Genomic DNA, 52,889 nt, shown 5'->3' on the forward strand with positions numbered 1-52,889 from the left:
TTCCTCAATATTTTTGAACAGTGAATGTTTGAAGTAACTTTTTAGTCAAAATCAGTTGATAGGGATATTAGTGATACATATTTCAATAAAATGTACCAAAGAATTAAAGCTATGAATTATTCAGGTTGTATGTTCTTACTAAATTTATTGAATTACCTCGACCAGAGATACTGAAATCTTCTTCTGTTAAAATCAAATTTCCATTCAATGCATTCACTTGTCCTCCACGAACTGGAATACTTGTTCCAAAATCCGTCATACCTAGCTTATCAGCTTGGCTTTCTGGAAGTACGGGCATTGCTGCTGCTGACCAAGCACTTTTTTCATGTTTATTGTCTTTTCTGTATGCTTTTATACGGAACCAATAATTCATATTTGTAGCGTATTTAGTATCCGCATTTTTGTAAACAGGTCTAGGGTCTTTTGCTAATTCAGTACCTTTACCATCTGTATGTAAAAGATATTTTCCCGAGTTAATTTCTTCTTTTGTTGGCCAAATACCTTTTCCTTGAGTAGTCCATGAAAATTTCTTCCCAACATCAAATGTTTGATACTCTTTTCCATTGAAGACTAATACCTCATAACCATCTGCTAATGGAACTTCTTCCCAATTTAAAGATACATAGCCACTTTCCTCTTGAGAAATATTACTATAAGCTTTAGCAAGTGGTACTTTTGTTTCTCCTATTGGTAAATAAGTTCGAACAAAATCAGAGCTAGGACTATTTCCGCCAGGATAGATAGCTATTACTCGAACATCATAACCTGAAACACCTTTTAAACTAGATGTGGCTCCAGAATTATGAACATTTTCATAAAATGGTTGTGGATCTAGAGCCAAGTCCGTTCCTTTACCATCTGTTCTAAATCTAGTGGCGCCATCTTGAATTTCTTGTTCAGTCGGATAAATACCTTTTCCTTTGGTAGAAAAACTAGTGACATTTCCTACAGGAAAAGCTATATCTTCTTTTCCACTTGAAATAGTTACTTGATAGCTAGTAGCTCCAGCTACTTTTGGCCAATTGATTTCTAAATGTCCTGTTTTTTGATTATTATGGGCAACGCCTTTTACAGTTGGTTTAGCTGGTTTGTTATAAGCATATGTAATCTCAAAATAGGGAACATTGTTTGTATTTTCAGCAGCTATAACTTGCTTCCAATGATCATCTTGATTTAAAGTAGTTAAACTAATTCCATGATTAGCTCTTTTACCAGTGGTCCAATCTTGAACAAGCTTTGTTACATCAAAGTTTGCCCACTGAGCTTTTTTTACATTTGTTTTGCTAATAAATGTATGACTAGGTTTGTTATTCCAAGTTAGCTTTTTAGGGTCCCAATTTTGATTAACAGCGTTTAAAGATAATTCATTAGATTTATTATCATATGAATGCCAGATATTGTATGCCTTAAACTTTGCAGACTGTATTGTAGCCTGATTTATTTTACTCATATCTGCTTTAAAATATGCTTGGTTACTTTGAGTATCACCGTATTTACCTATCCACAAAGTATGTGCTTTTAATTGTGGGCGCCAAAGACTTGAGCCACTGTAATTTACTGTAGCATTTGCTTGTCGTGCATTAGCATCTTGTAATTTATTATAGGTAATACTTGGGTCAATATAGATTGGAAATACTCTATCGTCAGATTGAATCCATTCTAAATCCACACGTAATGCTAACTGATATATATTTCCTGATAAGTGAAAAATCTCAAAATTCAACGATTCATTAATCTCTCCAGAACCTAAACCTTCATCAAAATTTGAATCTGTCATCACAGGACGTGGTATTTCATAGATAATTTCACCTTTGTCATTTTTGAATGTAACTTCACCAGTTTCCTCAACTGTTGGTTTTAGAGGTGTGTCTAACTCAAAATAATAAGTATTATAATTATTAGACGTATTTAAAATGAAATCTTCCTTCACAGATTGATTGAAAACTGTTTGTCTAAAATCAACATTTGGTAATACTTCTTTATATAATCCTTCGTTTTCAGTAATTTCAATCTCTTTATCAATTGCAGCTGTGGTTATACTTTCACCACGAATTTCTTCTTGATTAGTCTCATTTGATTGTGTTGAATTCTTTTTAAGACTAGATACTTCTGAAGCACCCTTAAAAGAAAAAGAAATCATTTCTTTTTCTTTTCCAACAATTTGATATAACCCTTGTTCCATTACTTTTAAAAATTGAGTCTTAATGTCAACGTTTACAGGACTAACATTAATATCATTATCTGTTAACTCTGGCTGTATTTTTTCTAATTGTTCAGTATCTTCATTAGTTGTATAAATTGGTTCTTGATAAATCTGTTTGGTGAACGTTCCATCATGATTATCTAAAACTTTTTCATTTTCTGTCCGTTCACTTAGTATTTCAGTAGGTTTATCGTCAGTTGATGTATCCTGCGAATCTACCAAATAAGGTTGAGATTCAGCGAAAGGTTTCTTTGGAACATCTGTTACTTCAGCAAATACTAGTGTTGAAGGTATAAAAATAGATCCCAACAATATCCCAACACTACTTAAAATTCCCCTTTTAAACCACTTTTTCTTTTTATTCATTCCTTCTCTCCTTATAAAATTGTCTATTTAATTTATTTTAAATAGCTCATTGATTATATATATTTACAAATATGTTTGTCACTATTTTTTTCAATAAAATAGTATTTGTTGTTTTAACACTGATTTAATGGACAAAATTATAAAAAATATTCATATAAAGTTAGTGAAAAAATTTAATTAGTTATTTGCATAACATTCCTTTAAATTATTGAGTAGCACTATACTTATTATCATTTCTATTTATCATTTCTATATTAGGTTGAGAGAACATCAATCTAAAAAGAATAAACCTATCAAGGATTTTTCTAGTCATTCGGTTTAACAGTCGATTGACTTATTCACACTTGATAGGCCATTTAATTATTAGTAAGGATTTTTTCAAATTCTCACGCCTTTCTGATATTACTTCTAGATCTTTTAATCTTCCAACACGTAGCCTATTTTGTACATGCTAATTAGTTTTCCTTTAAGTTGCTGCGTTCACTATTTGATTCAATAATAATCTTTAAGTGTTAAAAACTAATTATGGGAATTTATCGTTCCTTACAATTAATTTATCACATATAAAGAAAGCGTTATTAAATGAAAAGGCTTACCTTATATATTTAATGAGATTTTATGGACATATGTTTTTTACACTTTAATTTTTTAATAAAATCAACAAAAATTATATAGCTCAAATACTTTTAAGTTTCTGACCTAATATTTTCAATTCTCACCTTAACATAATTTCATTAACGAAAAAAAACGAAAAAAAATTAAAACCTTTTTAAACAAAGGTTTTGATTTCTATTTTTGGGTACACCTTTTCAAATTCACAATATTATCATCTGAATGGGTTGGTATTGTTGTTGAAATCCGCCAGGATGTTTTGACTTGGTATGACATCAGATTATGTCTACCTAAGGGTTAAATAACTATTTCTTACTTCTGTTTCATCAATCTCAATCCATTAAGTGTTACTAATAAAGTTGCTCCCATATCTGCAACAATAGCAATCCAAAGTGATAACCATCCTGGAATAATTAGTAATAAAGCTAAGAATTTAATACTTAAAGAGAAAGTAATATTTTGTTTGATAATTTTTAATGTTTTTCGACTAAGATTAACAATAAACGGTAACTTTTGTAAATCATCACCCATTAAGGCAACATCAGCTGTTTCTAAAGCAGTGTCCGTTCCAGCTCCACCCATTGCAATTCCAACAGTTGCTGATGCTAACGCAGGAGCATCATTTACTCCATCACCTACCATAGCCACTTTACCATATTTTTCTTTAAGCTCTTTAATATAATCTAACTTATCTTGTGGCATTAAATCACCTTTAATGTCTGTCACACCAACTTGTTCTCCAATTGATTTAGCTGTTCTGATATTGTCACCAGTTAACATAATTGTATGTTCAATGCCTAACTGATGAAGCTTAGCGATTACTTCTGAACTTGACTCTCTTAATTCATCAGCAACTGCGATGATTGCCAAAATATTTTGTTCTGTTCCAAAAATCATGACGGTTTTTCCTTGTTCTTGTAACTTCTCATAATTTTTCATGATACTAGCTTGCTTAATTAATTCTGAATCAAATAATTTAGGACTTCCAACAAAATAAGTTGTCCCTTGATAATCACCTTTAATTCCTTTACCAGTTACTGATTTAAAATTCAGAATATCGATCATTTGATAGTTTGACTCTCTTTTATCAGATTCTTTAATAATGGCTGAAGCTAAAGGATGTTGAGAAAGAAATTCTAACGCTGAAATGATAGATAAGTACTGTTTTTCTTGATTTGTATCACTTACAACAAAGTCTGTTACAGAAGGTGTACCTTTAGTTAAAGTCCCTGTTTTATCAAAAGCGATTGCTTTTAATTCTCCGATTTCTTCGAGATAAATACCTCCCTTTACCAACACGCCATTTTTTGCAGAGTTTCCAATAGCAGATACTATTGAAACTGGTGTTGAAATAACCAATGAACATGGACAACCAACAACTAATAATGATAAGCCTTGATATAACCATGTATTCCAATCGCCACCAAATAATAGTGGTGGAATAATTATTATTAGAGCAGAAATAGCCATTATAGATGGTGTATAATATTTGGCAAATTTATCAACAAAAGCTTGTGCTGGGGCACGTTCTCCTTGTGCCTCTTCTACTAAATGAATAATTTTAGCTATAGTCGTATCATTGACATGTTTAGTTACTTCTACTTCTAAAATACCTTCTTCATTTAAGGTTCCAGCAAAAATTTCGTCATTAATTTGTTTTTCTACTGGAACAGACTCACCCGTTATTGCTGCTTGATTAACAGCAGAATGTCCTTTAATGACTACTCCATCCATAGCTATTTTTTGCCCTGGTTTAATAATCATAATATCTCCAATTTGAATATCAGAAACATTTATCATTTTTTCTTCATTGTCTCTTCTGACCAAAGCTTCTTTTGGTGCTATATCCATTAACGAACGAATAGATTGTCTTGCTTTATCCATTGAAAAACGTTCAAGAGCTTCACTAACAGCAAACAAGATAACAACAATTGAACCTTCTGCCCATTCACCAATAATTGATGCTCCTATAATTGCTACTGTCATTAAAACTTCCATTGAAAAGTTTAATTTAGATAAATCCTTAATTCCTTCTGTAAATAAACTAAATCCACCAATAACAATAGCTGATATAAATAAGCTTTTAGTTATAATATCGTTTTCGCCTGCAGTAGCTCTGAAATAAAAAGCTATCGCTATTAATATTACTGAAATAACTAAAGTCCAATTACGTTTTAAGAAAGAATCTTTTTGTACTTCTTCAGGTTCTTGATTATCCTCATCTTGAATAATTAGATTTTCAAAAGCTCCAGCAGACTTAATTTCTTGAATAGAAGATGTTCCCTCAACTTTAATTTTTCCAGCACCAAAGTTTACTTTTGCATCTGTTACGCCTTCAATGCTTTTAACATTTTTTTCAAATTTAGCAGCACAATTCGTACAACTTAATCCCTCTACTCGATATGTTTTACTGGAAGTTTCTTTACTCATAACTATCACCCTTTTCTAGTTGTTTTCCTAAATTTATCAATTCAACAATCCTATCATCAGAACTAAAATAATAAACTAGTTTGCCTATTTTTTTACTATCGACAACACCTAATTTTTTTAATGATTGCAAATGATGTGATGTGTTTGCCATAGTTGCTCCAATAATGTTGGCTACGTCACATACACATAGTTGCTCTTCGTAAGCTAAAGCATGTAATATTTTGAATCTATTTTCATCTGATAAAATTTTAAATAAAGAACTTAGATCTTTGCTATTAGTATTTTTTAATCTCTCTTTTGAATTAGTTACTTGCTCCTCATGAATACAAGTAATCTCACATATTTCATTTGTCATATTTATTCCTCCAAAATTATTCATTCAAGTTTACACTTGATTATACAGAAACAGACCACAATAATCAAGTGTATATTTGATTGTTTTGATTTAGCTAGGTATACGTGATTATGTTAACTCTACCCTACAAATAATTCAAAGCCCTCAGAACAATTCTGAAGACTTTTTTACTAGTAGTAACTATAGTTTATATTAACACTATCATTTTAATAAATTTTACTTGGCTCAGGTATCTTTAAGTTTCTGACCTAATATTTTCAATCCTAAAATTATTAATTTTAATATGATATATACAATAACAATTTCCCATATTCACCTTAACATAATTTCACTAAGTCAAAAAAAAGCAAAACCTCAATTTAATAAGGTTTTGCTTTCTACTTTAAAGTAGACCTTTTCAGATTCACAATGTTGTCGTCTGAATACCTTGGTATGGTTGCTGCTTGGTTAAATAGAGATTATGTTAAGCAAGTAGTTAAATAACTATTTTCACTTCTGGCTCATTCTCAGTTACTACAGAAATAATACTATTGAATGTACAAATTTCGTAATGAGTTAGTTTTAATTTTTCTGATTTTGCTAACCCATGCGAAGCTTTTAAATAAGGAATCGCTATTGTTTCATTTTTTACATAATCAAGCATAGCAGATTGTTTATATGTTCTAAATAAATGACCTTTAAATCCTGGAGTGTACGGAGCATATATTTCATCATCAATATGAATAGAAATATAATTCTCAAAATATAATTCTATTTGGGGTACATTTCTATTAACCTTTTTATTTTTTTTTTCAATTTGAAACAATCTAATCCATAGTTCACTATCAGTCTGTTTTAAGAAATCTAATTCCAAGTCATTTTTATTTTTCAATAAAGTGTCATATGTCAATTTATCATTCATTTTTTGTTACTCCGATATTTTTATTTTTTTAATTATATCATTTCAATTTAACTCGGTATAATGCCACTTATGTTAACTATTTGACTAAGGAGTAGCATGGTATTCTGAATTAGTTAACCCTGGTGCTTCTCTTTTTATTTCTTGAAAAATAAATTCCATTTCATCATTATTATGAGCTCCCATGTTGAATGAAAGAACTATGTGGTCCTCTCCGTTGTATACATATATCTCATTATTTAGATTATTAATATAATTCTCAATAAACTCTTTGAAGTCAGTATATGGTGTCTTGGGAGCTAAAACAAAGGTTACTGTATAATTATATAATTTGTCCAACTCTTTTTTCTGCTTTTGTACTTCATTACTTTTTTCAGTTATTTCATCAGCTTGATGCCGGATAGTTTTCACATTAACAAGATTCAATACTGTCATAATAAAAACACTAACTAGCAATACAGGGACTATATATCTAGTTAATTTATTCTCTTTTTGTCTATCTTCAACTATTTCTTCTATCAGCAATATCTCAATAGATATACCTAATAACTCTGATATTTTTATCACATTTTTTTTACTAGGATAAGTATCACCTAACTCCCACTTAGATATACTCTTATCACTAACATCTAATATTTCAGCTAATTCTTGCTGAGTAAGAGAATTAGCAATTCTATATTCTTTTAATTTTATTGATAGGATAGATTCACTCATTTTACTCACTCCTTAAACATTGATACTTCCATTATTACTTTTTTAAACTCTTTATTACAGGAACTTTCAAAAATAGAGTAAGAAATAACTGAGTATAACGTCGCTTATGTTAACTATAAATAATTCAAAGCCCTCAGAACAATTCTGAAGGCTTTTTTACTAGTAGTAACTATAGTTATATTAATGCTGACACTATCATGTTAATAAATTTTAAATGGATCAGGTGTCTTTAAATTTCTGAGCTATATAATTTATTCTTCAGCTATTTAAACAATTGAAAATTCTTCTATATTAATATTTAATTGAACCACTCTTTCCTACCACTTTCTAAAGACTAGCGATTTTTAATTTTTACTAATCTACACTTTTTGAATATCTCTAGGTTATTAATTTTTTTAAATTCCAAAAAAAAAATCATTATCTTGCGGCTCTGAAGGCGGAATCAGACTCCTATAATCTTCATTTTCATAATTAGTAACATTAACCTTTATTATTTTTGGATCTTTTTCTAACGAAAAAGAATATTGATTAACAGACATATAATCATCTGAATTTTCTTCTAACAACAAAATTTCTTCAGCTATATTTTCAAGAATATTTTTAAAAAAAGATTCAACTGGTGTCAATCCTGTGTTACGGTCAATATAATTTTTTAGGTCATATTTAAAATATAGAATATCCTTTTCCACTCGATTATCAAAAAAAGATTCTTCGTTTCTAAAAACTCTCTGAAGGTCATTATTATTAGGTATAGAGTTACTTCTGAATGGATTTTAAGTATTCTTTAACAAAAGATGTTTCTTGTCCAGATAGCTCATTTTTTGAGAATTCATCTGCTATTTTTAGATATTCTCCTTTAACTTTTACAACTCCACGAATACTAGTGTAAGTCCCCAATGATAACACGTCCTTTCTAGTGTCATTTTGTTAAGCTTAGTATCATTTGTTAATGAAATTATTTTAGTTGTATTTTAATTTCAATAGTATTTGTTACTTTTCTAATTCAAGAAACGCTCCTCTACTCATTTGATAACAGCAAAATATTTAGGATATCTATACATTTACACTTTTGCACAAGTGTAAATGATTTATATAATAAGAAGTAGCTAGTACAACAAAAATTCTATCAAATACGTAGTAAATAGGTAGTACAAATTTTTAAGAGTAGAATCAATGAATAAAAGACTATTATAGAAATCGTAACGGGCTTAAAGTATTTACATATATTATTTAAGTTTTTTAATGGTGATTTATTAAAGAATTACTTTATTTTCGGAGTATTCAATGTTTTACTTAATTAAGTACTACCTTACAAGTAATTAGGTACTACTTTAATTAAAAAATGTGTTTTATACGTTTGTACCTTACATTGATATAATTACTAATATTGGACTTAAAGTTATAGACACTAGTAACAATAGTAGATTATCGTTATTAGTGTCCATAATCAAAATGAAGTAGTACTTAATTTTGCAATTAAGTACTACCTAATATCTGAAATAAAATAAATTACAGTAGTAGTTAATTGTTTTTTAATTATCTACTACTATAATTATTTTATGCCCCACCTTCTCTTTAATTCTATCTCAGTTTCTTGTTCAATATCTGACACATCACGAATGATTTCTTTTCGCTGATTTTTTTCAGGTATTGTTGGGAATTTTTCTCTAAATATTTCTAGATCTTTAAGAACCGCATGATAAAGTTCATGTTTATCTTCGAGTGACAGATGTTGTCTAATATACTCATCTAAAGCCTTCCTTAAAAGTTCATCACGTGATAATTGCGTTTCATATTTTTCTACTAAATTTCTGGAAGTAGAATTTAATAAGGCAGATAACTTTAAAGGTGATTTTGCAGAATATACCCTATCAAACTGTCTTATTGGAGCTCCCGCTCCCTTTGGATTTTTTATTTGTTTTTTTGAATCCTTAATAGTATGCTCATCATCTTGTTTGAATTTATCTATATTTTCGTTAGCTGCAGGAAGTTCTTTTTTTAAATCATTAGTTTCTTTTAATGTTTCATTATCAATTTTTAAACTTTCTGTAACTTCAATTAATGTGGATTCTTCAGCAACATTTTTTTTCTCTTTATTAGCCTGTTCTCTCATTTTTTTTAGACCAGGATTATCGCCACCAAAAATACTCAAGCTTTTTATATCAGTTTGTTTAGCCATATGTATTACTCCTTATACCATTTTTCATGTACTTCTATTTCGTTTAAAATATTTAGAAATAAATTATGCGCTTTTCTATCCCATTGCTTTAATTGACCACTTTTGGTTTTTTCGGTTGTGATTCCTGAACCATCATATCTTTTTAAGCGAGCATTTTTTAGAACTACATTTTCAAGTAAGTGTTTTCCATAAATTATTTTAGCTTGCTCATACATTTCAACATCTACACTGTCCCCAGACTCAAGCATAAAAGGAAGTACCCCAGCAATATATAATGGACTACCGAACTGTTCAACAAAAAAGTCCATGTATTCTAAGTATTGTAAAGCATTTCTCATTGATTTAACTTGCGTTTGTAGTACTACAATTGCCCATTCTGCCATATACATAGCGGACTTACTATAGACAGATATTGATGGTGGCACATCAATATAGATGACATCAAATAATTCAAAAAGTGGTGCTAATTTTTCTTCCATGTATTTAAATTGATCTATGGAATTTGGTTTCTTTTCTTTAATCCAGTCATCATATAATTCAAATGACATATTTGCAGGTAAAATGTATAAGTGATCGATTATTTGATAAACAGCATCTGTGGCAGGAATATCATTCATTAAAACATCTGTAATAGTATTATCAAAAACTAAAGGTTCACCATTTCCCCCACCATCTTCAGTGTGGTAATTCATGTGAGTAAGATTCATAACATCTGAAGTATTTCCCTGCATATCTAAGTCAATAATTAAGGTATCTTTCTTTTTTGCATAAGCAGATTCAAAACCCAACATTTGTGCAGTTGTACTTTTACCTACTCCACCTTTAAAGTTACCAATCTTATATATTTTTGCTTTTGTACTACGTTTAAATGGCAGTTGTGTAGCAGACATAACATTACCTACTTTCATAATTCAATATATTTATTAAATAATAACATACTACCGTAATTAAAACAATATTTAATTACGGTAGTATGTTATAAAAAGACTAATAATAGCAAGGATTCTGTTTATTAATAAATAGTAGTAAGTAATTAAACTTAATTATGGTAGTACTTTTAGACATAAAAGGTAGTAAATAATTAAATATTTATTTTAATTAAAGTAGTAGATATTCATTAATAATGGTAGTACTAAATTGATTATATATAAATATTTAAGGTAGTAGATTATTATTTACTAGGTAGTATGTTATTAAAAAATAACATTAATAATGGTAGTACCAAATTAATAATTAAGTAGTAAATACTTTAAATACTTTAGTTGAAAAAGTAGTACCCAATTTAATATCAGGTAGTAACTAATTGCATATATAGGTAGTAGATAATTGAGGAATATACAAAGCAAATTGAAAAATTAGCCTTTATATCAATCTTTTTAGAAATGATGTGGTAGTAAGTAAATACGTTTGATGGTAGTAGGTAATTAAAAGTAAGGTAGTAACTAATTGATTAAAATAATTACTAAAAGTAGTAACTAATTATTATATTAGGTAGTCAGTAATTAAAAAGAAAGATAAATAAGGTAGTATATAATTTGATTTGTGGTAGTACTTTATTAATACAAATATTTAAATAAGGTAGTAAGAAATTAAGGGGATAGGTAGTACTTTATTAATAAATTTAATCACTTTAGGTAGTATTTAATTAAAATCTGGGTAGTAAGTAATTAAAATGTAGTTGATTCGAAGTATTAACTTTGATATTGTGATGTTGTATAAAGTTGTAATAGTTGATTAAATTACAGCTTTACTTTTATTTGAAACTAGTCTAGTATTTTAGGCAAAATAAAAAACTTAGAAAAGAGAACGGCAATTCTCATTCTAAGTTAGATTACTTTTTTACGGTTCTTTGGAAGAACTGCTATTTATCTATATTTTCATTACACTGATAATAGCAATTTTTTCGAAAAAAATCAAGGTAAAAAGGCTTATTTCTTATACTCTTTTTTTAAAAGTAAGCCTGTTTTTCCAATTTTTTAGAACCGATTCATCTTTTAAGGGATGAGTGGGTTCTTTTTTAGGTTTTAGGAAGGGAGGATATCAGGATGTCGCAAGTTGAAAAATTAATTGAATTGATCGTTAAGAACGGACTAACAACGTACAAAACTAAAAATAGTCGTCATAAATATATTCGAGAAACACCAGTTGTTAAGGACAAGCAAGGTGTTGTCTTTGGGTTTCGTACTAAAGAACATATGACTGACTCAAGAGGGTTTATCATGAGTTCGTTGGAAAGCGTTCTTGAAAATCAAGAAAAATTATCACATTGGACGCCTAATATCTTTTCGTACGGCGGTTATAACAAACAATCAGTTTATGGTCACTCTGAAAATAACTTGATTCGTTTGAATTGCTTTGTTTTAGACGTAGATACCAACAATCCTAACTTTTTAAATGACTTGATGATGGCAAGTATAGATACAGACGAACTACTACCAACAGCCATTTTAAAAACACCTAAAGGTTACCACGTTTACTACGTGCTGGAAGAACCAATGTTTGTTTCATCTGCTAATAACTATAAATCGTTAAACGTGGCTAAGTTGATTTCAAGCAACTTACGACGTTCTTTTGCGGAACAATTATCTGGTATCGACGTGACGTGTAATCACTTCGGTATCTTTAGAATGCCAACTAAAGAAAACTTAATTCATTTTGAGCCAAACTTTGTTTATTCGTTTAAGCAGCTAATGAACTGGTCCATGAAATACCAGGACAAAATCAGTTTTGAATTCACGCTAGATTTAAAGAAAAAGGCTAAAACAGCTCGACAAGTAGATGAATCTTGGTATAGAGAATTAATGAATACGGCTAAAATCAGAGGTAACAAGGGTGAAATAGGGCGAAATAACACTATTTTCACCTGTTCTTTGGCTTGCTATTCAAGTGGTTTGTCTTTTGAAGAATGCTACGACGAAATGGATCAGTTTAATTCTGAGTTAAAAGATTTTAATGGTCATTCAGCCAGTTTAAAAGATTCTGAAGTTGTAAAAATTATTAAGTCTGCTTACAGTGGGAAATACACGGGAGCAAGTAAAGAGTTCATTCAGGAATTGCTTAGTTTGTATACTGGTTCAACTTATAATCCTAGCGTGCGTCAGAATGGCCGTGTGGCACGTGAAAAATGGGTAAAACACGCAAAACCTAGAGAAGAAAGAGAAAAATCTCACTACAAAGAATGGGCTGAAGATTTAATTAACTACATCAACAAAAAAACTACTTCCGCAAGACCTTATATTCAAACAGACCGAGAAACAATTTGTAAAGCACTAGGTATGCCTGAAAGTACGTATAAAGATTTAATGCGTCAACTGAAGAAAGAAAAACGTCTTTATGTGGAAGCTAAACGTGGCCGTAATGGCTATACAAAATTAGCGACTAAAAAATCTATGGCCGTCACACTAAAGAACAAAAAGCAATACTTGTTTAATCACTATATGGACGTTCTGAAGCGTTACTTTGAAGATAGCCCTATGTTAGTTCGATTTGTCCAAAACATTGAATTCCAAGAAACAAGAGACCACTCAGAAATCCTTTTATTTGAGGGAGTTACTTAATATTTTTAAATGGACGAACTGCCAATAACATAATTCTAGAATCCTGTTTGTTGGTTTGAGTGTTTAGAAAAGATATTTATAAAGAGTGAGTCGGGTTGCTTTAGCAACATTTTTTAGGCGAGAGTTTTCCTTAGAAAACGGCTGGTGTACCAGGTTGCTGAAAGCTACAAGCGAGACTTTAGGCTCGTTATGTCTTTTAGTGAAGTAGGGTTTATTTTAGGATGAGGTTGGAAGTATAGAGGAATATTTTACTTTATGTTATTAAAGTTAGTTGATGATGTGTTATTTTCTAGCATCTTGTTTTAAAATTAAACATTTTAAACTATGGTTAATCTTTTTATTTAAAAATGATTAACTATTTAAGAAAATGGAAAAAAAGAACACGAATTATATATCTTTTGATTAACTATTAGTGAATTTCACCGATATAAGTTAAGGAGCATTGATTTTAGAGATTAAGAGACACTTAAAAAACTTTTGTTATTTGAGTGCTTGACTTTAAAAATGTGGTGGGTTATCTTGTAAACAGGTAATGATTTTGTCGAACTATAAAATTATACAAAAAAAGAGCCCTACCAAGTCTCGTCGTTGAAGATGTTTACTGACATCTTCAAGAGTCATTGACAATGATAGGTCCAGTTAAGACTAAACTAAAAACCAGTCTAAACGGAGTTGCTCTTTGATGTTGCAGTTTATAGCCACAACAATAATAGTATAACAGATTGACACTTTATTTGTGTATTTTTTCTTTGTATTGATATTCAAGGAATAATGAACATGTGAAAGATGTATCTAATCTATTGTTGTTGAGGTATAAGCAGTGTCAGAGGGAGAATTCACGTTTTAGTGGGTTCTCCCTCTTTTTTGTTTTATTTTCGCTAATTCAAGCCTAGAAAGGAACTAGTGATATGAGTGGCAAAGGGATTAACTATTTCTTGTGAACAGCTTCATCAAGTGACAACGGATGTTAAATTATTCAATGGTCAAGTATGGGAAATCAGAAAAGGCGGCAATGCTTTTCGCTTTACAACCCATTTTGTAAATGGAAATCGTGCGAAACGTGTTTATTTTGAAGCTTCGAAATTGGAAGATATTTATTCTATGATAAAAATCCTTTATGACAAAAAAGGACGCGAAGTTGCTTCTCGTTTGAATGAAAACAGCCGATTGTTAACGACACGTCACAATAAACTTTGGTGTTACGCAAAAAAAGAGCAAAAACAAATAGATCAGGCGTTTATGTTGTATGTGCTGGTTGAAGCAATAAGAGATAAAGAATACAAAGAAACCATTCAAAATTATTGGGAAATGAATGAAAAACAAATGAAATAACCGTAACAAACAATTGTGTTTGTTACTTGGATATGTTGCTTAGTGTATGAAATTTTAGACTTTTTTTGTTTGCTAAATTCATTAGCAAACTTAGTTGTAAAGCGTTAATGACAAATGCCTACAACGCCTAATTGAATATTAGTCGGGTATTAGAACGCCCCTTTAAGCTTATCAGCACGGCTACTAAAGAGCTTATCGTAACCAGCATACAAATAAGACTGGTGTCTGCCGAAAACATAGAAGGATTTGCCAAGACTTATCATGTTTCTAGTGATAACGAGCAAATATTCTGCCTTCTTAGGAGTTAGATTTCTCCGATTGTAAAAATCTTGCGAATGTATTTAGTTCTAACTTTTCAAATTTGGTAAACAAAAGGTGTCTAATAGACAACATACAAAAGTATTAAAATGTTGAAAGGAGAGAGTTTTTATAAACAGTCAAAAAAATTGTAAAACTCTGTTTTTAACAGTTGGAAAAGAAGTAACGTTGACGTTTACAAAAAAGAAAAAAAAGCTGGATCGTTTAGTGTCAATTAATTTAAGCGTGAATAAGCTCTATGAACTTATGAACAATGGCTTAGTTGATAAAGCTGGCTTTTTAGAAATTGGTAGAGTATCACTGTTAACACGTAGTAACTTTAAAACAACTGTTGTGATTGATATTGCTAAAACAAAAGCTAATTGTGAGGGAAAAGACATTTTCTTAAATGGCGATTTCCAGCTATTAGTTGAAGAATCACAATATATAAGCAGGGATGATTTATATGTATTAAGTAGAAAAAATAGACAAACTTATGAAAAGGAGTTAAGACCATGAATTTAACGGGATTTGTTATTGTTTATCTAGGGGTTTATGTAGTAGGTAGAGTCATTTATAAGAAGTTTATTGCAAAGAAAAAGATTGAGAAATAAGTGTTGATAGCTGATAATACTATTGTGTAGTTGTTATTTATATTAACTAGAATAATGCTGAAAAATGTTATTCTAAGATAATTAGAACTAATTAATTTTGTTACTTAACTAAAAAATAGGAGTGAGTGAGTTGAAAAGATTTGGTAATTTAGGAACTCGAAAAAAAGCTTTAATAATTGGTGGTTCAGTTATTGTTCTTAGCTCTGTTGGTTTGTTTGGATTTAAGCAGTATGATACTAATCAACGTGTAGAAGCAGCTCAAGAGCTAACGACTAAAAATATTGATTTCAAGGTAATTCAAAAAGGTATTGACTCATATGTAATAGAAGATGGTTATCTATCTAAGAATGTTTCAAGTGACCAATTAGAAAAAAATACTAATCAATTAAAGAAATTAAAAGAATTTTCTAAAGCTGATTATATAGATGATAATGAGCGAAAAGTATTTCTTAAAAAGGTATCTGATGCCAATCAACAAGTAGATTTAATAGCTAACAAACTTGATACTCAAAAACAACTCAATGCCTTATTCGAAGGGGAAGTAATCATTGAGAATGAAGTAAAAACTGATGGAATTGTTAAAGAAGATGTTCAATCAGTAGAGCTTGATTTGAAGGGATTTAAAACAGAAGATGATTGGTTAAAGTCAGTCAAAAAGGAAATAGAAATAGTAGGTAATCAAATTAAGTTAAAGTCGGAAGCAACAAAATCTGTCGAAACCTTTTTTTCTCAAGATAAAGTAAAAGAAGGGGTAACTCGTAAACAATATGATGAAACAGTTAAACAAGTAAATGCAGTTAAAAACCAAAAAGTTCAAGAAAAACTAAAACTGAAACTATCAGAAGTTGACAAGGAATTAAATCGTTTAGATAAAGTTGCGAAAGAAAAAGCAGAAAAAGAAGCGAAAAAAACTGGCGGAACAGTAGAGAAAAAAGAAGATGGTTCTTATACAGTTGTTCCATCTAAAAAAGAAAATAATCAAAATAGTAGTTCCGTAGCTGTACCTAGCGAAAATAATGGGACTCACAACTATTCATCAAACGAAAATGGATCTAATGGTTCAGCGACTAATTATTATAATGAGACACCATCGAATAATAGTAACTATTCAAGTGGTGGACAATCAACAGGTAATGTATCGCCTAGTAATGGTGGAGCTAGTAGTAGTACTGGAAGAAATAATTACACAGAACATAGCGTACAAACTAACCCACTTACTGGTGGGGATGTGTACGGAGGCACTTTAGATAATGTTGATTTAAACAATTTTGATATTACAGATATGCCAGGTGTTGAATATTATAATGGAAATAAATAAAAAAGTAGGTAGACGAGTATTTAGTCTACCTACTTTTTTATTCCAAAATTTATTCTAGATTAGAGAAAGGAGGTGAAGCTTGATGAATGAGAGGACCAAAAAGCTTATGGATGATTTGGTTCAAGAATGCCAAAAAGAAGGGGCTAGTTGCGTAGTTGGTGTGATTAGTAGTAATTCACCTGTTGAAGTAGTAACTGGTGGTAATGGGTTAGATGTAGCTATGATTTTACAGGTAGGTATGAATTCCGTTGTAGAAACAACAGGAATTCCATCTGAGGTCATGGGTAATTTAATTGGTAAAGGATTTAATAGAGAAGGAGTGCTTGCTTATGATATGTAGGATAGAAAATAAGTTAATTATAAGTGAGGTGTCCTAATGAAAAAATTAAGACGTTTGCCTTCTTTATGGTGGCTAATAAGTTTTCTCTTTATTAGTCTATTATTTTTTCTACCAAAAGATGTGAACGCTGCAACGGGAAATAGTACAGGAAAAGCAGCGAAATATTATGGTGGTTACGAAACATCTACACCCTGGATAACTATTAATGGTATTCCAGCATTTTGTATTAACCCTGATAAACCTTGGCCAATAAATCAGTCGTATGCAGAAAAAGTTTATTATGATGTAGGAGTCTACAATATTCTGTATTATGCAGAACAAAAAGGGTATTTTACAAAAGAAAGTACCTATGTTGATACTTTTGTAGCTTTGAATTGGTACTTAGGCCATAGAACCTATAGGGCTCAAATGGAAGATCCAACTGTAAAATGGCTATACAATAAAGCTAAGAATCCTGATGCACCTCAAGGTAAATTTGATATTCAAAATAAAGTTCAAACAGCTACTTTTAAAAGCGGAAATACTTATCAAGAAACAAGTTGGTATAAACCTGTAAGTAGTGGAAATGGAATTAAATATACATTAACTGTTCCAAAAAACATTACGTTAGTAACGAGTGATAATAAAACTTATCAATCGGGAACGATAACGTTAAATCAAAATCAACAATTCAAATTAAGAGCTAATGCAGATTATTCAGGAACTGTTAATTTAAGTGCAAATACAAATGTTTTATCAAAGTATGCTTTATTATTTTTACCAATATCAAGTAATGTTCAAAATTTAGTATCAATTCAACAAAAAAATGATCCAACTACAATACCTAATATTAAGGCAACTTTTTACAAACGTACCGCAAAAGGTAACGTGATAAAAAAAGATAATGCAACAGGTGCTGGGCTTTCAGGAGCTGAATATCAAGTAAAAAATATGACGACAGGTAAAACTTGGTCGGTTACAACTGGAAAGAATGGCTCTATTTCATGGGGTGAAACTACTATAGGTGATAAATTACAAATTACCGAAACAAAAGCACCTAAGAATTACATACTTGATGCTACACCTAAATCAATCACGGTTAAATCAGGGAATAATGATGTGATTTTTAAAAATGAAAAAATGGCTGAATTACAGTTAAAGAAAATTCAAATTTATACAGGAAAAGCTGAGAAGGGTTTACCTATAAAGATTTTTACAAAACGGGTTCAAACCAGTACAGAAGCTAATAAATCGAGTGTAGAGATTAATGTGTATGATGCTGGTACATCTAAAAAAGTGTTATCACTACCTTATACGATTAAAGATTTACCTGAAACAATTGAGTCAGTTATTCCGTCCAATGTGTTAACAGTCAATCAAAAAGTAACTTACATTGCTAAAATTGAAAAGATTGATTCAAAATCTACCTTTATCACTAAAGGCTATGAGAGTGTTGATACTGAAGGTTATTCATCTTCTGAAGCTAACTTAACAATAAAAGCTTCAGAAAAAGAAACACTTAGTTTTAAAGGTGTGGTTATGACAGAGCGAGAAGTTGGAAAAGATATTAAAAGGTATTATGAAACGTTTGATATGCCTACCAATAAAACTAAAGAGCAAAAAACAGGCTACGGTTTTACACGTGATTTTGCTACAACCTATACAAATGATTTACAGACTAGGTTTGATTATGACTTAATCATGCAAGTTGATTCTAAGCTGGTAGATAGTTTTTATCAGGTATCAGCGAATGATACAATGAGCGACGTTCGTTTAGAACAAACTTTACGTAGTGATTTTGATGGAAAAGATAAGAGATCATTTCAGCTGCCGCATGTTCATGTTGAAAAGAAAACAGGAAATATCTTCATGGATAAACAAGTAGAAAATAAAGATAATCGAATTCGTTATGAACTACGCGATGGTGGCCGTAAATTTTATGTACCTGTATGGGGAGAATTAGGCGAATATAATATAGCGTTAAAAAATGACCAACCTGTAGGAGTCAATCAAATTAATTTTAGTGTGACAGATACTATTAATATTTACGCTCAAATGGTTGCGACACAAGATTCAAAAACTAAAGATATTGACGAGATACTTATTCAACCAATAGATTCAAAGAATGCTTTTTCTAATGGAATTCCTGATAATTTTGGTTATATCTCCAAAGGAAAACGGTATTTAACTGATGAAGAAAAAGATTTCTTTTATGAAAAGAAATCGAATGAACAGGTATTAATTACTTATCAGGGAGAAAGTGGTAAAAGTATTTCGTCTGAAAAGGTAAATATCGGTCAATCTTACCGTATATCAAATGAAATACTAGTTAAAACAGGTTACTTCTTTGATGGGTGGCAATCGTCTGTAGATGGTAAAACGTATCAAGTAGGAGATATTATTAAACCCTCTGAAAACGTGGTATTTACAGCCGTTTGGACGACTAAAAAAATAGCTGTTGTTTATGATGCTAACGGTGGAATAAAGTCCCCTGTGAATGAAAATTTACAGGCTGGAACAACTTATACTATTAGTAGTGATTATCCAAGTAGAGAAGGTTTTACTTTCAAAGGTTGGAAATCCTCGCTAGATGGAAAAGTTTTGCCAGCTGGTAGTGTTATGACTATTACAAAAGATTTAACGTTAACGGCCCAATGGGAAGTTATCAAGCGGATAATAACTTATGATGATGGTCAAACAAAACAAGAAGTTACTGAAGTTCAAGGAGCTACGCACAAAATTTCAATTGCTAACCCTACTAAAGCTGGTTTTACCTTTAAAGGTTGGAAATGGGATAGGCTATACAAAAAAGACGAAACAATCAAAGTAGAAAATGAAAATATTTTATTTGAAGCTGTTTGGTCAAGGAATGAAATAGCTATCACTTATATTGGAAATGAAGGTCAAAATATTCCTGATAATGATACTAGTTTTGCATTAGGAAACTATACGATTGCTAGTGATCAACCATCAAAAGTTTATTCTCATTTTGTTGGTTGGAAAAATTCAGTTGATAATAAAATTTATCAGCCTAAAGAGATTATTAAAACAGGTGAAGTTGATATTCGCTTGTTAGCTCAGTGGGAAGATGAAACCTCTAATATTATTTATGATTTTAACGGAGGTACTGGAAACTTCGCTAATAGCAAACAATCTATAGGAAAAACATATAAAATTCCAACAGGAACGGCTACAAAATTAGGGTATTCATTAACTGGTTTTGAAAATAGCTATGATGGAAAAATTTATAAAGTTGGGGATATAATCGACGTACAAGAGGAAGATACTACTTTAACGGCTCAATGGGAAACAGGACGTTATCAAGTGTCTTACGATTCACTAGGCGGAGATAAGACTCCAGATAGTGAAACAATTGGTTATAATCAGTTGTTTTATGTGAGGGATATTATTCCAGCAAAAGAGGGATATGTATTTAAAGGATGGAAATCGTCACAAGATAACAAGGTTTATTTAGTAGGTAATTCATTTGTTGTAACAAAAGATATTGTATTAACGGCAGTATGGGAGCTAAAACAATATACGGTCAATTACAACTTAAATGGCGGAACAGGAGCTGTAACCTCGGCTACTGTTAAACATGGTGAAAAACATACTGTTAGTGCTACGATTCCAACAAAAGAAGGCTATACATTCAAAGGTTGGAAATCTTCAATGGATAGTAAAATTTATGTATCAGGCAATCAAATTGTTGTTATGAAAGATATGACTTTAACGGCTGAGTGGGAGATTAAGAAATATTCAGTTACTTATAGTATGAATGGTGGAACAGGAACAATTACTACCGCAACAGTTAATCATGGAAGCACTCATAAAGTGAGTTCAGTTGTACCAGCTAAAACTGGCTATACATTTAAAGGCTGGCAATCATCTTCAGATAGTAGGCTTTATACATCAGGAAATGACATAACAATTAAACAGGATACAACATTAACGGCAATATGGATTATTAATCAATATACTGTTACCTACGGTGTTTCAGGAGGAAATGGTTCTGTTAGTCCAGTAACGGTTAATTATGCTAGTAAGTATCAAGTGAGTTCAATTGTACCAACTAGAGAAGGCTACAACTTCAAAGGTTGGCAATCTTCTGTAGATAATAAAATCTACTTTGCGGGTGATTCTATTGAGGTGACAAGTGATGTATTACTTCTTGCTGTGTGGGAACTGAAACAATATACAGTAACGTATAACCTAAATGGTGGAACGGGACAATTTAATGCTTCAACAGTGAGTCATGGAACGCTCCATACAATTTCTATTGAGCTTCCTAAAAGAACAGGTTATATTTTCAAAGGTTGGAAATCTTCGTTAGGTGGAAATGCTAATATTGGTGGTAAGTTTACAGTTACTGATAATACTACCTTAACGGCCCAATGGGAATTAAGAACCTATTCTATTAACTTCATTGGAACTGACAATAGTAAAATTTCATCTGAGTTCTTGTCACTTAAGAGTGTACCAGGGAAAACTACTGCTAAACATGGAACAAATTACACGTTAGCAGCAACTAAACCACGTCGTATTGAATATACTTACGAGTTTACATTTACGGGGTGGAAAGAGAAAAACACTGGAAAAGTTTACCAACCAGGTTCTAAATTAACAATTGATGGAGATAAAACTTTTGTGGCTCAATGGAAAACAACAGGAAATATTCATATTGTTGTATATGGTGACACACTTTGGAGCTTATCTCGTAAATACTATGGTGATTCTCTTCAGTACAATAAATTGAAAACCTTGAATAAACTTAAAACGGATCGAATTGATGTAAATCAAATATTAAGATACAAATAACTAGAAGCACCTGACATTTTTCTTATAATGTGAGGTGCTTTTTTATTGATTATAGTATGAAAGGAAAGGATGTTATGAAGTCAAAATTACAAATTAAACGTGAAAGTGTAGGTATTTCAATAGATGATTTAGCAACAAAAAGCTTAATGTACGGAGAATGTGGTTCATTTGGTCACATGATATTAACGATAAAATCAATAGAGAAAGGTGAGTTACTGTGTTCAAAACCTCGTAAAACTTATGAATGGGCATGTTTAGCTGAAGCTTTAGGATGCTCGGTAGATGATATTTATTATTCATTTGATACTAGGATAAAAAATTAAATGGTCAAAAACGATTAAATTGGAGTGAATTATGAAGATGGCAAAAGTAAGAGACGATATTTTACTAACTGCAATAAATGGGCTAGAAAATAAAGACTACAAAGTAGCACTTGAAAAAATTATGATGTTAGCTACTCTATCTGATAAACAAACAGCGTATCAAAAAGGTTTTGAATTAAGTTCAAAAGCTAGAGGTCTTGTGACAATTGAAGATATTAATCTAAAGTATTACAAAGCAAAATATGGTTATCTTAATAAATACCCAGTTATTCAGTTAACGTTGGACTACATTCAAATGCCAAGTCAATTCTTTCTAGAAATATATCGTTTTGAGTATATTCCGAAGGAGGTAGTTTTGAAAGAAGTAGGTGAATTGATTCAATCTATTCAGTTTAAAAGAAAACTCAGTTCTATCTACGGTGGTCAAATAGACGACACCTTAAATTTGTTTAAATCACTTTATGCTTAGATAAGGAGAAAACAAGTGAAAAATACAGGTCTTTTAATAGGTTTTGGTAGTGTTCTGTTACTGGCTATATTTGGCTTTAGCTTCTATCTATTTTCAACGAATAGAGAAGATTTTAAAGTGCAAGAATTAAATGTGATGGCAAAAAATGAGCTAGTTTCTAGTTTTGATTATTCTTCTAGAATTACTGAAGGTGTTAGTTTTTTCGACCAGGAAGCATTTGAAACTAAGGTTCGCTCTGATATTCCTAAAAATTTTAAAAAAGGTTCTCAAGTTACTTTTACCTATTTAAAAGAAGCAACAGGCACAATAAAGAGTGTTCGAATTGTTGTTAATGAAGGAAAAAACACCTATCAAACAACGTTATTAACTAATATTCATGAAGGAAAGGGGAAAGAATGAAAGAAGTATTAAGTATGTTGTATGAACAACAACCTGATTTAAAAGAAACACAAAGAGTTACAGATCAACAGCTGGAACGAGAAAAAGTGATGAAAGAAGTCATTGCAGCTGTAAAAAAACATATTGATTTAAAGCACCCTGAATTAAAGATTGCTTCACTAAAGAGTCAAGAAAAAAGGGAAGAGTTAGAGAAAATAGTTCGTCAAATCGTCTCACAAAAGAAAGAATTATCAGAAGATGAAAAAAGAAGAATTATTCCTACTATTGTTGGTTTTGGCTTTGTTGAAACAGTGCTTGCTCTTGATCCTACTGCAACAGATATACGTTTTAACGGAACTCAGGTCATTATTGAGAATCCTGATAAGAAATATTTGTATCCTCATCCTGTCGAAGAGAGAGAAGTTCAGGCATTAATAAATAGGTATGCAAATTTTTCAGGCGATAATTTCAACAAAGAACATCCTAATTTACCAGTTCAAATAGGAAATGTTAGGGTAGATGCTATTCATAAATCAAACGCACCTTATGGAACAGTTTTAGCTTTAAGAATTAGTCGAAAAAATATGGTTTACTCTAAGGATTATTTTTCAATTGGTCCCGACTCTGTTAGAAAACTACTATTGACATTCATTTCTAGTCATTTAAGTATTTTTGTTGCTGGTGCGGTAGGTTCATCTAAAACTGAGTTACAAAAATATTTAGTTGAGCCTATTCCTTTTGATGAAACTATCTTTTTAATAGAAGAAATTCCGGAAACGCATTTAAAAGAATTATATCCGGATAAAGATATCTCTAGTACGTCAGAGCAAGGCGGAAATATGACGATTTCAAGTTTATTGAAGGCTTCCAAGCGCCAAAATGCTACATGGGTGATTTTAACAGAGGTACGTTCGTCTGAAGCTTATCATCTAGTTCAATTATTAAAGAGTGACCATAAGGTTATTTCAACCATGCACTCTAAGTCTGTTTATACGATTCCCTCTACACTAACAGGAATGATTGCAGAACATTACCCTATTAATGAAGAAAACTATATCAGACAAATTCATGAGTCCCTAGATATTGGGATTCAGCTTAGTAAAAGGAAAATCAATGGGAAAACCTATCGTTGGATAAAAGAGTTGTGTGAATATACAAAAGATGGTGTTCAAATGATTTTTTCTCAACGATTAAATGCGAAAGGAGAATTAATAGCTACTTATTATGGTCTGTCAGAAAACTTGAAAGAAATTATTACAGACTACGGTAAAGAAAGTGATATAGAAGATTTTGAAAAAGAGTGTCAAGAATTTCATGAGAAAATGGGTGAGTAAGTGGGAACTGTAGGAAAAAAGAGGTATAGCATTGATGAATTAAGAGCGTTTAAGCTCGCTTATGGTCGTTCAATACAAGGTGAAGATTATCTTATTAATATTATTCTTCCAGCTATCTTAGGTGGTGTAATGGCTCATTTGCTATTACATTATATTCTACTAACAATTGCTATGACTATTTTTGGTGGTGTTTATGGGTACTTTGTCTTGTTTCCAGCTAATATCAAACGGTTTTATGAGAGGAAATCATTTGAACAGCGAAATAAATTCGTTAACAATATTACTCAAGTTATGTCAGCACCCTCTATTACTGTCTATGTTGTTTTAAATGACATGCTAGATTTATATAGTGGTGAATTTAAAGAGCGTTTAATCGTTCTTGTTTCTCAATTGTCAGATGCCTCTACAGATGAATACCATGAGTATTTTCAACAATTTGCTTCATATTATGATAAAGATGTTATTTTTACTCAGTACATAGATATTTTAGAAACAAGTTCAGTTGAAGGAACTAACAATTTAGAGTCATTAAAGAAAACAACATCATTTCATAATGATATTAAAACATTTAGAAATATGTTAGTAGAAAATAAAAATAGAGCTCTTAAATATGCAAAAGGTGGGCATTCATTAATTTTACTACTAATTATGGCCTGTCATTTTAGGATAGAACCTATCACATTTGAAAATTACTTAAAATACTTTAGTCACCATCCAATCGGTTGGGGAGTAAGTATTTTTTACTTAATCGGTGTGTTGTATACTATGACTCATTTTATGAAAACCTATTTTGACGATGATGTTTTGGAGGTTGATATGTAGTGAATAAAGTTCAATTATTTATTGTAAAAACAATGGAAAAGGATTTTTTAGAAAAAGCCGAGTTCATTGGTTATTCAGAAGAGGAAGCTGTAGGATTGCAGTTTAAACGAATAATGATGTCTTTTGTTTATCTGTTAATTGCTATTTTTTTCTTAACTCAAAAACTTTGGACCGCTTCAATTGTATTTGTTGTTCTTGGTTTTTTTGCTTATAAAACCAGGTACTACCGAATTCAATCAGCTTATAAAAATGCTAGATACAATCAACAAATTTCTTATTCTATTTTTACTCGTTTAGTTGATACGTATTTAAGTAGTGGTGAAAGTTTGTATACGATTTTTGGAAAAATTTCTACTCGATTAAAATCGAAACAATCTCAATCAAGTATTGCTCGTTTGATGGGAAAAATTCAGGAAGATCCGGAAAATAAAAAAGCATTTCAAGACTTTGGTCGAGAGCTTTCTGTGACAGATGATGCTCAAAACTTTATGACAACGTTGTACTATTCGCAATTTACAACAGATGATAAATCAGTTGTAAAGGAGCTAGGACAGATGGCTGTTAAAGAGGTGTTAGATACAATTGGTGAGATTGTTGAGATAAAAACGAATCGAATTGAAAAATTTGGACGAATATTTTTGTATGTGTCATTGATATTAATTGTGGGAATTTTAATGGCCTTTGCAGTAATGCACTTTGACCAAGTTATGACACCAATACAATAATAAGGAGGGAGGAATAAATGAGACAAATTAATGCGAATATTGTTCACTATCTTCTTTTAATTATTTTTATTTTGTGTGGTTTATCTGTATGGGACGTGGGTATTCAAGTTAGTAAATTTTCAAATTACAGAAAAACAGTTAATGAAAACGTTGCTAGATACGGTGGGTTAACACCTACTGCTATGGAAAAAATAAACTCAAATAGTAAAACTTACGCTGACAATCGCTTTTCCATTGTTTCAAATGAGTTAGGAGTTAAAAAAAAATATGGTGAAATCATCAATTATCAAATTAAGCAAGAATATGAAATAAAAATATTAATCAATAAAAAAGTTACACGTTATACAGATTGTTCAGTTACAAGTGAGGTCAGATAATGAAAGAAATGATTTACGAAGTAGGTTCATTTGTTTTTTTAGGAATAATTATTGTAGCTCTATTAGGAGCGTTACACCATTTTTTCCCACATTTTATAGAAACAATTAGTCAGTATTTAAGAGGTCGAACTCCTAGGTATTGATTTTTTTTTGCAATTGAAGGGAGGTGAAGAAGTTGAAAGAACTAATTCAAGAGATTGGAATGGCATTATTTGGTTTAGCATTAGCAATCGTTGTGTTTCAAATCGCAAAAGTTGGAGTTACTGGTGCTACAAACAACATGTTTGATTTTATGACAAACGCATTTAAAGCAGTACAAAAATAACTTAAAGAAAAGGAAGATTATACATGAAAGAATTAATTCAAGAAATAGGAATGGCATTATTTGGTTTAGCATTAGCAATCGTTGTGTTTCAAATCGCAAAAGTTGGAGTTACTGGAGCTACAAATGACATGTTTAAATTCATGACAGATGCTTTTACAGCTGTTCAAAGTAAATAGTATGGTGCTTGGTAGATGAAATATACAAGACCACTCCAACGTGAAGAAATAAAGAATGAGTTTAGTATTGGTTCACACCCAGCGACGATTAAAAAAGTAAAAAATATGTTTTCAAAAAATACTGGTGCTCCAATGTTTAGAATGTTAGTGACAGGTGAAAACGAAGAAGAAGCTACTCATTATTTGGTTTTTGGGAATTCTTATACAGAAAGTAATGTTAATTTTTTACTTGCTAGTATTGAAGATAACGGAGTCGATATCCCTGATATTGACTTCGGCTTTAACCCTGAAACACTAAATTTTTTAAAAGGAAAAGCGGTTTATATTGAAATCAAGGAAACAGAATATAAAGGCAGTAAGCAGAATAGCATAGATAAATTCTTAAATTTAAAAGAATTTGAAGAAAGTGATACATCAACTGAAGATAGCAGCGTGTATGACGGATGGGAAGATTAGGAAAGAGGGATAAGGTATGGCAACAGTTGTTAAAATAGTACAAATTGCTGGCACAATATTTGGTGCTAGTGGACTAATCGGTTTATTAATCGGTTACTTTAATTTTCAATCAGGAACAAAACATGAAGATCCAATGAAAGCTGAAAAAGGGTCTCAACAAATGCTTTGGGGAGGGGCTTCAGCAATGATTGCAACTGGTGTTGTTACTGTAATAGTTCAAGCCCTAAATGCAATAAGATTCTAAAGGGGGCAAGGTAATGCACATTCCTAAAGGAACACTTAACCAGTTATTCAAATCATTAAGTTCCTACAACCCTGTAACTAATCAAGCAATGGAAAAAATAGCGACTGTCCTACAACCTGTAGGAATCGCTATTTTAGCCATTCTTTTTTTATTAGAATTACAAAACTATTCTAAAAAATTTGATTCAGAAGAAGGTGGCCTGACTGCTAATGTTTATCTGAGTATTGCTATGAAATATTTAGTTGCGTATTTTTTAATCATGACTTCAAGCAAAATTGTAGATGGTGTTGTTTGGTTCGGTATTCAGACGGCCAAATGGATTAACTCAGTTGTAGTAGTAACAGGAACAAATGACGTTATTAAACCACTAGCGAAAATGAAAATGTGGGAAAGACCTATTCCGTTTCTCTTTAGGATATTAACCTATATTTCAATGGCTTTTGCCAGTTGGACGTCAAAGATTATCATTTTTTTAAGAGCAATAGATTTATACATTATAAAAGCTGTTGCACCAATAATGGTTGCCTTTTTTGTTCATGATGAATTACGTTCTATTAGCATTAATTTTCTTAAATATGTAATGGCGGTTGTATTTCAAGGAGCATTATTAATATTAATACTTGGTTTAATACCAATACTTACAGCAAATGATTTTTCAAGTTTTAATTCATTAGATGGTTCTGTTTGGCAGAATGCTGGAGCAATCATTAAGAATGTGGTTGAGTACGTTGGTCTAATTTGTAAATATGTCGTTATTATTATCCTACTGATTGGTTCACAACGAAAAGCAAAACAATTAATGGGGGCGATGTAAGATGGCAATGCAAAGTGAATTTCAACGAGATATATCTCAAATGGAAAAAAAATTATTTGGTGTTTCTCGTCGGCAGTTTAAAGCCGGGGTTTTACTAGTTATTGTAAGTGGAATTGTTGTAGCAGAAGCTTTTATTTTACCCGATTGGTCATTTCATATAGCAGCCGTATTAACGGCCCTTTTATTGGGGGCTTATCCTATGCTGCTATTGTTGGACCGTTGGAATGAAATAAAGCGAAAAATTCAACTTTATTTTATATATGAAGATTGTCATTATTTAACAGGTCAAATTAGGAGGTATGAAGCAAGTGAATTTATTCAAGACAGTACAATCAAAGAAACAGATAGGATTTAAAAAAGCTAGTAATAATGACGAATTACTAGCTAAAGAGGTAGCGGAGAAAAAAAGATTAGAACGTATTAAACTACAGACAACGCCTACAACACAAGGAGCTATTAAATACACGTCCCAGTTTGAAGAAGGGCTGATGCACATAGTAGGTGATGAATACTCTCAGATGTTTAAATTAGGTGAAGTTGATTATGAAGTTTCAACAGATGAAGAACAGTCTAATGTAGTTATCGGTTATGCTGAAGCCTTGAATAAACTAGATAAACATTCAAGGTATCAGCTTTTAGTAATTAATCGTGCTGTTCCTGAAAATTTAATTGATCAGACGCTACTACCATATCAAGCTGATAAATTAGATAATTACCGAGAAGAAATTAATGAAATTATTCAACAACAGTACGAGAAGGACGAGCGTAACTTTCAAGTAGACAAATACGCTATATTTACTACTGCTAGTCATTCTAGAAAACAAGCAAGTAAAAATTTAGTCACTCTTGCTAGTAATTATGTGACACAATTTGATGATAACGAAGTAGACTTATCTGTTGAAAAAATATCAGGACTAGAGCGATTAAAGGTAATGGCTTCATTACTTAAGCCTGATGATTATTTTATTTCTACTTATGAGGATATTGCTGTTTCAGGCCTTTCTAGTAAAGCTTTTATCAGTCCTAGTAAAATGTCATTTCCTCGAGGAAGAGTCTTTTTTAAATTGGGAGAAAAGTATGGGGCTATCCTATATATTAAGCAATATCCTAAATACTTAGAAGATACTTTAATTCGTGAGATTACTAGTATTGGTCGTGAAAGTGTTATTAGTATTCATGCTAGACCTTATGATATGAAAGAAGCCAAAAAGAAAGTGCAAGCTGTTAGTATTCGTAATGAAACAGAAATTGCTAAACAACAAAAAAGAAACTTTAAAGCTGGTGTTTCTGAGGATATGGTTTCGGGAGAAGCGAAGGAAATTAAAGAATCAACTGAATCTTTAAGAAAACAATTTAAAGAGGATGGTCAAAAGTTATTTTCAGGAATCTTTACCGTTATGGTTTTAGAAGATGATGAACACTCTTTAAAACAAGCTATTCAAGATGTTAAAGATGTTGGTTCATATCATGATGTTTATTTTGAAACGATTGAGGACTACAAAACAGAGGCTTTAAATACTATCTTACCAATTGGGAAACCATATTTAGATGTTGAAATGAATTATATGCGTGATATGACTTCATTTAATGTAGCAACGCAAATACCATTTTCAAATGTTGAATTACAACACCCTACAGGCCATTTTTACGGCACAAATCAGTTAACTAATAATATGATTACAGTTGATAGGAAAAAAGGAATGATTGCACCAGGGGGGCTAATTTTTGGTTCTTCGGGTTCAGGAAAAGGTATGACGACAAAATGGGAAATTATCGGTTCTAAATTAAGATATCCTAATGATAAAACTATTATAGTTGATCCTGAGAGTGAGTATTTAGAATTAGCTAAAGAGTTTGGAGCTGAAATATTGGATATTTCAACCGGAACGAGTAATCATTTAAATATTTTAGATATGGCTGATAAATCTCTTCTTGATGAAGAAGATCAGAGCTTGGACCTAGTGAAGGAAAAAGCCAATCTTTTAGCTACTTTGTTTGAATCTATTTTAAAATCTTTTACAGATGAAGATGCAGCGATTGTTGATAGAGTAACAAGAAAAACTTATGAACAATTTGAAGGGCAGACAAGAAACCCTACCTTAGTTGATTGGCATAATATTTTACTTAACGAGCCGGAAGATTCAGCAAGACTTCTAGCAACTAAGGTTGAACCTTATACAATAGGGGCTCAAGATATATTTGCACATGAAACGAATATTGATTTGAATGCTAATTTTATTGTTTTTAACATCAAAAAATTAGATGCTCGTTTGAAACCATTTGCTATGAAAGTTATTCTTGACCAAATTTGGAAGCAAGTAGTTGATAATCAAGGAAAAACAACCATTCATTTATATTTTGATGAATTACAGGAAAACTTTGATACAGAAGAAAATTCATTATGGTTTACAAGTGTTTGGGCTAGAATTCGTAAATATGGAGCTATTCCTACAGGTATTACTCAAAATATTTCTACTTTATTAGATAGTGCAGCAGGTAGGAAAATGGTATCAAATAGTGAGTATATCGTTCTATTACGTCAAAAACCAGTTGATTTATTGCGATTGGAGGAAATGATTCGATTACCGCCTAAGTTGTTAAAATACGTTGGTAATAGGGTGGAACCAGGAACTGGTTTGATTTCTGCTGGTGGTGTGATTGTTCCTTTTGAAAATTCAATACCTAAACATACTGACTTGTTTAGAATTATGAATACAGATGCGTAACATACGAGAAATAGCTGATATATCAGCATTTTTAAAAATAATATTAGTCTAAAATAGAGCTTTTAATCACTAGATTATAAGGCTCTTTTTTTGTTTTAAATGGAGGTCTTATTGGTTGAAAGCTCAAAATAAAAAAGATAAATTACTTAACAAAAAGGAACAGCCCAAAATAGAAAGTAAACACGTAAGAAGTCGTGATATCAATAGACAGTCAGTAGATTTAACGGTAAAACATCATCATACAAGTTCAGCAAATGATTCTAATGGCCTTTTAAAAAGCAAGGAACTAGTTACTGAAACTCTTCAAGGAAAACAAAATCAATATAGAAATGCTTTGAATACTGAAGAAAAATACAATAATTTATTACATTCTAAGCTGAAACCTACTGATAAAGGAATTATGGCTCATTCAAAAATTCTTAGAAAAGATACTGAAGGCATAAAGGAAAAATTAAAAAGTCAGAAAAACGATTTGAAAATATATTCCAATGTACCTAAGAGAGAGTTACTTCAGGCTAAAACAGATAAAAAGGAATTGTTACTAGAAGGAATTAGTAATCAACAAACCCTAACACCTAAAGAAGCTAGAAGAGAAGCTAAGAGCAATTTAAAAGTAACTCAAAAAGAATATAAGTTAATGCGAAGTGAAGTGAAAAAAGAAAGCAATACTTTAAAAAATGCCATTAACAACGAAAAAAACTTATCAAAAGAAGAATTAAAAGGACTTAGAGATAAGAAAATAGCCTTAAATCGTACAAAAATGAATGTGAAAGTTAACAAAAAATTAGTAAAACATTCAGTGAATAATGATCCTTTTGCCGTAAGAAATCAAGTCAAAACAGAATCTAAAGCACGTATAAAACAAGATTTAATCAATAAAACAACAAGTCCAGTCAAACAAGACGATACGTTTGGTGAAGCAATCAATCTTGTACAACAAACCAAACAAGCCAATATGCAAATGAGACAAGCGTTAAAAGTCACTAAGTTAGCTGGTAAATTATCAATGAAAACAGCTAAAGGTAGTTATGGCTTAGGAAATAAGACTTATAACCTAGTTAGAGGGAAAGGCTTTTACAGAACACCACCTCATTTAACCACACGAGCAGAACTTATGAAGAAAGCTAGAAGGTCTCAGAGACGATTAATGGCTTATTCTAATCAAAAAAAATTTCAATTTAGTTTTGAAGTAAATAAAATGGTATCGCAAGCAAGTAAAGCCCTATCAACTGCTGTTAAGGCTGTGGCTACAAACCCTATCACGTTAAGTGTTTTAGGTTTTATACTAATATGTTTAGTCGTTGTTGGAATTGCTTCAGGCAATCAATACGCTATAAGTCAGACTGAGGAAGATTTAACGGACTCATGGGCATATATGACAAAACTAGATACAGATCATAATGACGATTCTAATACATTTTATACCAATTTTAATGATGTCATGTTTTACATGAATTATCGGTTTGAAGATTACCAATTAGATGAAAAATATTCTCTTACAAAAACATATAGAAAATACTTATCTACTATGTGGTCCAAACTAAACGGAAGCAGTCCAAACTATGAAATTGTTTCAATGGACTCCTTAATTAAAAATAAAAAAAGCTCTTATTATCTAAATAAAGAGGACTATTCCGAATATAAAGAAAATAAGTCTGAATATGGTTATTTATCTTTGGACGGCCAGCTCTCTTTTCCGTTTAAAACAAAAGAATTAACGGTAACTAGACGTTTTGGCTATGAAGGAAAAGGGAAGAATGCAAAACTTTTTAATCAAATAATAGTAAAAAGTGAGCCAGGAACTGATATTGTTGCCCCTATGTCGGGAACAGTATCGAAAATAACTGGAACTGATTCAATAGAAATTAAGTTGTCAAAAGACCATAAAATAATTTTAAAAGGTGTTAATAATTCACGTTTTATTGGTGGAGAAACAATTACTGAAGGAGCATACATAGGTAAGGGAACAGATGCCACACTCTCTATTAAATACTTTTCGTATCAGTCAGAAAAAGCTAAGTGGAAAGCCGTTAATCCAGCTTTCTATTTTCCTAAAGTTATCTATACACAAGAAACATTATTAGGTAGCGATTATGATTCTATGTCGTTATCTCCACAAGTGATATCCCTCATACCTAAGTTTAAACAAGCTATGAAAGAGGTTGGTATGCCTGAAAAATACTTACCAATTGTTTTAGCCGTTTGTATGCAAGAAAGTGCTGGATTAGTTCCAGATGTGATGCAATGTTCAGAGAGTTTAGGTTTACCTAGAAATACGCTAGGAACAGATGCCAGCATAAAACAAGGTGTCAGGTACTTATGGGGAAATATGAAATTAGTTGGCTTAGAGTTAATTAATCGTGATGATAAGTATGTTAAAACAGCTGTACAGGCATACAATTACGGAGTTAATTTTATTCCATATACAAAATCTAATAATTATGCTTTTACAGAAGAATTAGCGACTGGTTTCGCAATGATGATGTCAGGCGGAACAGGTGGTTATGGGGATTCTAAGTATGTCGCTCATGTGTGGCGATATGTAAGTTCAGGAGGTCAAAAAAACCCAGGAAATGGTCAGTTTTCTTATCCATTGCCTAATCGTCTTGCTAGTATATCAGGATTTGACTATCGAATTAACCCTAAAACGGGAGTAGCTGAATTCCATACAGGCTTAGATTTTGCCGTTGGTTTTGGAACTGAAGTTTATGCAGCTGAGGACGCTGTAGTTATGAGAGCAACCGACGTTGGCGATACTTATGGAATCAATGTGGTTCTTAAGCATAAAAAAGGTAACTATTGGACGAGATACGCACACTTAAGTAAAGCAATGGTGTCTGAGAATGGAACAGTTAAGAAAGGCCAATTAATTGGTCTTGTAGGTTCTACAGGATTAAGTACAGGACCACATTTACATTTTGAAGTTATGACAAGTATGTATGCTGGTCATGTAGATCCACGTGGCTTTATAAAATAGAAAAGGGGGAAAGGAAAGAGAAAGTTCTTTCCTATTATATTTATGGTAGATATTCAAAAACTTAAATTTGTAAAAAAAATAGTGATTATTTTAGCTTGTTTTTTACTCTTTACTACGGGGTTTTTATTAGGTTCGAATATAGGGAAAAAAGAGCCTAAACAAGTAAAAACAGAGGATAAGAAGAGTGTAGACAAGGAGATTAAAAAAGAATTAACCACTAAAGTAGTTAATGATTTTTTGACAGCTTATTACACAAAAAAAGATGTTGGTGAAAATAGAAATCGTTATGAGCCGTTGGTTTCAGTAGCAATGTTCAACGAATTAAAAGCTCAAGAAGAACAACCAATTAATCAAGCATATAAAGGTTATATCGTTAATCAAGTTTTCGATAGGGCAGATATTTATGTAGATACAGTCAAATCTACAGCTGTTTGCCTAGTAAATTATACGTATACGCACCGTGCAGAAAAAAATACTGATAGAAATGCTTTACTAAATCAGAATGAAACTGAAGCAATAAAAATTGAATTTCTTAAAGAAGGAAAGAAATTTATTGTTAACAAAATTGATTATGTTTCGTTAACAGAGATAGATAGTGGTGGGTACAATAATTACAAAATCGAATTAGATGAAACAACTCAATTTTCATCAAGTGATAGTACTTCAGATGAAGAAATGATTACTAGTAATGACAAAACAATAACAACTACGGAGGAAACAAATAATGTCGAAGAAAATTAAAGATGCAGAGAAAAAATGTACTCGTTTAGGTGCTGAATTGGAAAAAGCTAAAGAAAATGTAAAAGAAGCGGAAAAAAAGCTTGCGACTAAACAAGATGAATTTGATAGAGCCAATATGGATCTAGTTAATTTATTGTTGGTGGAACACAAGTTAACAATTCAAGATTTACCCGAATTATTATCAGTATTATCTTCAGAAAATAAAAATGCAGCAGTATCTTCTCAACAAGATACTTACTTAAACTAGAAAGAAGGGTAATTATGTTTGGAATATTTGATATGTTTAAACCAGCTGAAACGTTTGTCATAGCTCATTCAGAAGAAATAAAACCAGCAACAATTAAAGAAGCGGGGCAATTAATTAATTATGTTATTGGTGTTAATAACGACTTGCTAGACCGTGGAAAAAGTGGCTGGTTAATCGTTAAAAAAACAGTCACTAAGAAAAAAATTGATACAGATATTTTTGCCATGCGTTTAGATTTACCGTTATTAGAAGATAATCCTTATTTTACTAACTTATTAGAGCCTTTTTATCAAAGTAAACCAGTTGAATTTGATGAATCATTATTAGTAGAAATGGAAGAAACTAGTCAAAATGAGAAAACTGAGGTAGAAGATATAGCTGAAGCACCAGCTTTACCTAGTAATTTAGAGTCATTAGTTAAAAAAGGGACTGATGTTTTGGAGCAAGAGGAAACTCTTGTTCCAATAGAAATAACTGAAAGCTCAAATACATTGTCTGAAGAAAAAAATTTAGAGTATGAACAAGAAATTGAGCGATTGAAATTAGAGTTAGAAGCAAAAAATGATTTACTGGCTAAACAAGTCCAAAAAGAAAAGGAAATTGTTGCATTTCAGAAAGTTGTACAAGTAGAAAATACTAAAGATATACCTGTTTCAAACGAATTTCCAGATATTGTAGGTTCAGCTTTACAGTCAAGATTAACTCAGTTAGAACAAGAAATTAAACAAAGAGATACTCGCTCACATATAAAAGAATCAATTGTTAATGATTTTCAAGATAAGAAAAAGAAAGCTATAGAAAATAAATTAATTGAGTTAGAAATTGAGAAAAATGTAAAACTTGAGAAACCAAAAGCTGATTATGAGCTGCTGGTAAAACAAATAGTTGATGAACACAATCAAATTAAAGAAAAAGAAATGAAAAATATTACAGATTATTATGAAAAAGAGTGTCAAATTAAAATAAAAAATGAAACTGAAAAACATTCTGAAGAATTAGCCAATTACTTAAATGAACGAAAAAATGAGTTACTAAATTGGCAAAAATCTTTTAATAATGATATTGAGTCACAATTAGGTAGTATGTATTATGTGTTCCAATTACCAGTTGAAGAATAGCTTTAAAAGAAATAAAAATAAGCTAGGAGGGATTCATTGGAACAGCAAGAAATGGTCCATCGTTGCGTTATGACAGGTACTAAAACGTTTGGTAAGACTATTGAGGTTCTTCTTTATTTATCAATGGAAGGATTAACCAATTTAAAAGATAGTCAATTTCCAATGCACGGTGAAACAAATTTATATAAATTAATGAGTAGAAGTGATCCTCTCACTTCTGCTTTTTTAAATGAAAAAGTTGATTTTAACCAGTTGAAAGAGCAGTTAAACAATCAAGGGTTACCTTTTTCTTTTAGAGAAACAAAAGAAGGGACAGAGTTATTCTTTAGAGTTAAAGACCAAGAATTAGCTAAAAAAGCATTAGAACGGGTTATATTAGATATAAAAAAATCGCCCAAGAGTATTCTAAAAAAACCTGGTTCAATGACTTTTGATGAAAAAGTAGCCTATGTAAAGCGTTCCAATATGTATAAAGGAAATGTTAACAAGACTGTAAGTAAGGGGCGTGGTATTTAATGCAAATACATAAAAAAGAGTTTAAACCCTATTTATATAGAGGTTTATTACTTGCTTATATTGGTTATTGTTGTGGCAATTTTTGGATGGTTCTTCCAGGTTATGACCTGTACTCAAAAACTCATAATCTAATGACTAAAGACTTGAACGGAATTATATTAGATAATTCTGTTCAAGTTTTTTTATTACCATCAGTAGTAGGGCTATATTTAGGTGTTCTAGCTTTTCTAGTTAGCCTTATTTTTTACACTATAGATAATGATAAAGGTGTTTACCGAAATGGAGAGGAACATGGTTCTGCAAGATTTGCGAAAGTTGAAGAGATAGAAAAATTTTCAGATGAAAAGCCTGAAAATAATATTATTCTTACTAGAAATAGTCGAATGGGCTTAGATAATAAGCGAATACCTTATGAACATCAAAAAAATAAGAATGCGGTTGTATTTGGTGGTCCAGGTTCAGGTAAAACATTTACATTTATTAAACCTAATATTATGCAGTTGAATTCAAGTTTCTTAACGATTGATCCTAAAGGCTTATTAATACGAGAAATGGGTCAGTTATTAGAAGATGCTGGATATAAAATCAAGATTTTTGACCTAAATAATCTATTAAATAGTGATATGTTTAACGTATTTTCTTATATAAAAACTGAGTTAGATATTGACCGAGTATTAGAAGCTATTACTGAAGGGACAAAAAAGAAAGAAAATAATAGTGGCGACGATTTTTGGAGACAAGCTGAAGGTTTGTTAATTCGAGCATTTATAGGTTTCTTATGGTACGACGGACAAGATAATAACTATCTACCTCATTTGGGTATGATTGGTGATATGTTGCGATTAACTGAGAGAAAAGAGAAAGATACACCTAGTCCAGTTGAAGAGTGGTTTGAAGAATTAAATAGAAAACATCCTGATAATTATGCCTATAAACAGTGGACTTTGTTTAATGATTTATATAATGGTGAGACTCGTATGAGCGTTTTAGCAATTGCAGCTGGTCGTTATTCAATCTTTGACCATACGCAAGTAGTTGATATGATTCGCTACGATACGATGGATATTGAGTCATGGGTAGATGAGAAAACGGCTGTATTTGTTACTATACCTGAGACAAATGACGCTTATAACTTTTTAGCGTCAATCTTTATTTCAACTGCCATGGAAACTCTTAGAAAAACCAAAGATGATATTTTAACAGGCCTTGTTGATTTCAGAGAAACTCATCATTTCAGATTTTATTTAGATGAAATTGCTAACGTTGGACGTATTCCGAATGTTGACAAAGCCCTGGCAACGTTTAGAAGTAGGGACTTATCTCTTGTGTTAGTTCTACAAGCATTAGATCAGTTAAAAACAATGTATCCAAAAGGTTGGGCGACGTTGATAAATACCTGTGATACGCTTCTTTTTCTTGGTGGTGACGAAAAGGAAACAACTGAATACTTATCAAAACGTGCTGGTAAACAAACCATTTCTGTTAGGAAAAATAGCCATAATAAAGGTAGAAATGGTGGCGGTTCAGAAAGTCGAGATACTATTGGCCGTGATTTATTGACTCCTGATGAAATAGGTCGAATTAATGGGAATGAAGCCTTACTGTATATCTCAGGACAGTTTGTATTTAAAGATGAAAAGTATGTTGTAAGTGACCATGAATACGCTGATTTACTTGCTAACAATCCAGGTGATGAACGTTGGTATCGTTATAAGCGTTATAAAAATGATGTTGAAAAATTATTAGATCAGGTTAAAAAAGAAAATGTGGTTAATCATGGAGTTGTTTCTGATGATATTGCTGCATAAATAAAGGAGAATTTTTATGTTTGTATTTGTACTACTAATCATTTGGTCCTTTTGCCTTTCTTGTTTATTTAAGGAGGTGATTCCTCGAGTTTATATTTATCTAACATTAGTCTTTACCATTGTGGCAACTTATTTTTATGTTCAATCTAATTTTTACTACGTTATTTTAAGTTAGGAGGTATCTAGTTAGTATGGGACAAACGCATAAAGAAAGAAAAAAATCTCTTGAAATCGCTCAAAATGTAGATATTTTATCTGTTGCAGATGCTCTTGGTATGGGACTTGAACGGTCAGGGCGAACGTATCAATGGTCGAAACATGACAGCCTAAAAATCACACCGAGTAAAAATAGTTTTTACTGGAACTCTCGCTCAAAAGGTGGGGGTTCTATTCAGTTAGTCATGGCAGTTAATGAGTGTTCCTATAAAGAAGCTGTTAAATTCATTAATGAAAGTGAATTAAGTGAGTTTAAAGATCAGGCATTACCACCTGAAAAACCTTTTGTTTACTTTCTTAAAGAGGATAAAGATTTATCTAAAACAAAAGACTATTTAATAAACGAACGTCAACTGTCGAAAGAGACAGTTGATTTTTTTATTGAAAAAAACGTGATAACGCAAGGAAAATACAAAGATAAGATTAATAACCATGAAGAAACAGCAATTGTTTTTAAACATACTGATTTAACCGGTAAGGTCAAAGGGATGTCTTATCAAGGGATAGATGCTTTTCCGGAGATTCACGGAGACAGACTACGTTTAAAACGTGTCTATGGTGACGGTTATTATGGGTTAAGTGTACCTATAGGTCATGTTCCAAAAGGAAAAGAAATTTCTATTGATAATCCATTAAAAATAATTGCATTTGAAGCTCCAATTGATTTAATGAGCTACTACGAATTAAATAAAAACAACTTAAATAATGTTGTTTTACTAGCCATGAATGGCTTTAAAAAAGGAACTTTATCCACTTATATTGCTAATTCACTGGGTTCAAATTTATCAGACGAAAAAAAACAAACTTTTCTTGAAGATATGCAAAAGATGGCCAAAAAGAAAGTTCCATTTATTCAGCTGACGCTTGCGGTTGATAATGACGAAGCGGGACATAATTTTATTAATGAATTTGGAATTGATTTCATAGATGTTCAAACCGATTTACCACCTATTAAGGAGGGGGTAGATAAATCAGACTGGAACGAAGTTTTAAAAGAGACTAAATCAGTTTTAAAAGGGGATATAGTGATGGATGAAGTACCACAATCACGTACAAGATTAGATATTTCAAAAGGCAAATTAGCAAGACTAGAGGGTGAATTTAATTCTAAGGTAGAACAAGTTTACGCTCATGCAGCAAAAACGAATGGCCAACCAATGAATGATAAAAGAGGCGGATATCGCCACATTCATCAACAAGAAAAAAAGGAAGATGCAGTTTTTAACACCTTGAAAGAAATCAAGGAACAGAAAAAGCGTGTTGAAAAATTGGAACGTCAAGCGGAATTAAAGGAAATGGGGTTTAATCGACAAGGTGGCTTAAACATGATTGTTGAGAATATTCCACGTATTCAAGAAGAAATTGAGAAGTCTAAACGTGGAGAGTCACTTTTTAGCAAAACAACTATAAGGAAATATGAAAAGAAATTAAATGATTTACTCATTACACAAGCCATTTCTAAAGTTTCAAATCCTCAATTGAAGGAATTGGTTGAGTCCGGAAAGGTCACTCAATGGAATAAGAACCCTACTATTCATTTTGTTGCTGGTTTAAGAAAAGTTGCTTTAGAGTTAAAACCAACTGGAGAACTTGACGTATCGGCAAAATTTCCTCCTAAAACTGATGAAGAGAAAAAAATTGTTTCTGAATTACTTCAAAAAGAAGTGTCATTAACTCAAGAAAAGGAGCAAAAAACAGATATGAAAAATACTGAGGAATTATCTGATTATTTTAAAGTCGAATTTAATGAAACTAACCCAACGAAAGGGATTGTTAGCCTTGAAGGTGAGATAGTAACCCTTGATTTAATTGAAAAAATTAAACTGTTTGACCAATCAGCTACAAATGAATCAGGTTATTATAAATTCTTTTTTGATGAATTTAAGAATGGTGAAAAGGTCAGTCAATTGAGGATAGATATTGGAGACGGAATAGGTAGAAATCAAAAATATTACCAACAATTAGAGGAAAAAGTAGTGACTTTTCCGAAAAAAGAGGTAGCTGAGAAGGACACTGAAACAAGCAAAAAAGAACATATAGTACCTAAAAAAGCTGATTCTATTGAAAAGGTAGATACAGAAAATGAAGTAATACCAGTATCAGCAACATCTACTGAAAATACAGAAATAGATGTTCCTGAAAATAAAAGTATGACCTATAATTTTTTAGTTTCTATTGAAGAAGGATTAAACGATACGCTTAATCAAATGGCATTAACTGATTCCCCTACCCAAAATTATTTAACAGAAACAGAAGTTAAGCAATTGTTATCGACTCATTTAGATAAGGTAGAACACTTGATACAACATTTTTCTGATTCTGCTAATCAACTAGAGAACCCCACTAAAGAACAAACTGAACGCATACAAAAAGGCTTACGAGATACGATTAAAGAGGTATCTAATCAATTTAAAGAAGCGTTAAAAGAATCTCTGACGCATAAGAAGAATGAAATTATTACCTTTCCTAAACGAAAAGCGGATGAGATTCGCCAATATATATCGACTGCTTTTAGAAGTCGATTGTTAAAAATCAATCAATCAATTCAAGCGTTTGTTGATAAGGTTGATCAAAAATATAAGGATACTGAAAAACTTTATCCTGATGAAAAATTGGAAAATCCAATTACTGAAGGCGGAGATATTTCACCCGATGTCACACCATTAGAAAAAAATAGTGACACTATTTTGATTAAAGATACTTTAGAAAAAGAGCTTGTTCCTAGTGAAGATATGATTCAACTAGGACGAAACTATTCTTCTTTACTTGCCGAAATGGACGATTTAAAAGAACAAATTAGTCAATCAATCAGTCAAAATCCTTTATTAGATGTGTCAAATTTACAACAAAAACTAAAAATTAATCAGGACAGTATCAAAGAAGTTGGAGAGAAATTAAATAAGCTGCGACTACCAATTAACCCCGATAAAACAATGACTAGCAATATAGATACTGTAGCAAAGTTATCTATCCTAGTCGCTCAAAGAGATAGTCTGTTAGCCGAAAGAGACCAATGGGTGAGCCACCCTGATTTTCTTAATCAGAAAATAGAATCAACTAATTTAGAATCACCACTAAATCAATTTAAGAAATGTGACGCTCAAATTATAGCGATTGATAAGCTAATAGTTGAGCTACAAAATGGAAAAGAAGTTAATTCATCTGAGTTTTTACAAACGGCACGAGTAGAGCAATTAGTTACAAAAGAGGTTATCAATAAGCCTGTAACGGAGCAAATTCATGAAGAGACTAAAGACATTAAACGTGAGGAGGTTTTAACAGATAGTGATATTAAAACACTGACAGACACTGTTAAAGACCAAAGAATGATGTTACTAAATCCTGATGTATTTAAAAAATATTTGGACTCAACAACTAAGTTGCATTCTTATTCACCTAAAAATATTCAGTTGATTATGAGCCAATTTCCTGAAGCCACACAAGTTGCTAGTGAGAATAAATGGAAGCAACTTGGCTATGAATTAACAACTGATGCTAAACCTATTCATGTTTATGCTCCAGTTGTTTCAGAGGGAGAAGTAGATAAAAAAGGAGACGTTCAATTTTACTTGAAACCAGTTTATGACGTAAGCCAAACGACTGGAAAAGAAAATTTTCAGTCATTTCAACTGAATGAAAATGACAAGGAACAAGTTTCGAAGGTCATTTATGGTTTAACAGATAACGTGACCAATAAGGAGCTGGTTAATCAAATACCAGTTAATTCTATTGGTAAAAACTTTAATGAAATCATGAAGAGTTACATTGATTTAACGGTAGAACAATCATTAAAAACGACCTCACAAGGTCTACAAAGACAGTTTGAAGTTAACGCAATATCTTATGTGATTGCCAATCATTTAGGCTTAGAGAGCGAAAAAATGTACTCACTAGAAGAATTAAAACAGTTCAATACAAGTCCTAATTCAATGAAAAATTTAGACAACTCACTTATAACTATCTCCAAGCATTCAGATAAATTAGTTCAATCTATCAATCAGAAAGTGAATGGCAAAGCTCAACAAAAAAATAAATTTGAGGAACGAGTTGCTGATGGTCAGGCAATGAATAAACAAGTTGAACGTAGTCGTCCAACACAAGAACAGGAACAAAAACAATCACTAAGACGTTAAACAAAGGAGCTTACACATGGTAGAAAAATCTAAAATTAAAGAGAAACAACCTATTGATTCCTCACTATCAGAAATTATCAAAGCGAAAGATTATAAAAAACTATCACGTCATTTAGAAGATGGTATTGAAAAATATCTTCATAGTGACGACTACATTAATTACTTAAAGTTTATCTCACAATTTCATAAATATTCCTCTAAGAACGTGCAATTAATCTTGGAACAGAATCCTGATGCAAGCCGAGTGGCTGGTTTTCAGACGTGGAAAAAAATGGATAGATACGTAAAAAAAGGTTCGAAGGCTCTATTTATTTATGCTCCCTATACAGTTGATAAGAAAGATAAAGATGGAACTGTCATAGTCGATGATAATGGTACACCCTTAAAAAGTACCCGCTTTATGTTGAAGCCTGTATTCGATGTGAGTCAGACTGAAGGCGAAAAGCCACTTCCTAAACAAGTTTATAATTTGACTGAGGGACTAGATGATCCTAAAAAATTTGTAGCTTACTACAATCTATTGAAAGACCTAAGTCCTGTTGATATTTCAATTGAACCAATTCAATCAAGAGCTAATGGTTACTACAATGTAACGGATAAAAGAATTGTTGTTAAGGAAGGACTAGGCGAAGTCATGACGTTAAAAGTGATGATACATGAAATGGCTCATGCGATTTTACATGCTGATTCATCTGCTTTTTTTGGTGATAAGACGTATCGCAAACAAGAATTTGAAGCTGAATCTGTGGCTTATATTGTTAGTGACCACTTAGGATTTGATACGAGTGACTACTCATTTGGTTACCTTTCTTCATGGACTGATAGAGGAAATGAGCTATCAGATTTAACCGATTCTTTGGAAAACATTACAAAGGAAGCTAGTAAATTAATTGAGTCAATTGATAAAACATTGACTCAAATTTACACCTTAAATGCTCCTGAAAATAAATTTGAGGAACGTGTAGCCATTGCTAGAAATTTGCCTGTCGCTATTCCTAGAGAACCAAAAAAGGAATATAAACAGGCTGAACCAACTCCAAAAAAGACGATTGAGAATTCGCTTAATAGTAGAATGTCTCAATAAATTTAAACCTAAAAGAGAGGGATACATGTATGATGCAGCTATCAGATGAAGCACGATTTATTATTATTCAACAATTTACAGATGAAACAGTTCCTAATGGAACTGTGATTCATCCGAAGAAAAAAGAAAAGAAAAAGGGTTCACTTACTAAAGAAATTCAACAATTAATTCATGATTACACTGAATTAGAAATTGAAATTGACCTTGCACCTTATGAAGAAGCTGAAAAGTTTTTAAGAAAATTAGCAGTTGGTGAACCTTACAATGAGTTTATTAATTCACTACTCAGACCTTACATGAGTTAAAAACAAAACAAGCAAAAGAAGAAAAAAAGGGGATTGGGGAACCCCCAACTATTAAACAACCTCCACCGTGAATTTGGGTGGAGGTTGTTTAAATTTATGTCATTGGCTATCCAATGACTATGCTCGCAAAACGAAAGTCTGTCCCACCAAGAAAGATTTGTAAAGGAGTAATTTATTTGGAAAGAGAGCGACATATACAAAAAATAATTCGCATGACTGAGAAGGAAGAAATATACATTAAAAATAAAATGGCTAGTAGTAGGATAAAAAAATTCCAACATTTTGCCTTGATGATGTTGATTCAGGGTGAAGTATCATTCACTGATTATACTGAACTGAAACAGCTTGTTTATGAAGTGAGGAAGATTGGAACGAATATTAATCAAGCGGTAAAACTTGCCAATCAGTTTGATGATATATCAGAAACTGATGTCAGGGATCTAACGAAAGCTCTCACGAAATTAACTGAGTTAGTTGAAAGTGAATTACATATACAACAAGATAAATTTAAAAGAAAAAAGGTTGATTAGATGGTTTATACAAAACATTTTCCAATACATAGTTTTGACAGATTAAAAAAGGCAGAACAGTATATCAGTAACGCCGATAAAACAATAGTGGACTATAAGGAAGAAGAATCTCACTTAGATAATTTGTTTCAATACATTGTTAATGAAAATAAAACTATGATGAAACACCTTGTCTCAACTCATGGTGTAGTAGATGCGAACTCAGCTTATGAGGAATTTAAGTACACCAAATTAAAAGCTGAGTATCAAAGAGGAACAAACTATAAATTTAATCCAAAGACAAAGAGATTAGACCCACCTAGCTTAACAGAAATCGAAAAAAAGAATCCTGTACTTGCCAGGCATTTGATTCAGTCATTCTCACCTGAAGATAATTTAACGCCGGAACAGGTTCATGAAATAGGTCGTAAAACAATTTTAGAATTCACTGGTGGTGAATATGAATTTGTTATAGCGACACATACAGACAAAGAACATATTCATAACCACATTATACTTAACACAACTAATTTAGAAACTGGTAAGGCATTACCCTGGAAAATAGTAAAAACAAAAGGAGGGCATAAAGATATTTCCAAATTAAATTTTGAAAAAGTATCAGATAAAATTTCATCAGAGTATGGGGCTAAGATCATTGAAAAATCTCCAAAAAACTCGCATAAAAAATATACCATGTGGGAAACAGACTCTATTTATAAATTGAAAATCAAATCTCGATTAGATTATTTGATAGAGCATAGTTCCTCAATAGATGACTTCATGTTGAAGGCTGAAGCTTTAAATCTTTCTGTTAATTTTTCGGGCAAGTGGGCCACCTATCGTTTGTTGGATGAACCACAAATTAGAAATACAAGAGGACGAAATTTAGTTAAAGGAGATCCAACCCGATACAACAAAGAGTCTATAGAAGATAAATTAAAAGAGAATGCAGGAACCTTCTCTATTGAGGAAGTAGTAGAAAATTACCAGGAAAAAGAGTCACGGGTAGCAAAAGATTTTGATTATCAAATTACAGTAGAGGACTGGCAAATCTCACATTCAACAGAGAGAGGTTACTATCTCAATGTAGATTTTGGAATAGAGAATAGAGGGAAATTATTTATTGGTGGGTACAAAGTAGATAAGCTAGAGGATGGTCAATTTAATTTATTTGTTAAACGTTCGGACTTCTTCTATTTTATGAATAATGGTGATTCTGAGCGTAACAGATTTATGACAGGTGAAACATTGGTTAAACAATTGCACCGTTATAACGGACAAGTACCATTAACTAAAGAACCAGTAATGACACAATTAACTGAGTTAGTTCATGCGATTAATTTTTTAGCAGAGCATGATGTTCAGGATGGCCGCCAACTACGAAATTTAGAAAATCAGTTTGACCAGGCATTAACTAAAGCAAATGAAACGCTGGATAAACTATCAGAAAAAATGATGACGTTACATCAAATTAGTAAGCTGCTTATAGAATCTGAAGTGACTCAGCAACCTCAAGAAGTACAAAGAAAGTTATCTACTTTATTACCACATGCGACGCTTAATGAGATTAGTTATGACGATATCAAAAGTGAAATAGCTTCTATTCAAAAGAGTAAAAATTATTTAAATGAAACTGTCAAAACAACTGTTAAGAAAATAGAAGAGATTCATCTGATTCAAGCTATGCCGGATAAACATCATGAAATAAAACAAGAAAGAAAAATTTAACCTGGTGTTTCAGTAATTAATAGATAAAATTAAAAAGTAAGGAAGAAAAGTATGAATGATAAACAAAACGAACTACTAGAAGAGTTGAAACGAATTTATACATGGCAACATAGCCACCTATCAGATATTCTTTATTATTTAGCTAAACGCGATTCTGATATGTTCGATAGTCAAACAATACGGATTTATGATCTGCTGGATGAAGAGGAATACTCTAAAGTAGTTAATGAGTTTTCTAAATGGATAATAGAAAATTTTAAAGCCAATAAGTTTTAGTCCAGCGACAGGAGGGATAAAATATTATGAGTATGGTTATACACGCTTATGAGAGTGAACATTTTCTTACAGAATCTATTGCAGATATTGAAATACCTTCATCACATTTAGAGGAAATAGATTATTTTTTTAAAATTCTTAACTTAGATAGAAACTTGGATAAGAGTAAAACACTTTTTTCTAATGAAATAGTTGATTTAGGTTTAGATTTATACGACGGTTTTTTATCAAGAAAAAGAATAACTGAACTAGTAAATAATTTTAATGTGGTTAGTGATTTTGACAATCGAATAAAAAATTATTTAGAAATGATTTTAAGAAAAACAAAGAGTGAATATATTTTATTTAGTTATACTTAAAGACAATAGGGTATGGGCAAAGGACAGTATATAAATATTTTAAGAAAAAATAAGTAATGAATGTGTATGTTATAATCATATTATTATAAAATGAAGGCTGATTAACGGTAAGAGAAAAAATAAGAACCGTAGAAAATAAGAATCTTTAAAAATATATTAATTAATATGAATTCAAGAAAGGAAGGCTCTTTCATGATAGTTAAGACTCTACACGTTAAAGAGAGGCGGCAACAAAAAGTCTTTGAAATATACCCCAATCAAAAAGAATATACTTTCAGAGTCGATAAAAAGATTGAAGATAAAATGAAAGTAGGTAAGCTGGTTCGTTTTTCAAAGCAGCAACTTTTATATGTAACTGAAGTGATCACTGATTGTGAAGATGAAGAACAATATACGGGAACAGTTAAAAGAATTGTTAAATTAAAAAATCGACCCATTATTTTTTTAACTGATGGTGATTTAGAAGAACGACGTATTGAACGAGAAAAGCAAGCAAAAAAACAGCAAAATATAGATAACCATACAAAGAAAATTTGTGTCGCTCAAGGAACATATTTAATGATGGAAGGTAAAAAATTTAGAAAACTAAATAAAATCGTTAAAGTTGAAGTAAAAAAGAACCCACAAAAATGGATTCAAGTGGGAGATATTATTTATATTCATTATGTTAATGAAAAGGGGAACAATGTTTTTCGTTACGTTTTAGTTCAAGAAATAATACCGGATTTTCTAATTACACGAAAAAAAACTGATTGTGAGATATATCATCATTATTACCAAAAAACGGCAAAAGGTTATGTTAAGACAATGCTTCAAAAGAACGGTCTACCTGTACCACCTAAAAAGGAAGCAGCTAAGAAGAAAAAGCCTAAAAAGCAAGCAAGTAAAGATAAACAAGTAGTACCTCTTTCAAGAAAAAAAGAAGCAGAAAAAAAGAATGAAGATCTTGAAAAAAATAAATCAGGTCATAGTTGGACCATGAGACAAAGAAATAGTGATTCTCCTGGAGATATTAACTAATTTCCCTATGTTGTTTTGGGTGTTTTTCCTATGATGTTTGATATAGGAAGCGATTGAATAATGAGCTTTCTATTGAGTCGACGCCGCGGTGGTGGCGGTCGGAGCAAGGCGACTCAAACGACAAGGTGGTTTTCCTTGTCGCAGCTTATTAGAAAGAGAAGAAATAAAACAGTCTAAAACCTTGATAACAATAGGTTTTAGACTGTTTTTATGTTATAATAAAGAAGTAGAGAAGTTAGTGACGGTGGCTATCTTTTAATGGAGGTGGTGCTTATGAAAATAAGTATTAAATCTAGGAAAGGAGAAGCCCTTTTGTCTGCATTGGAAACTATCCAATTATTATTAGGTTTTGGCACTTTTGTCATTATGTTAATAAAATTGGTTGTTGACCTTGTAAAAAATGACAAAAAAAAATAACCGTCCACTTAAACTTTGGCTAGTTTAACGGTTATTTTTTACCAAAACAATGCTACCGTCTTTAACGGTTCTACTTAGGGGCGTATATCCAGTACGTCCCTTTCAATTTATATTATACCACGAATTAGTAGAAATTGTTACTAAAAACACTGTCTAAACCATATATCGTAGTTGGTTTAGACAGTGTTTTTTTATATTACTTTTTTAATTTCCTTTTCCCACTTCTCAACAACTTGCTTAATATTGCCTGGGACTTTATCTTGTCCTCCTTTTCCTTGAATTTGTTTAACTTTTTGTTCTTTGTATTCTAGTGTGAAGTACGGTTTATTAACGTCCTCTTTTCTTCTAATGAAAATAATATTAGTATCGCCTTTTTGGTGACCTTTCACGTAACGATTTCCCCCCACACAATGATGTAAAGCACTGCCCTCTTGGATAATTTCCTTTAATTCTTTAGGTACAAGAAAGACAAATTCATCAATTTCTTTTTCGAATTTTTTTAATTGAGATAATCGTTTTTGATACTCACGATTTTCTGCCTCTAATTTTTTAGCTTTCTTTTCTAAATTGAGTTGGTTAATCAATTCAACGGCATTATCATGAGCTTTAACTAAGTCTTTAGGCAAGATAACATTAGTATCATTTAATGGAATTTCTAGCTCTTCTAACATGCTTAGATAATCTATATAGTAGTCGAATGTTTCTTTTTGTGCCATATACCACGTTTGGAACTTGTTTAAATTAACTTCCTTTGGTAATTTATTTAATTGTGTAAAATGTAGATGATACTCAATATTTTTAATCGGTTTTGCTTTTCTCTTTCTGAAAGTTTGTTCTAACATGAAAACATGAAACATAGGGTTAGTCGTTTTTAACTTGTGTTTGTTAGCTTTCAACCATTTCTGATTGATAACTCTCATGTCTGCCCTCCTATGATAACTTTCGCCAACTATGAGATAGCCGTCATTGATGATTTCATCTGCCATGGTGGTTGCTCCAATATTTTGTAGGTATTCAATTTCAAGCCTACTTTTATAAATTCTAGAAAGTTCAGCTCTTTCAATTGCTGGTAACTTCAAATATTTCATATCTCGATTATGCTTAAACTTATCTTGCCAATTATTTGGATAAAATTTGGTGTTGGTATAAGCTCCACTCATAAACCCGTAATTTGTCCTAAATTCGTCTTGCCACTCATTATTATAGTTATTAAAGGCTTTAAGATGTTTGCCATTTTCGAAACGCTCAAAGTTGGTTAACCGATATGTGAGAATTTCTTTTCCGTCTTTAATATCAAGCCAATAATTATGAGATTGGATTTCAATGCGATTTTTAGAAACAAGAATAATCGCAAAAGAATAAAATTTTTGAGGAAACGTTAAGCGTGATTTTTTAGTTAATCGTTTTTTGATAATACGACAATCAGTGCGTTCACTGGCTTTGATTGTCTGCTCTTTGTTGCTCCATTCATAAGTTGGTATTTGTCTTTCACACCACTTAAAAAAGTCTTTAGGTGGTGTGAGTAATTTTCCGATTTGTTTTGATAAGTTATTAGTCATTATAGTGTTGCGAACAACTCAAGTTGTTGTTCGTTTTCTTCTTGTTGTTCGACTCCTCCTTTCTCGCTTGTTGAGGGTTCTTGATTGGTAGCTTTAGTCACATTATTAACTGGCTCGGTTTTCTTTTTAGCTTTAGGTTGAGCTTTAGTTTTCGTTTTAGTTTTTTCTTTTGGCAATTCATAGAAAATAAAGTAATCAGATACCCACTGAAAAACAATGTTATCATCAACCCAAGCGCCATACCCTTTATTCCCTTGTTTTTTTGCTTGGCTAAAACAATAAGCGTAAGCTCCTTTTAATGTTTTTCCCTCTGTTAAAATGCCTTTAAATAGCTCTTGGTTGGTTTGTTTACAAAGCCATTGATGTATCATTTTAATTGGTTGTAAGGTATTTTTTTTCATTTCTATCAACATTTTTTCTAAGGCTAGTTCTGTGTGATTGCCCTCTGCTTTAGTGTCATGTTGTCTGAAAAATCGGTCATACTCTAGCTCGTCACTTAGGACTAACCATTGATAAAATTTACCGTTATCTTTCATGCTATCAATAGATAAGTACAATGAAGTATATTCATCATTTTCTGTTTTTTTTGCAATCGGGGCTTGTAATGGTAATCTACTCAAGTAACCCTGTAAGGTCTTAATATCATACATTTGGATAGTTTCATGGGCATAAAATGTTAACCATTGAAATCTTTTGTCATTCTCAATTTTTTCCTCTTTTTTAAAGGCTACACTCATATAACCTCTGTCGCAGTCAAAGACTGCAACAGGTAGGTTTTTATCAAATTTAGCAAGGTGTTCTTGTAGTTGTTGGATAGTATCTGCTTTTAAAATGGTCATGATATACCACCTCACAAGCTTTCTTTTATAGCTTTGGCTTTGTCAATTAAACAAAGGTAAGCTTGTAAGAATGTTGACAGTGGTAACTGGTCGCCTACTGGCATATCCGTAACCTTAATAGTTAAACAGTTTAAAATATCCTCAAATGTTTCAAACTGGTAACCTGTTTGACTGGTCATTTCATTTATAAAGTCTTGGTGGTTGCCGTTCTGTTCAATGTATAGTAGCACCTCAATTAGATTCATATCGTTACAATAGTAATCTTCATCAAGATTATGTAATTTAACGTAAGCTCTCGCACTTACTAGGACGTCAATAAAAGTAACTTGATTAACAAAAACTAAAGGGTTCATGTCATTCAGATAAATAAACAAATTTTCTCTTTTAATGTAATCAATCATGCTTTCTTGATTTAAGTCTAGTTTGTATAAAGGTTTTTCTACATATCGGTTAAGTGAAAAGTAAGATAAAAAATGATTTGCTTTTTCGATTAATTGGTTTGTCATTGGTAACGCTCCTTAATATTTTCTTGTCAAAGGTCGTTACATACGATACAATGTATTTAATAAAATACTGTTTTTACATTGAATGGTAGTAACTAGAAATCTTTTGTTAGAGCAAAAGGTTTCTTTTTTTTTGTTCTTTTATTGGTTTAATCAGAAAACCATTTTTGCTAATATCAACGTACAGATAAGCAAGATTTTCATCTTTTGTATCTTCGTAAGTGTCATAAATCATATTTAAAATATCATCTAGACTAAAATCTATTGGCTCTGTTCTAACTAAGCGATGAATTTTTTTAGCCAATTCATCATAATTCCAACGTGCCAACATCTTATAAATCGTTCGTGAGTTCATAGACGATTTTCCTCTCTCTCTTTGTCTGCATTTCTTTTAAAATTATGTTTTGGTATAACCAACTCATTTCGTATTCTTCATCATAGATAAACACTATTAAAGCTAGTAATAACTCCTTATACATATCAAAATCTCCTTTCAAAAACTTAATATTTTCTAAAGCTAACAGTCGTTGCTCGGTAATTTTTTTGTCACATTGTTTCTTAAATTCTTTAGTCTTTGAACCATTTGAGTTAGGTGTACAGGGGAGGGTGGCTGGTCATTTGTTTAACTCATGCCTGAGGGATACATAATGCTCCTTTCTTATTTAGATTGTTATGGTTCATTTGTTGCTAGTATGCTTGGGTGTGGGGGCTATAAAGTGTGAGAACCATAGGCACAAAGATTATACAAGGGCGAGCTTGCTCGTTTATATACCCTTGTCTAATCGACTGAATATGGTACTTGTATCACTTAGCCCTCCACTCAAGCATACTAACTTGAACATAATCTAAATAAGAGAATAGGTATGCCGAATGATAAGCATGAGTTAAACAAATGACGGTTTTGACTTTTTGTTAAACGTTGCGAAGCAGCGTTTAACGGTCTTGGAGTGAGTGCAACGAACGACTTATTGAGGGAGCGGTGGAGGTGGCCGGAGCGACTGAAATAAATACCAAATAAAATTGTTTCCTCCTGAAGAAGATAGATCACTAACCAGGCATTTACTTCTTATGAACTTAAAATATTTAAAAACTGTTCGCTTGAAAATGAGAACGTACGTTTGTATAATTATGTCTAAAGGAAGTGAAAATGAATGTCTGAATACTACTTTAACTACGATAAAGAGCCTAGAGACGATATACTTTGTGTCGATATGAAATCCTTTTATGGTGCGAAACGTTCCTAACTGAAAAGGTTAGGCACACAAGATTTTCTTGTGTAGAACTAATGATTTGAGGAGTGAAATGAAGGTGTAACGACCTGAAGTGCTCCCTCTAATACTCCGATTGGCAATC

Annotated in this window: 49 protein-coding genes; 36 read left to right on the plus strand and 13 right to left on the minus strand. The window is 31.6% G+C overall.

The features are described 5' to 3' along the window. Window positions 1–109: 109 nt before the first annotated feature. The 9 genes from ACODH8_RS12340 to ACODH8_RS12380 all read right to left on the minus strand — a co-directional run bounded on the left by ACODH8_RS12340 (window position 110) and on the right by ACODH8_RS12380 (window position 10,647). The gene (locus tag ACODH8_RS12340; RefSeq protein WP_420517752.1) at window positions 110–2,569 is read right to left on the minus strand and encodes a DNRLRE domain-containing protein; all 2,460 of its coding nucleotides are present in this window, start codon (window positions 2,567–2,569) and stop codon (window positions 110–112) included. A gap of 924 nt (window positions 2,570–3,493) precedes the next feature. Continuing rightward, window positions 3,494–5,611 (minus strand): heavy metal translocating P-type ATPase, encoded by a 2,118-nt coding sequence (locus ACODH8_RS12345; protein WP_420510856.1) that lies wholly within the window; start codon window positions 5,609–5,611, stop codon window positions 3,494–3,496. Beyond that, entirely contained in the window at window positions 5,604–5,966 is a 363-nt protein-coding gene (locus ACODH8_RS12350) for an ArsR/SmtB family transcription factor (RefSeq protein ID WP_167800656.1), read from the minus strand. The genes ACODH8_RS12345 and ACODH8_RS12350 overlap by 8 nt, the downstream gene beginning before the upstream one ends. A gap of 475 nt (window positions 5,967–6,441) precedes the next feature. Beyond that, the gene (locus tag ACODH8_RS12355) at window positions 6,442–6,867 is read right to left on the minus strand and encodes a hypothetical protein (protein ID WP_117974266.1); all 426 of its coding nucleotides are present in this window, start codon (window positions 6,865–6,867) and stop codon (window positions 6,442–6,444) included. An 84-nt stretch (window positions 6,868–6,951) separates the two neighbouring features. Continuing rightward, on the minus strand, window positions 6,952–7,578 hold the full coding sequence (locus ACODH8_RS12360) for a helix-turn-helix transcriptional regulator (protein WP_420020997.1): 627 nt from the start codon (window positions 7,576–7,578) through the stop codon (window positions 6,952–6,954). A gap of 395 nt (window positions 7,579–7,973) precedes the next feature. Next, window positions 7,974–8,267, minus strand: coding sequence for a hypothetical protein (locus ACODH8_RS12365; protein ID WP_420020998.1), 294 nt, complete (start codon window positions 8,265–8,267; stop codon window positions 7,974–7,976). Between the two features lie 67 nt (window positions 8,268–8,334). After that, window positions 8,335–8,475, minus strand: coding sequence for a hypothetical protein (locus ACODH8_RS12370; RefSeq protein WP_420020999.1), 141 nt, complete (start codon window positions 8,473–8,475; stop codon window positions 8,335–8,337). 655 nt (window positions 8,476–9,130) lie between these two features. Next, window positions 9,131–9,757, minus strand: coding sequence for a hypothetical protein (locus ACODH8_RS12375; RefSeq protein WP_420021000.1), 627 nt, complete (start codon window positions 9,755–9,757; stop codon window positions 9,131–9,133). Window positions 9,758–9,762: 5 nt separating this feature from the next. Beyond that, window positions 9,763–10,647, minus strand: a complete 885-nt coding sequence (locus ACODH8_RS12380) for a ParA family protein (protein WP_167807658.1) — start codon at window positions 10,645–10,647, stop codon at window positions 9,763–9,765. A gap of 1,155 nt (window positions 10,648–11,802) precedes the next feature. On the opposite strand from ACODH8_RS12380, the gene ACODH8_RS12385 reads away from it, so the two are divergent. From ACODH8_RS12385 to ACODH8_RS12560, 36 genes are all read left to right on the plus strand, one after another. Then, entirely contained in the window at window positions 11,803–13,314 is a 1,512-nt protein-coding gene (locus ACODH8_RS12385; protein WP_420021001.1) for a primase C-terminal domain-containing protein, read from the plus strand. Between the two features lie 912 nt (window positions 13,315–14,226). After that, a complete protein-coding gene (locus tag ACODH8_RS12390; RefSeq protein WP_420021002.1) occupies window positions 14,227–14,646 on the plus strand; it encodes a hypothetical protein in 420 nt (139 codons plus the stop codon). A 486-nt stretch (window positions 14,647–15,132) separates the two neighbouring features. Continuing rightward, on the plus strand, window positions 15,133–15,462 hold the full coding sequence (locus ACODH8_RS12395) for a hypothetical protein (protein WP_311877491.1): 330 nt from the start codon (window positions 15,133–15,135) through the stop codon (window positions 15,460–15,462). A gap of 225 nt (window positions 15,463–15,687) precedes the next feature. After that, window positions 15,688–16,875 carry a hypothetical protein gene (locus tag ACODH8_RS12400; protein WP_420021003.1) on the plus strand — a complete coding sequence of 396 codons (1,188 nt, stop codon included), beginning with the start codon at window positions 15,688–15,690 and terminating at the stop codon, window positions 16,873–16,875. A 79-nt stretch (window positions 16,876–16,954) separates the two neighbouring features. Next, entirely contained in the window at window positions 16,955–17,215 is a 261-nt protein-coding gene (locus ACODH8_RS12405) for a hypothetical protein (protein ID WP_420021004.1), read from the plus strand. A 36-nt stretch (window positions 17,216–17,251) separates the two neighbouring features. Continuing rightward, a complete protein-coding gene (locus tag ACODH8_RS12410) occupies window positions 17,252–22,012 on the plus strand; it encodes an InlB B-repeat-containing protein (RefSeq protein WP_420021005.1) in 4,761 nt (1,586 codons plus the stop codon). 74 nt (window positions 22,013–22,086) lie between these two features. After that, on the plus strand, window positions 22,087–22,335 hold the full coding sequence (locus tag ACODH8_RS12415) for a hypothetical protein (protein ID WP_420021006.1): 249 nt from the start codon (window positions 22,087–22,089) through the stop codon (window positions 22,333–22,335). A 31-nt stretch (window positions 22,336–22,366) separates the two neighbouring features. Next, on the plus strand, window positions 22,367–22,804 hold the full coding sequence (locus tag ACODH8_RS12420; RefSeq protein ID WP_420517753.1) for a hypothetical protein: 438 nt from the start codon (window positions 22,367–22,369) through the stop codon (window positions 22,802–22,804). 15 nt (window positions 22,805–22,819) lie between these two features. After that, window positions 22,820–23,203, plus strand: a complete 384-nt coding sequence (locus ACODH8_RS12425; RefSeq protein ID WP_420021007.1) for a hypothetical protein — start codon at window positions 22,820–22,822, stop codon at window positions 23,201–23,203. Further along, window positions 23,200–24,516, plus strand: coding sequence for an ATPase, T2SS/T4P/T4SS family (locus ACODH8_RS12430; RefSeq protein ID WP_420021008.1), 1,317 nt, complete (start codon window positions 23,200–23,202; stop codon window positions 24,514–24,516). Before ACODH8_RS12425 ends, ACODH8_RS12430 begins: the two co-directional genes overlap by 4 nt. Further along, window positions 24,517–25,338 carry a hypothetical protein gene (locus tag ACODH8_RS12435; protein WP_250942390.1) on the plus strand — a complete coding sequence of 274 codons (822 nt, stop codon included), beginning with the start codon at window positions 24,517–24,519 and terminating at the stop codon, window positions 25,336–25,338. Next, complete coding sequence (locus ACODH8_RS12440; protein ID WP_420021009.1) at window positions 25,338–26,063, plus strand: hypothetical protein; 726 nt, start codon at window positions 25,338–25,340, stop codon at window positions 26,061–26,063. Before ACODH8_RS12435 ends, ACODH8_RS12440 begins: the two co-directional genes overlap by 1 nt. Before the next feature lie 17 nt (window positions 26,064–26,080). After that, window positions 26,081–26,440, plus strand: coding sequence for a hypothetical protein (locus tag ACODH8_RS12445; protein WP_420019095.1), 360 nt, complete (start codon window positions 26,081–26,083; stop codon window positions 26,438–26,440). Then, window positions 26,440–26,583: a hypothetical protein gene (locus tag ACODH8_RS12450; RefSeq protein ID WP_288395149.1), complete on the plus strand. Its 144-nt coding sequence runs from the start codon at window positions 26,440–26,442 to the stop codon at window positions 26,581–26,583. Before ACODH8_RS12445 ends, ACODH8_RS12450 begins: the two co-directional genes overlap by 1 nt. 32 nt (window positions 26,584–26,615) lie before the next feature. Next, a complete protein-coding gene (locus tag ACODH8_RS12455; protein ID WP_207059348.1) occupies window positions 26,616–26,765 on the plus strand; it encodes a hypothetical protein in 150 nt (49 codons plus the stop codon). Window positions 26,766–26,788: 23 nt separating this feature from the next. Then, entirely contained in the window at window positions 26,789–26,941 is a 153-nt protein-coding gene (locus ACODH8_RS12460) for a hypothetical protein (RefSeq protein WP_179203881.1), read from the plus strand. Window positions 26,942–26,956: 15 nt separating this feature from the next. Further along, window positions 26,957–27,397 (plus strand): type III secretion system protein PrgE, encoded by a 441-nt coding sequence (locus ACODH8_RS12465; protein WP_311877473.1) that lies wholly within the window; start codon window positions 26,957–26,959, stop codon window positions 27,395–27,397. Window positions 27,398–27,413: 16 nt separating this feature from the next. Then, the gene (locus ACODH8_RS12470) at window positions 27,414–27,641 is read left to right on the plus strand and encodes a hypothetical protein (protein WP_086952629.1); all 228 of its coding nucleotides are present in this window, start codon (window positions 27,414–27,416) and stop codon (window positions 27,639–27,641) included. A gap of 13 nt (window positions 27,642–27,654) precedes the next feature. Further along, entirely contained in the window at window positions 27,655–28,455 is an 801-nt protein-coding gene (locus tag ACODH8_RS12475) for a type III secretion system protein PrgH (protein ID WP_420517754.1), read from the plus strand. 1 nt (window position 28,456) lies between these two features. Then, window positions 28,457–28,810 (plus strand): PrgI family protein, encoded by a 354-nt coding sequence (locus tag ACODH8_RS12480; protein WP_332463321.1) that lies wholly within the window; start codon window positions 28,457–28,459, stop codon window positions 28,808–28,810. Continuing rightward, on the plus strand, window positions 28,764–31,181 hold the full coding sequence (locus tag ACODH8_RS12485; protein WP_420019096.1) for a VirB4-like conjugal transfer ATPase, CD1110 family: 2,418 nt from the start codon (window positions 28,764–28,766) through the stop codon (window positions 31,179–31,181). The genes ACODH8_RS12480 and ACODH8_RS12485 overlap by 47 nt, the downstream gene beginning before the upstream one ends. A 115-nt stretch (window positions 31,182–31,296) precedes the next feature. Beyond that, the gene (locus tag ACODH8_RS12490; protein WP_420502208.1) at window positions 31,297–34,158 is read left to right on the plus strand and encodes a peptidoglycan DD-metalloendopeptidase family protein; all 2,862 of its coding nucleotides are present in this window, start codon (window positions 31,297–31,299) and stop codon (window positions 34,156–34,158) included. Window positions 34,159–34,239: 81 nt separating this feature from the next. After that, window positions 34,240–34,899, plus strand: coding sequence for a hypothetical protein (locus tag ACODH8_RS12495; RefSeq protein ID WP_420502207.1), 660 nt, complete (start codon window positions 34,240–34,242; stop codon window positions 34,897–34,899). Continuing rightward, window positions 34,883–35,146 (plus strand): hypothetical protein, encoded by a 264-nt coding sequence (locus ACODH8_RS12500; RefSeq protein WP_420021012.1) that lies wholly within the window; start codon window positions 34,883–34,885, stop codon window positions 35,144–35,146. Before ACODH8_RS12495 ends, ACODH8_RS12500 begins: the two co-directional genes overlap by 17 nt. A 14-nt stretch (window positions 35,147–35,160) precedes the next feature. Then, window positions 35,161–36,264 (plus strand): hypothetical protein, encoded by a 1,104-nt coding sequence (locus tag ACODH8_RS12505; RefSeq protein ID WP_420021013.1) that lies wholly within the window; start codon window positions 35,161–35,163, stop codon window positions 36,262–36,264. 36 nt (window positions 36,265–36,300) lie between these two features. Further along, on the plus strand, window positions 36,301–36,780 hold the full coding sequence (locus ACODH8_RS12510) for a DUF3801 domain-containing protein (RefSeq protein WP_207060348.1): 480 nt from the start codon (window positions 36,301–36,303) through the stop codon (window positions 36,778–36,780). Next, the gene (locus tag ACODH8_RS12515) at window positions 36,780–38,588 is read left to right on the plus strand and encodes a VirD4-like conjugal transfer protein, CD1115 family (protein ID WP_420021014.1); all 1,809 of its coding nucleotides are present in this window, start codon (window positions 36,780–36,782) and stop codon (window positions 38,586–38,588) included. Before ACODH8_RS12510 ends, ACODH8_RS12515 begins: the two co-directional genes overlap by 1 nt. A 191-nt stretch (window positions 38,589–38,779) precedes the next feature. After that, window positions 38,780–42,937 carry a DUF3991 domain-containing protein gene (locus ACODH8_RS12520; RefSeq protein ID WP_420021015.1) on the plus strand — a complete coding sequence of 1,386 codons (4,158 nt, stop codon included), beginning with the start codon at window positions 38,780–38,782 and terminating at the stop codon, window positions 42,935–42,937. A gap of 16 nt (window positions 42,938–42,953) precedes the next feature. Beyond that, the gene (locus ACODH8_RS12525; RefSeq protein WP_250942412.1) at window positions 42,954–44,021 is read left to right on the plus strand and encodes an ArdC-like ssDNA-binding domain-containing protein; all 1,068 of its coding nucleotides are present in this window, start codon (window positions 42,954–42,956) and stop codon (window positions 44,019–44,021) included. A gap of 29 nt (window positions 44,022–44,050) precedes the next feature. Next, window positions 44,051–44,326: an LtrD gene (locus tag ACODH8_RS12530; protein ID WP_207060344.1), complete on the plus strand. Its 276-nt coding sequence runs from the start codon at window positions 44,051–44,053 to the stop codon at window positions 44,324–44,326. A gap of 176 nt (window positions 44,327–44,502) precedes the next feature. Next, on the plus strand, window positions 44,503–44,856 hold the full coding sequence (mobC, locus tag ACODH8_RS12535; protein WP_250942414.1) for a plasmid mobilization relaxosome protein MobC: 354 nt from the start codon (window positions 44,503–44,505) through the stop codon (window positions 44,854–44,856). Next, a complete protein-coding gene (locus ACODH8_RS12540) occupies window positions 44,857–46,563 on the plus strand; it encodes a relaxase/mobilization nuclease domain-containing protein (protein ID WP_420021016.1) in 1,707 nt (568 codons plus the stop codon). A 51-nt stretch (window positions 46,564–46,614) separates the two neighbouring features. Further along, a complete protein-coding gene (locus tag ACODH8_RS12545) occupies window positions 46,615–46,839 on the plus strand; it encodes a hypothetical protein (RefSeq protein ID WP_420019104.1) in 225 nt (74 codons plus the stop codon). A gap of 26 nt (window positions 46,840–46,865) precedes the next feature. Continuing rightward, on the plus strand, window positions 46,866–47,198 hold the full coding sequence (locus tag ACODH8_RS12550; RefSeq protein WP_420019105.1) for a hypothetical protein: 333 nt from the start codon (window positions 46,866–46,868) through the stop codon (window positions 47,196–47,198). A gap of 192 nt (window positions 47,199–47,390) precedes the next feature. Continuing rightward, window positions 47,391–48,218, plus strand: coding sequence for a hypothetical protein (locus tag ACODH8_RS12555; RefSeq protein ID WP_420019106.1), 828 nt, complete (start codon window positions 47,391–47,393; stop codon window positions 48,216–48,218). 273 nt (window positions 48,219–48,491) lie between these two features. Further along, on the plus strand, window positions 48,492–48,635 hold the full coding sequence (locus ACODH8_RS12560; RefSeq protein ID WP_207059362.1) for a putative holin-like toxin: 144 nt from the start codon (window positions 48,492–48,494) through the stop codon (window positions 48,633–48,635). 191 nt (window positions 48,636–48,826) lie between these two features. Here ACODH8_RS12560 and ACODH8_RS12565 read toward each other — a convergent pair whose 3' ends face one another. From ACODH8_RS12565 to ACODH8_RS12580, 4 genes are all read right to left on the minus strand, one after another. Continuing rightward, window positions 48,827–50,194, minus strand: a complete 1,368-nt coding sequence (locus tag ACODH8_RS12565) for a PcfJ domain-containing protein (protein WP_420019107.1) — start codon at window positions 50,192–50,194, stop codon at window positions 48,827–48,829. Next, entirely contained in the window at window positions 50,194–51,033 is an 840-nt protein-coding gene (locus ACODH8_RS12570; protein ID WP_420019108.1) for a Cas9 inhibitor AcrIIA9 family protein, read from the minus strand. Before ACODH8_RS12570 ends, ACODH8_RS12565 begins: the two co-directional genes overlap by 1 nt. A gap of 11 nt (window positions 51,034–51,044) precedes the next feature. After that, window positions 51,045–51,539: a hypothetical protein gene (locus ACODH8_RS12575; RefSeq protein WP_420019109.1), complete on the minus strand. Its 495-nt coding sequence runs from the start codon at window positions 51,537–51,539 to the stop codon at window positions 51,045–51,047. A gap of 106 nt (window positions 51,540–51,645) precedes the next feature. Beyond that, window positions 51,646–51,891 carry a hypothetical protein gene (locus ACODH8_RS12580; RefSeq protein WP_207059366.1) on the minus strand — a complete coding sequence of 82 codons (246 nt, stop codon included), beginning with the start codon at window positions 51,889–51,891 and terminating at the stop codon, window positions 51,646–51,648. Window positions 51,892–52,889: the final 998 nt, after the last annotated feature.

Source organism: Vagococcus fluvialis (assembly GCF_048815235.1).
GTDB lineage: Bacteria > Bacillota > Bacilli > Lactobacillales > Vagococcaceae > Vagococcus.

Coding starts and splice junctions, on each gene's coding strand:
- ACODH8_RS12340 (WP_420517752.1), bottom strand. CDS start 2,569: ATGAATAAAAAGAAAAAGTGGTTTAAAAGGGGAATTTTAAGTAGTGTT.
- ACODH8_RS12345 (WP_420510856.1), bottom strand. CDS start 5,611: ATGAGTAAAGAAACTTCCAGTAAAACATATCGAGTAGAGGGATTAAGT.
- ACODH8_RS12350 (WP_167800656.1), bottom strand. CDS start 5,966: ATGACAAATGAAATATGTGAGATTACTTGTATTCATGAGGAGCAAGTA.
- ACODH8_RS12355 (WP_117974266.1), bottom strand. CDS start 6,867: ATGAATGATAAATTGACATATGACACTTTATTGAAAAATAAAAATGAC.
- ACODH8_RS12360 (WP_420020997.1), bottom strand. CDS start 7,578: ATGAGTGAATCTATCCTATCAATAAAATTAAAAGAATATAGAATTGCT.
- ACODH8_RS12375 (WP_420021000.1), bottom strand. CDS start 9,757: ATGGCTAAACAAACTGATATAAAAAGCTTGAGTATTTTTGGTGGCGAT.
- ACODH8_RS12380 (WP_167807658.1), bottom strand. CDS start 10,647: ATGTCTGCTACACAACTGCCATTTAAACGTAGTACAAAAGCAAAAATA.
- ACODH8_RS12385 (WP_420021001.1), top strand. CDS start 11,803: ATGTCGCAAGTTGAAAAATTAATTGAATTGATCGTTAAGAACGGACTA.
- ACODH8_RS12410 (WP_420021005.1), top strand. CDS start 17,252: ATGAAAAAATTAAGACGTTTGCCTTCTTTATGGTGGCTAATAAGTTTT.
- ACODH8_RS12415 (WP_420021006.1), top strand. CDS start 22,087: ATGAAGTCAAAATTACAAATTAAACGTGAAAGTGTAGGTATTTCAATA.
- ACODH8_RS12420 (WP_420517753.1), top strand. CDS start 22,367: ATGAAGATGGCAAAAGTAAGAGACGATATTTTACTAACTGCAATAAAT.
- ACODH8_RS12430 (WP_420021008.1), top strand. CDS start 23,200: ATGAAAGAAGTATTAAGTATGTTGTATGAACAACAACCTGATTTAAAA.
- ACODH8_RS12445 (WP_420019095.1), top strand. CDS start 26,081: ATGAGACAAATTAATGCGAATATTGTTCACTATCTTCTTTTAATTATT.
- ACODH8_RS12450 (WP_288395149.1), top strand. CDS start 26,440: ATGAAAGAAATGATTTACGAAGTAGGTTCATTTGTTTTTTTAGGAATA.
- ACODH8_RS12460 (WP_179203881.1), top strand. CDS start 26,789: ATGAAAGAATTAATTCAAGAAATAGGAATGGCATTATTTGGTTTAGCA.
- ACODH8_RS12465 (WP_311877473.1), top strand. CDS start 26,957: ATGAAATATACAAGACCACTCCAACGTGAAGAAATAAAGAATGAGTTT.
- ACODH8_RS12470 (WP_086952629.1), top strand. CDS start 27,414: ATGGCAACAGTTGTTAAAATAGTACAAATTGCTGGCACAATATTTGGT.
- ACODH8_RS12475 (WP_420517754.1), top strand. CDS start 27,655: ATGCACATTCCTAAAGGAACACTTAACCAGTTATTCAAATCATTAAGT.
- ACODH8_RS12480 (WP_332463321.1), top strand. CDS start 28,457: ATGGCAATGCAAAGTGAATTTCAACGAGATATATCTCAAATGGAAAAA.
- ACODH8_RS12500 (WP_420021012.1), top strand. CDS start 34,883: ATGTCGAAGAAAATTAAAGATGCAGAGAAAAAATGTACTCGTTTAGGT.
- ACODH8_RS12505 (WP_420021013.1), top strand. CDS start 35,161: ATGTTTGGAATATTTGATATGTTTAAACCAGCTGAAACGTTTGTCATA.
- ACODH8_RS12515 (WP_420021014.1), top strand. CDS start 36,780: ATGCAAATACATAAAAAAGAGTTTAAACCCTATTTATATAGAGGTTTA.
- ACODH8_RS12520 (WP_420021015.1), top strand. CDS start 38,780: ATGGGACAAACGCATAAAGAAAGAAAAAAATCTCTTGAAATCGCTCAA.
- ACODH8_RS12525 (WP_250942412.1), top strand. CDS start 42,954: ATGGTAGAAAAATCTAAAATTAAAGAGAAACAACCTATTGATTCCTCA.
- ACODH8_RS12530 (WP_207060344.1), top strand. CDS start 44,051: ATGATGCAGCTATCAGATGAAGCACGATTTATTATTATTCAACAATTT.
- ACODH8_RS12540 (WP_420021016.1), top strand. CDS start 44,857: ATGGTTTATACAAAACATTTTCCAATACATAGTTTTGACAGATTAAAA.
- ACODH8_RS12545 (WP_420019104.1), top strand. CDS start 46,615: ATGAATGATAAACAAAACGAACTACTAGAAGAGTTGAAACGAATTTAT.
- ACODH8_RS12550 (WP_420019105.1), top strand. CDS start 46,866: ATGAGTATGGTTATACACGCTTATGAGAGTGAACATTTTCTTACAGAA.
- ACODH8_RS12555 (WP_420019106.1), top strand. CDS start 47,391: ATGATAGTTAAGACTCTACACGTTAAAGAGAGGCGGCAACAAAAAGTC.
- ACODH8_RS12560 (WP_207059362.1), top strand. CDS start 48,492: ATGAAAATAAGTATTAAATCTAGGAAAGGAGAAGCCCTTTTGTCTGCA.
- ACODH8_RS12565 (WP_420019107.1), bottom strand. CDS start 50,194: ATGACTAATAACTTATCAAAACAAATCGGAAAATTACTCACACCACCT.
- ACODH8_RS12570 (WP_420019108.1), bottom strand. CDS start 51,033: ATGACCATTTTAAAAGCAGATACTATCCAACAACTACAAGAACACCTT.
- ACODH8_RS12575 (WP_420019109.1), bottom strand. CDS start 51,539: ATGACAAACCAATTAATCGAAAAAGCAAATCATTTTTTATCTTACTTT.
- ACODH8_RS12580 (WP_207059366.1), bottom strand. CDS start 51,891: ATGAACTCACGAACGATTTATAAGATGTTGGCACGTTGGAATTATGAT.